Origin of the sequence: Arthrobacter sp. MYb23 (genome assembly GCF_002979775.1) — a bacterium.
In the GTDB taxonomy this organism is placed as follows: Bacteria; Actinomycetota; Actinomycetes; order Actinomycetales; family Micrococcaceae; genus Arthrobacter.
This window is the reverse complement of record NZ_PCPR01000019.1, coordinates 1-57671: the sequence shown is the minus strand read 5'-3', so window position 1 is coordinate 57671 and position 57671 is coordinate 1. Positions and strand designations below refer to the sequence as shown.

The window sequence follows — 57671 nt, the reverse complement described above, 5'->3', positions numbered from 1 at the left end:
GGCAGCATCTCGTCCGACGGAATAATCGGGTTGTCGTAGTCCGGGTTGCCTTGGGCGTCCAACGGATACCAGACGGGAATGGGCACACCGAAGAAGCGCTGGCGGGATACGAGCCAGTCACCGTTCAGGCCTGCGATCCAGTTCTCGTAGCGGGAACGCATGAACGCCGGGTGGAAGGTGATTTCCTGGCCCCGGCCGATGAGGCGTTCGCGGCGTTCCTCGTCGCGGCCACCGTTGCGGATGTACCACTGACGGGACGTGACAACCTCAAGGGGCTTGTCGCCCTTCTCGAAGAAGTTCACCGGGTGGGTGATCTTCTTTGGTTCGCCGTCCAGAAGGTCGGCTGCTTTGAGAAGTTCAACCACGGCTTCCTTGGCGGAGAAGGCAGTCTTGCCGGCGATCGCGGCGTAGGCTTCCTTGCCGGCCTCGGTAGTGATCCACTCGGGGGCGTCGGCAATGATGCGGCCGTCGCGGCCCATGATGGCGCGGGTAGGCAGCTGGAGTTCGCGCCACCAGGTGACGTCGGTCAGGTCGCCGAACGTACAGACCATGGCGATGCCCGAGCCCTTGTCCGCCTTGGCGAGCGGGTGGGCCTTGACCTCGAGCTCGACGTCGAACAGCGGGGACGTGACGGTCTTGCCGAACAGCGGCTGGTACCGCTCGTCGTCGGGGTTTGCCACCAAAGCCGCGCACGCCGCGAGAAGTTCCGGCCTCGTGGTTTCGATGAAGATCTTTTCGCCGTCTTCGGTGAAGAACGGGTAGCGGTAGTAAGCGCCTGCAACTTCGCGGTCCTCAAGCTCGGCCTGTGCCACCGCGGTGCGGAACGTCACATCCCACAGTGTGGGGGCCTCGGCCATGTAGGCGTCACCGGCGGACAGGTTGGCAAGGAAGGCACGCTGGGATACGGCGCGGGAGGTGTCGTCAATGGTGCGGTATGTCAGATCCCAGTCGACCGACAGGCCGAGGGTCTGGAAGAGGTTCTCGAAGACTTTCTCGTCCTCAACGGCGAGTTCCTCGCACAGTTCGATGAAGTTCTGGCGCGATACGACGTCGAAGTCGCGCTGGTTCTTGGCCGGCTGTGCCGGGGGTGTGTAGTCAGCCTTGTACGGGATGGCGGGATCGCAACGGACGCCATAGTAGTTCTGGACGCGGCGCTCGGTGGGCAAGCCGTTGTCGTCCCAACCCATGGGGTAGAAGACGTTCTTGCCGGTCATGCGCATGTAGCGGGCCTGGACGTCAGTCTGGGTGAAGGAGAACATGTGGCCCACGTGGAGCGAGCCGGATGCCGTGGGCGGGGGAGTGTCGATCGAGTAGACCTGCTCCCGTGTGGTGTCCGGGTTGAACTTGTAGGTTCCTTCTTCCAGCCAGCGCTGCGTCAAGGCAGCCTCGAGGCCTTCAAGGGCCGGCTTGTCGGGAACGTTGATGGGGGCGGTGGCGGGCGTGTCTGTACCCTGCGTTGATTCAGCCATGGACCAATTGTTTCATGGCCTGGCGTTACAGCCCGCCGCAGCAGAACCCCGCACGGCCGATAGTGTGGTGCCATGACTTTGGCAGCACACACTACACCTGCAGTACAGAACAAGACGGCCGTTGTAACCGGGGCCAGCACCGGAATCGGCGAGGCTACCGTCAAGGCTTTGGTCTCCACCGGATGGAAAGTCTTCGCCGTAGCGCGCAGGGCTGACAGGCTGGGGGCCCTGGGCGCCGAAACCGGCGCAGTGCCGTTCCCCGCAGACATCACCAACGACGACGACGTAGCGGCCTTGCTCGCGGCCGTCACCAAAGCCGGAGGTGCTGACACCCTCATCAACATCGCCGGTGGTGCCCGCGGTGCGGACACCATCGCAAACGCGGACACGGAAGACTGGGACTGGATGTACCAGGTGAACGTCCTGGGCACCATGAAGATCACCCGTGCCTTCCTGCCCATGCTCCGGGAGAATGGCGAAGGAACTGTCCTGAACCTGACTTCGACGGCCGGACTGTCTGCCTACGAGGGAGGCGCTGGCTACAACGCAGCAAAGTTTGCCCAGCACGCCATGACCAATGCCCTGCGCCTGGAAGAGGTGGGCAACAACGTCCGGGTCATCGAAGTGGCTCCGGGCCTGGTTTATACAGAGGAATTCGCCCTGAACCGCTTGGGCGACAAAGATGCAGCCGCCAAAGTCTATGCAGGTGTTGAGAAGCCCCTGACCGCCGGGGATGTGGCAGACGTGGTCAAGTACGCCGTGTCACTGCCGCACCACGTGAACCTCGACCAGATTGTGGTCCGCCCAGTGGCGCAGGCTGCCAATCACAAGCTGGTCCGCAAAGAAGGCTAAAGCCGTTGCCCCGCCGCTAAAGCCGTTGCCCCGCCGCTAAACCGTTGCCGGCCAGCCACGGTTTAGCGGCTTGCCGACGCGTTATCCGGCGGGAACGACTTATCCGGCGGAAATGACCAGCCGGGCCATGATGGCCGCATGATCGCTGCCGGGAATCTGATGGACCGAGTAGTCGCTGCTGCTGATCCGGGGAGACGTCACCATGTGATCGATGACGATCCCGGGCAGCGGCGGACCCTCCATCGGCCACGTGGGGGAGAACCGCCCGCCGGAGGCCGTCCCCACATCCACCAGCTTCCTGCCGTCTTGACCTGCCAGGGCAGTATCCAGCAACGCCCTGAATTCGGAGTGATCGTACGTGGCGTTGTAGTCACCCATCAGCAACTGACTTCCTGGGCGGGATGCCTGGCGGGCCACTTTGTCCAAGTCGCTGCGCCACTGACCGATCCGCTCATCAACGGGCGGAAGGGCGTGGACATTGGTGAGGTTCAAGGTGGCCGTTGTACCAGCCCCCGCATCCGTGATGAGTACCCGCGTGACGTCCATGCGGAAAGGGGTGTCAGGCAGAAGTCCCACGGCCTCCAGCGGGAACACCGAATACACGGCCCCACCAGACGCGTCGTCACTGGGTTCACTGAGCCGGTTCGGCAACAGTTGATCCAAGCCCTCGGACTGCAGGCGGTCCTCAAGTCCCTGTGTATGTTCCTGAAGAGCCAGCAGTTGAATGCCGTTCTCACGGACAAGCCGCACGATGCTGGCGGCGTCCGCTTCCCCGTATTCAGAGTTCAGGCTCATCACTTCCACGGGGACGGATGCAGTCCCTGCAGGAAGGTCTTGCTCCTTTCCGGCGTCCAGCGGAAACAGCCAGAACAGCTGGACTGCCAGCAGGGCCGCCGTCGTGATGACCACCCAGAGGCGGCGTCCTGCCAAGGCCAGGATCACGGCGACGAGAGCGGGCACCACCATCCAAGGTGTGAAGGACAGCAGTTGCACCACGATGAGGGGCCATTCCACAGGGATTGCCCGGAACATTGATACCCCCGCCACCGGCAGCACCATCAGCAGAGCCAGCACGGACCATGCCACGGAAGGCCGGCGTCGAGCCGGTCTGGTTGCTGGAAGGGCGGGGGATGGGTGCGTCATGGCTTCGAGTCTATTCACCGCCATGGCTGCTGGGCTCCCACCAGGGGATGAACGTCCGGGTAGAGCAGGCGTCCCACTGCCGCTAGACTTGAAGGACCAGCTTTGACCCGGCCATCACCGGTGAGCTTCCGGAAGAACGGCACCAACCATCAGCAAGGTGGCAGGTGCCCAGTAGAACCGGACGGGTAAGCCCGTCACAGCAGTAACGAGAGGCCGGGATCCCGTATTCCGGTAAGTGAGGTGGTACCGCGGTACCTGCGCAGCCGACAGGCAGCACAGAAGCCGTCCTCGCATCCTGACAGTCAACCAGCTATCACAGGATATGAGATGACCCACTACCCCAAGGCCTCAGCGTCTTCGTCCGGCACGCACGGCGTGTCCGCTTCCGTGAAGTTCCCGGAAATCGAAGAGCGCATCCTCAAATACTGGGATGAAGACGGCACCTTCCAAGCCAGCATCGACCAACGCGATGCGGGCACGGACGGCAGCAACGAGTTCGTCTTCTACGATGGCCCTCCCTTCGCCAACGGCCTCCCGCACTACGGCCACCTGCTGACCGGCTACGCCAAGGACCTGGTAGGCCGCTACCAGACCCAGCGCGGCAAGCGAGTGGAGCGCCGCTTCGGCTGGGACACGCACGGACTGCCGGCAGAGCTCGAAGCCATGAAGCAGCTGGGCATGACGGACAAGACGCAGATCGAAGCCATGGGCATCGATAAGTTCAATGACGCCTGCCGTGCCTCCGTCATGAAGTACGCCAACGAGTGGAAGGCCTACGTCACCCGCCAGGCCCGCTGGGTTGACTTCGAGAACGACTACAAGACCCTCAACGTCGAGTACATGGAGTCCGTACTCTGGGCCTTCAAGCAACTTCACGAGAAGGGCCTCACCTACAACGGCTACCGTGTCCTTCCGTACTGCTGGAAGGACGAGACGCCGCTGTCCAACCACGAACTCCGCATGGACGACGACGTCTACAAGAACCGCCAGGACCAGACCGTCACGGTCACGTTCCCCATCAAGGCCGGAGACACCGCACTCTCCACGTCGCTGGAAGGCGTGCAGGCGCTCGCCTGGACCACCACGCCCTGGACGCTACCCACCAACCTGGCGCTCGCCGTCGGGCCTGACATCTCCTATGCCGTCCTGCCCGCAGGACCCAACGGCGTGAAGGCGGCATCCGCTGAGGCTCCGGTGACGGGCAGCTTCATGCTGGCCGCTGACCTGCTGGGGTCCTATGCCAAGGACCTGGGGTACGACGACGCCGCTGCCGCTACTGCCGCTGTTGTGTCCACTCACACGGGTGCCGAGCTGGCGGGCTTGGAGTACGAACCGCTGTGGAATGACTTTGCCGATGCCGAGAAGTACGGCACGGAAAACGCCTGGCGATTCCTGGTGGCCGATTACGTCACCACCACTGACGGCACCGGCATCGTTCACCAGGCTCCGGCCTACGGTGAGGATGACCAGAAGGTCTGTGAAGACGCCGGCATCCCCGTGGTCCTCTCCGTGGATGAGGGCGCCAAGTTCCTGCCCCTGTTTGCAAACGGTGAACTGGCATCCATCGTGGGCCTGCAGGTCTTCGACGCCAACAAGCCCATCACCCAGGTGCTCCGCGCCGATGGCCGCTTGGTCCGCCAGGCCAGCTACGAGCACAGCTACCCGCACTGCTGGCGCTGCCGGAACCCTCTGATCTACCGCGCGGTATCGTCCTGGTACGTGGAGGTCACCAAGTTCAAGGACCGCATGTCCGAGCTGAACCAGGAGATCAACTGGATCCCTGGCAACGTCAAGGACGGCCAGTTCGGCAAGTGGCTGGACAACGCCCGCGACTGGTCTATCAGCCGTAACCGCTACTGGGGTTCGCCCATCCCGGTGTGGCAGTCTGACGATCCCGAGTACCCTCGCACGGACGTCTATGGTTCCTTGGCCGAGATGGAGTCCGACTTCGGCCGCCTGCCCGTCAACAATGAAGGACAGGTGGACCTGCACCGCCCGTTCATCGACGAGCTGACGCGGCCCAACCCGGACGACCCCACGGGGAAATCCACCATGCGCCGCGTGGAGGACGTGCTGGACGTGTGGTTCGACTCCGGATCCATGCCTTACGGCCAGGTCCACTACCCATTCCAGAACCAGGACTGGTTCGACACCCACAACCCCGCGGACTTCATCGTGGAGTACATCGGCCAGACCCGTGGCTGGTTCTACATGCTCCACATCCTGTCCACCGCACTGTTCGACCGGCCGGCGTTCCGCAATGTCATCAGCCACGGCATCGTGCTGGGCTCCGATGGACAGAAGATGTCCAAGAGCCTGCGCAACTACCCGGACGTGTCCGAGGTCCTGGACCGCGACGGTTCCGATGCCATGCGCTGGTTCCTCATGTCCAGCCCCATCCTGCGCGGTGGCAACCTGGTGGTCACCGAACAGGGCATCCGCGACGGCGTTCGTCAGGTCATCCTGCCGCTGTGGAACGTGTACAGCTTCTTCACTTTGTACACGAACGCTGCCAACGGTGGCTCCGGCTACGAGGCCAAGCTGCGCTATGACGGTTACGCCGACACGCTGGATCAGTACCTCCTGGCCAATACCGGGGACCTGGTCCGCAACGTCACTACCAGCCTGGACACGTACGACATCTCCGGTGCCTGCGATGAACTGCGCAGCTACTTGGACATGCTCACCAACTGGTACGTCCGCCGCAGCCGACAGCGCTTCTTCGACGAGAATGTTGACGCCTTCGACGCCCTTTACACGGCTCTTGAGACGGTGTGCCGTGTCTCTGCTTCCTTGCTCCCGCTGGTGTCAGAAGAGATCTGGCGCGGTCTGACGGGTGGCCGTTCGGTGCACTTGGCGGACTGGCCGGACGCTTCGCTGTTCCCCTCCAACCCTGAACTGGTTGAGGCGATGGACCGGGTCCAGCAGATCTGTTCAACCGGTTCCAGCTTGCGCAAGGCAGCGAACCTGCGTGTTCGCCTGCCGTTGCAGGAACTGACCGTGGTGGCACCCGGTGCAGATGTGCTGGAAGGCTTTGCCGCCGTCGTCGCTGATGAGCTGAACCTGCGTTCGGTCCGTTTGCTCGACGCCGCTACTGCTTCGCCGGAGGAGTTCGGCATCGAGCAGAAGCTCGTGGTGAATGCCCGTGCCGCTGGCCCGCGCCTGGGCAAGAACGTTCAGCAAGCCATCAAGGGCTCAAAGTCCGGTGACTGGTCCGTCAGCGATGCCGGCGTCGTGGTGGCCGGTGGCCTGGAACTGGAGCCCCAGGAATACACGCTGGAGACGGTGGTGGCAGAAGCTGCCGACGGCGGTGCTGCCGCCAAGAAGGCAGTTGCCGTGCTTCCCGGCGGAGGCTTTGTGGTCCTCAACACCGAGGTCACTCCGGAACTGGCTGCAGAAGGCTTGGCCCGTGATATGGTGCGCGCCATCCAGCAAGCACGCAAGGACGCCGGCCTGAACGTCAGCGACCGCATCCGTACCTCGGTGGAGGCCGCACAGGACGTCGTCGACGCCTTGGAAGCCAACGCTGAGCTCGTCAAGACCGAAACGCTGACGTTGGAACTTGAGGTCACAGTGGCTGACGTCGACGAACCGAAGGTCACCGTCACGAAGGCAGGAGCCTGAATCATGGCTGACGAATTCTCTGTGGAAAGTGTCTACGCGGAACTCCTGGGGCGTGCTCCGGAGAACAAGATGGAACCGCGCCTTGCTCCGTTGTTCCGTGCCATGGATGTACTGGGGGAGCCCAATAAGGCTTATCCGATCATCCACATCACGGGTACCAACGGAAAGACGTCCACTGCCCGCATGATCGAGGCCGGGCTGCGCGCCCACGGGCTCAGCACCGGCCGGTACACCAGCCCGCACCTGTCCAAGGTCACCGAGCGCATCAGCATTGACGGCGAGCCGGTTCCCGACGCGACGTTCGTACGTATTTGGGACGAGATCCGCCCCTACCTGGAAATCGTGGATAGTGAGCTGGTTGCCGAAGACCAACCGCGCCTGACCTACTTTGAATGCCTGACCATCCTGGGCTTCGCGGTGTTCGCGGACCAGCCCGTTGATGTTGCAGTCATGGAAGTTGGCTTGGGCGGCATTACCGATGCCACGAATGTCGGCGACGGCCAAGTCTCTGTCATCACGCCGATTTCGCTGGACCACACGGATCTTCTGGGAGACACCACCGAGGACATCGCCCATGAGAAGGCCGGCATCATCAAGCCGGGCGGCTTCCTGGTGAGCGCTGCCCAGCCGGTGGACGCAGCGCAGGTCCTGTTGGAGAAGGCCCGCGAAGTGGACGTGCCGTTCCGTTTCGAGGGAGTTGAATTCGGCGTGGAGTCCCGCAGTGTTGCCGTTGGTGGTCAGGTCCTGACCATCCAGGGGCTCGCCGGACGCTACGAAGACCTGCTGCTGCCACTGCATGGTGCCCACCAAGCTGAAAACGCAGCTGTCGCCGTCGCGGCCCTGGAAGCATTCTTCGGCGGGGGAGAGAAGGAACTCGACGCTGAGGTGCTGAAGGAAGCCTTCGGCACCGTGACCTCGCCCGGCCGGCTGGAAGTTGTGCGCACCGCACCCACCGTGGTGGTGGATGCTGCCCACAATCCTGACGGGATCCGCGTCTCGGCGGAAGCGATCCAGGAGGCTTTCAGCTTCAGCAAACTCGTGGTGGTGGTCGGTGTCCTGCGCGAGAAAGATGCCGAGGAAATCCTGAAGACACTCAAGGAGTCGCTGGGCGGCCTCGCCGGGGAATTCTGCTTCACTCAATCCAACTCGGCGCGGGCAGTTCCCGCAGCGGAACTGGCTGAACTCGCCGTCGACCTCGGCTTTGGCGAGGACAACGTCCACATCGCGGAGAAGCTTGATGACGCCCTTGAATGGGCCGTGGAGCGCGCGGAATCCAACGACGACCTCGCAGGAGGCGTCCTGGTGACCGGCTCCATCACGGTGGTGGCCGAGGCCCGTATCCTGCTCGGAAAGGCGAGTGCCTAGTATGGCGAAAATGACCAAGGCGCAGCGCGAATGGCGGCCCGGCATGCCCAAGAAGCGCCGGTCCACGAAGGTGATGTTCGCATCCACCGTGCTTTTGCTCGAAGCGTTCGTCGCCTTCTTCGGCACGCTGGCCGTCTTCGGCTTGAGGCGCGGGGAAGTTGATCCCGGCATCATCCTGGGGGTCGGTATCGCGCTGACGGTGGTACTGGTTCTGGTCTGTGCCGTGCTGTCCAAGCCGTGGGGCATCGCCCTTGGCTGGGGGCTGCAACTGGTGCTGATCCTGACGGGCTTCGCCGAGCCCACCATGTTCATCGTCGGGATTCTGTTTGCCATTTGCTGGTGGTACGGGATCAGGGCGGGCATGAGGATTGACCGCGAGGTGGCACAGCGGGACCGCGAGCAGGCTGAATGGAACGCGGCCCACGCTGACGAAGCTGGCACTCAAAACCCGTAAACTGGCTGGGAAAACCACCGAACGTAAGTCACTGAACACATCACATTGGAGCATCTGTGAGCATTGAACGGACCCTTGTCCTGGTCAAGCCTGACGGCGTCGCCCGCAACCTGGGCGGAACCATCCTCGCCCGGATCGAAGCCAAGGGCTACACCCTGGCGGAGCTGAAGAAGGTCAACGCGACCCGCGAACTGCTGGAGCAGCACTACGAGGAACACGTGGGCAAGCCGTTCTACGAGCCGTTGGTGGAGTTTATGCTCAGCGGACCGGTCATTGCTGCGGTCTTCGAAGGCCACCGCGTGATCGAAGGCTTCCGCTCGCTGGCCGGAACCACGGATCCCACGACGGCGGCTCCGGGCACCATCCGCGGCGACTTCGGCCGCGACTGGGGTTTGGCAGTTCAGCAGAACCTTGTTCACGGCTCTGACTCGGTTGACTCCGCGGAACGTGAAATCAAGATCTGGTTCGAGGGCTAAACAGCCCCATCGAGATGACAGTTAAGGCCAATGTTCACCACGAACATTGGCCTTAACTGTTATCTAATGAGCCGTGGTTTTACGCTGACGACGCTACGAACAGGTGGATGAAGGAGAAGAAGATCGTGGCGATCACGGCTACATACAGCAGGGCGACGATGATCCAGCCATACCCGGACAACACCTTGACCACTGCGGGTGGCGCCTTGATGACCCCGGTGGTGACGTTGCGGATAGTCACCCAGACGAACAGCGGGATCATGGCGGCCCACACCACCATGCAGAATGGGCACAGCACGTGAATGACGTAAAGGGCCTGCGACCAAAGCCACACTACAAAGGCAAAGCCAAGGGTTACGCCGGCTTGGAGACCCAGCCAGTAACCCCGTGAATACTTCGCCCCCGCCAGGATGCCCATGGCCGTAGTGATGATCACAGCGAAGGCAACGATGCCAATGAACATGTTGGGGAACCCGAATACCGAGCTTTGCGGCGTCTGCATCACGGCACCGCAGGAGACAAAGGGATTCACATCGCACACGGTCACATGGTTGGGGTCCTTGAGGACCTCAAGTTTTTCCAGTACCAGGGCGCCGGACGCCAACCAGCCGATGACTCCGGTGATCAGCAGCAGTATGGCGAAAGGCTTGTCACGGACCGTCGCGGGGAGGGAATCCTGATGGACGGACAAGTCCTCCACCTGGCGTGTGGCTTGATTGGCCAGGTTTTCCCTGGCGGTGCTTGGCATCGCGGATGTGATCCTTTTCGACGAATATCCCGGCAAGCCGGGAAGGGCTCTTGGGAGGATTCTAACTCCGAAGACTGGGCGTCGGCCCCAGCTTGAGGGCGGAGCTCCGCGACACAGCGGCCTTCGCCGGGAATGTGCGGGGGTGTGAGAGAATGAACATGGCCGGAAGTCGATCCACATTCGACATCCGGTCCGGTGACTTTGTTCCCAAGACCGCCAGTATGAGCTGGGCATGCCCGGATCGTGTGATCCTCGGTAGGCCCGCCATGTCAATGGACGGCACCTGGTTGTGGCAGCAGAACAACGGGTTTCAGAATAAAGCCATCGGCCTTCCAGGGCTGCCGCACCCCAATGCTGGTGCGAACCGGAAGGAATACTGCCGACTTCTGTCAACGCCTGCGGGTTTTGACAATATTTGCTCCACTGGGCGCCGGATGTGGCGGTGTCGCTGGGGCAGGAGTGTTGCCACATATGGATAATGACCAGGTTGTAGCCGTTAATGACGAGGCAGCTCCCGCGGAAACTGCGGAAGCGCCCAAGAAAGCCACCAGGACCCGACGCAAGGCTGCGCCCAAGGTAGTTGCTGACGTTGAGGCACCAGCTGCCGAGGCGTCCACCCCGGATGTCGCCGCCGAGGCCACCAAGGCGCCGGTGCGCCGCACCCGCTCCCGCAAGAAGGCAGAACCTGCAGAGCCTTTGCCCGGTTTGGGTGAGGAAGCCGCCGCGGAAACCAAGCCCGAATCAGCTGCTGAGCCTGCCCCCGAAAAGCCGGTCCGACGTCGGCGTACTGCCAAGCCGAAAGCTGAAGCTGTAGAGGCACCCGCTGCCGCCGCAGTAATTGAGGAAGCCACGACGCCGGAAAAGGCCGCCCAGCCGGAGGCCCCTGCCGCTGAGGTAGCTGCCGAAGAGCCTGCGTCCGAGGCACCCGCGTCCGAAGAGGCACATGCCGAAGACGCAGCCCCGGCAGCATCCACCTCCCTGTTCATGGAACCTGTGTCCATCACCTCCATGATCTTCCAGGCCCCGGACCTCACCACCGTTCCCCGCGTTGCCACGGTGGAAGAGAAGGCCGAAGAGCCCGAAGAAGAAGCCGAAGCCGCTGCTGAGGGCGAGCTCGAAGACGCCAGCAGCCGTCGTCGCCGCAGGAGCCGCGGCCGCCGCGGTCGCCGCGGAACCGAACGCGATGAGAATGAGACAGAAGACGGCACCGAGTCGGAGGACGAGGAAGCGCCGGCAGCTGAGGCTCTTGAAGAAGGAGTGACGTCGCGTCGTCGCCGTCGCCGTCGTCGTGGAGATCAGGATCTTGAACTGACCGGAGGCTCGGATGACGATCCGCCCAACACGGTCACCCGCGTCCGCGCACCCCGGCCTATCACCGAGGCAGCTCCGTCCAACCGCGTGACGGCAGTCAAGGGCTCCACCAGGTTGGAGGCCAAGAAGCAGCGGCGCCGCGAGTCCCGGGAAACCGGACGACGCCGCCAGGTCATTACCGAGGCCGAGTTCCTTGCCCGCCGCGAGTCGGTGGACCGCCAAATGATCGTCCGCCAGCGCGACGACAGAATCCAGATCGGTGTCTTGGAAGACGGCGTGCTCGCTGAGCACTTCGTGTCCAAGACCCAGCAGGACTCCCTGATCGGCAACGTGTACCTGGGCAAAGTCCAGAACGTGCTGCCTTCCATGGAAGCTGCTTTCGTGGACATCGGACGCGGCCGCAACGCCGTCCTGTATGCCGGTGAAGTCAACTGGGATGCGGTCAACCTTGAAGGCCAGCCGCGCCGGATCGAGAACGCCCTGAAGTCCGGAGACTCCGTCCTGGTTCAGGTCACCAAAGACCCCGTGGGTCACAAGGGTGCCCGCCTCACCAGCCAAATCTCCCTGCCGGGCCGCTACTTGGTCTATGTTCCCGGTGGTTCCATGACCGGAATCTCCCGCAAGCTGCCCGACGTCGAACGCAACCGCCTCAAGCGGATCCTGAAGGACCGCTTGCCGGAAAACGCCGGTGTCATTGTCCGCACAGCCGCTGAGGGTGCGTCCGAGGAAGAACTGACGCACGACATCAACCGTCTGCGCGCACAATGGGAAGGCATCGAAGGGCAGGCCTCGTCCACCAAGGTCCTGGCTCCTGAACTCCTGTACGGAGAGCCCGATCTCACCATCAAGGTGGTTCGCGATGTCTTCAACGAGGACTTCTCCAAGCTGATCGTCTCCGGTGACGACGCCTGGGACACCATCGAGGCCTACGTGACCTACGTGGCCCCTGATCTGGTGGGACGCCTCGAAAAGTGGACCAAGGACCAGGACATCTTTGCTGCGTGGCGCATCGACGAGCAAATCCACAAGGCCTTGGAGCGAAAGGTCTTCCTGCCGTCCGGTGGTTCGTTGGTCATCGACCGCACCGAGGCCATGACCGTGGTGGACGTCAACACCGGCAAGTTCACCGGCAGTGGTGGAAACCTTGAGGAAACGGTCACCAAGAACAACCTCGAAGCGGCCGAAGAAGTGGTTCGCCAGCTTCGCCTGCGCGACATCGGCGGCATCATCGTCATCGACTTCATCGACATGGTCCTGGAATCCAACCGTGACCTCGTCCTGCGACGCATGGTTGAGTGCCTTGGCCGCGACCGCACCAAGCACCAGGTGGCCGAAGTGACGTCCCTGGGCTTGGTCCAGATGACACGCAAGCGCATGGGCACGGGACTTCTTGAGGTCTTCGGCGAGCAGTGCGAGCACTGTGCTGGCCGAGGCGTCGTCACGCACGACGAACCCGTTGAGCACCGCCGCGCCAATGTGGTAGCTGCTGAACATCACCGTCCGCACACGGAGGTACAGCAGCCCGCTGCGCGGACCGAGCGCAAGCGCCGCCGCGGAAAGGGTGGGGGACAGGCCATTGCCGAGACCCCCGAGCAGGTTCATACGACCCCCTCGGCCCCGGTTGCCCCCGCTGCCCCGGCTGAACCTCAGGACCCTGCCAGGCAAGCCAAGGCCGAGGCCACCAGGGCTGCCCTGGCGACCATCGCAGCTGCAGCACACGCTGCACACCTGCACGACGACGAAGTTCACCGCGCGGAAGAGCAGGCACGGGCTGCCGGGCAGCACGAGACAGCCAGCGCGGTATCCGGAACCGCAGTCACCGGCGAAGCAGCAGCGACTGCCCATGATGCGGCTGTCCAAGAGGCAAGGTCCACTCCGGTCCTGCGTTTCGGCGGGGAAGAAGTCGCTTTGCCGTTCGTGGAGCACCACGAGGAACCGCAGGCGGCTAAGCCGGCCATGAGTCTTGATCTCCTGGCAGAAGCGTTCTCCCACCTTGGCGCTGCTCCGGCACCTGAGGAAGAAGCCGTATCGGCTGTTGTGCCTAAGACTGCCGGTACTCAGGAAGGTACCGGCGCCCAGCAAGCTGCGGGATCTTCGCAGGCCAGCGCCCCAGCACGGGCTGCAGAGGAAGATCCCGAAGCCGCTTCGGCTCCGCGGGGTCGTCGAGGCCGTCGGAACCGGAGTGCCAGCAGGGCCCAGGGTGCGGCCAATGAAACCAGCGTGGAGCACCATGAAGTAGCGGCGTCGGCCACCCGAGGCTCGGCCCATGAGGCCAAGGCGCCCGTTGAGCCGGCAAAGCCAGTAAAGAAGGCAGCGGCGGACGAGCCCATCATTCTTGGCGTCGGAGTCCCGGCGTCGGAGCTCTAATAAAGGACAAGCCGCTCTAATCACAGCCAACAGCGGTTGAGAGGGCCCTGTACCAACTGCCTTTGGCGGTTGGTACAGGGCCCTTTTTGTGTCGTACGGGGCCCTTTGTATTTCCTTCAAATCACAGCTGGGGCGCGTCCAGAGTCATATCCGGGCTCCGGGGTGGTCCGGTTCCCACGCTCCTTGCTTCCCGGCTAGGCTTGGGGACTGACACGGGGTGCCGGGCGTTGGGCCAGGCTGAGATCCAGACCCGTTGAACCTGTCCGGTTAGCACCGGCGAAGGGATGTCCTCTTGACTGCATCAACATACTCAGCTGTGTACCCGTTGGACGCGTCCGCCGATCAGACGTCAGCACGGTCAATCCCACGTGTTCTGAGTATCGCCGGCTCGGATCCCTCAGGCGGTGCCGGAATTCAGGCGGACCTCAAGAGCATTGCAGCGCTGGGCGGGTACGGCATGGCTGCCATTACGGCTCTCACCGCTCAGAACACTGTGGGAGTCAGTGCCGTCCATGTCCCTCCCGCGCACTTCCTGCGTCAGCAACTGGAGGCTATCAGCGGTGACATCACCATTGATGCCGTCAAGATCGGAATGCTCGGCGATGCTGCGGTCATTGACCAGGTGCGGGCCTGGCTCGAACAGGTGCGCCCCGCCGTCGTGGTCCTTGACCCGGTGATGGTGGCCACCAGCGGTGACCGCCTGCTGCGGGAGTCCGCAGAGATGGCCCTGCGTTCCTTGCTGCCGCTGGCCGATCTCCTTACCCCCAACATTCCGGAGCTCGCCATGTTGCTGGGCGAGCCGGAGGCCGCAGACTGGGCTTCGGCGCTGGAACAAGGCAAGCGGCTCGCTGCGGAGTACGGAAACACGGTGCTGGTCAAAGGCGGCCATTTGCCGGGCTCGGAGTGCCCTGATGCCTTGGTGAACACCACCGGGCTGCTCTCGCGCGACGTGGTTGAGGTGGCAGGTCCCCGCGTGGCGACGATCAACAGCCACGGAACCGGTTGCTCTTTATCGTCCGCGTTGGCCACCGTCCAAGCCCGCACGGGTAACTGGGAAGCTTCACTGCGGGAGGTAAAACCTTGGCTGCTGGGGGCGTTGACAACCTCAGAAGACCTTCAGGTTGGGCAGGGCAACGGGCCGGTGAATCACTTCCACAGCCTGCAGCGGGCATCAGCGCCGGGCGCCTTTGCAGCGACGATGTGGAAGGCGGCCGTTCCGGAACTCGAATCCATCTACGGGCTTCCGTTTATTGAACAACTCCAATCCGGCGCACTTCCCGAACGTGATTTCAATTACTACCTCGCCCAGGATGCGATCTACCTTAACGGCTACTCCAGGGTCCTGGCGCGTGCGGGCGCCCTTGCCCCCACGGAAGAAGAACAGCTGTTCTGGGCCAAGGCATCACAGCAGTGCCTGGAGGTTGAATCGGAGTTGCACAGGAACTGGCTCAGCACCCGCGAGGCGCCCACGGGAACCGGGCCGGTCACCAAGTCCTACGTGGACCATTTGCTGGCAACGTCTGCTTCCGGCAGTTACGCCGTGGTCCTTGCGGCGATCCTGCCTTGTTACTGGTTGTACGCGGAGGTGGGTCAGCAGCTCCATGCTGCCTACCTGGATGCCGGCGCCCCCGCAGATCATTCATATGCGGACTGGCTGAAGACCTACGCCGACGAGGACTTCGCAGCGGCAACGCGGAAAGCGATCAATCTCACTGATGCTGCGGCCCTCGCGGCTTCTGGTGCGGAGAGGGGCGCCATGCTGGAGGCCTTCACCCAGTCGTGCCGCTACGAGACCGCGTTCTTTGATGCGCCCAGGCTGTTTGCCTGAGCCGTCCCAAGGCCCCGCTTCAGCAGGTTTCCCAAGGCTTATGCAGGCCAATTGCAGGGACACGTCCGCGCGTCGCTGGCAGAATCGCGTTAATCTCGCATAAACCCTGTAGGCTGTATGGGCACGGTGCCGGGAGAGTCCGTTACAAATGGTGACGCAAGTCACGAGGTAGCCTCCGGACCCGGCCTCATTTGCAGCTGAAGGTCAAACTAGCGTAATCTTGATCTTCGGTGCTTACGCCAACACTTGGGTTATGCCCCTTGGAATTGTTCATGGGATGACTCGCGGACTTCGATCAGAAGTCCACGGCGTTGAGGCACAGCGCGAACCAGGCCCGATTCCGGTTCAAGGTTCCGCACGCAAATTTTGTAATAAACGTCGAGAGAAGTGAGTACCCAAGTGGTGTACGCGATTGTCCGCGCAGGCGGCCGCCAAGAAAAAGTTTCCGTTGGAGACTACGTAACGCTGAACCGCGTCCCCGGTGGAGCCGGTAGCACGCTTGAGCTGCCCGCATTGCTCCTGGTTGATGGCGAGAAGGTCACCTCCGCAGCAGCGGAACTGGCCAACGTCAAGGTCACGGCTGAGATCCTCGAGGACCTCCGTGGTCCGAAGATCGTCATCCAGAAGTTCAAGAACAAGACCGGCTACCGGAAGCGTCAGGGTCACCGTCAGGAACTGACCAAGATCAAGATCACCAGCATCGCGTAACTTTCGTTACCCGCTGTTCAGGTTTTTCAGTTTCCCCAGAAATTTAGAGGCAGGCATTTCACATGGCACACAAAAAAGGCGCGAGTTCCACTCGCAACGGTCGTGACTCCAACGCTCAGTACCTGGGCGTCAAGCGTTTCGGTGGTCAGGTAGTTTCCGCTGGCGAGATCATCGTTCGCCAGCGTGGAACCCACTTCCACCCGGGTGCAGGCGTCGGTCGCGGTGGCGACGACACCCTGTTCGCACTGCAGGCCGGTTCGGTTGAGTTTGGTACTCGCCGCGGCCGTCGCGTAGTGAACATTGTTGCTGCTGCAGCTGCAGAGTAACAACAAGTTCTGAACCGGTGGAGCGGGCCAAACGGCCCGCTCCACCGTTCTTTTAACCGCATTACAATCGACTAGGGCGCTTTAGCGCACTGGTTTTTGCAACAGCTGGCAACAGCAACAAACGCTGTAAGACAGCAACTGAGGAGATCCACGTGGCGAGCTTTGTAGACCGGGTAGTCCTGCACGTATCCGGCGGAACCGGCGGCCACGGCTGTGTCTCTGTCAAGCGGGAAAAGTTCAAGCCGCTCGGTGGCCCTGACGGTGGCAACGGTGGCAATGGCGGCGACGTCATTCTCCGGGTGTCTGCCCAGACCACAACTTTGCTCGATTACCACCACGCCCCCCACCGCCACGCCACCAACGGCGGCCCCGGCATGGGTGACTGGCGTGGCGGCAAAAACGGTGAAACCCTGATTCTTCCTGTGCCCGACGGCACGGTGGTCAAGACCAAGGACGGCGAAGTCCTGGCTGACCTCGTTGGCGAGGGCACTGAGTACATTGCAGCCGCCGGAGGCCAGGGCGGCCTGGGCAACGCGTCGCTGTCATCGCAAAAGCGCCGGGCCCCGGGATTTGCGCTGCTGGGCATCGAAGGTGAATCCAGTGACGTCGTCCTGGAACTGAAGTCCATCGCAGATATCGCCCTGGTTGGCTTCCCCTCCGCCGGTAAGTCGAGCCTGATTGCAGCCATGTCTGCTGCCCGGCCCAAGATTGCCGACTACCCCTTCACTACTCTCGTTCCCAACCTTGGCGTGGTGCAGGCAGGCGAGGTCCGCTTCACTATTGCTGATGTTCCCGGCCTGATTGAAGGTGCCAGCGAGGGTAAGGGCCTGGGCCATAACTTCCTGCGCCACGTGGAGCGGTGTGCCGCACTGGTGCACGTCCTCGATTGCGGAACCCTTGAATCAGACCGCGATCCTCTCTCCGACCTCGCCATCATTGAGGCCGAACTTGAGAAGTACGCGGTGGACATGAGCTACGCCGGCGTTGACGGTGAAGTGGTGCCCCTTAACGAGCGTCCCAAGCTGGTGGTTCTCAACAAGGTGGATCTTCCCGACGGCAAGGACATGGCCGAGTTTGTCCGCCCGGACCTCGAAGCCCGCGGTTACCGTGTTTTCGAAGTATCGGCAACAAGCCACGAAGGTTTGCGCCAGCTCGGCTTCGCCATGGCCGAAATCGTCAAGGCAGCACGTGATGCCGTTCAGACAGCCCCGCCCAAGGTGGCTCCTCCTGTTCTGCGTCCGCGCGCTGTCAACGAGTCCGGCTTCAAGATCCGCCGCGAGGAGAAGAACCTCGAGCCGCTGTTCCGCGTCTTGGGCGAGAAGCCCGTGCGCTGGGTCAAGCAGACCGACTTCACCAACGAGGAAGCCATTGGCTACCTTGCCGACCGTCTTGCAAAGCTTGGCGTTGAAACTGAGCTCTTCAAGGTTGGTGCCAAGCCCGGCGACACCGTGGTCATTGGTGAAGACGACGGCGTGGTGTTCGATTGGGAGCCCACCATGATGGCCGGCGCCGAACTCCTTGCAACGCCCCGCGGTACCGACATCCGCGTTGCGGATATCGGCGACCGTCCCACGCGTTCACAGAAGCGCGATGAGCAGATCGAACGCCGTGACGCCAAAGCTGCTGCTAGGGCCGAGCTTGAGGCTGAGCGCAAGGCAGGTATTTGGACTGAGTCTGTCAGTGGCCGCCGTGCCCAGGCAGTGAAGGAAAGCCACCTGGATTCCGGTGATGACGACTAGGACCGTCGACGCTCCGGACACAGCTGACGGCCTGGAACGCCAGGCCCTTGCCACCGCCAAGCGGATTGTTGTCAAAGTGGGGTCATCCTCGCTGACCAGCATCAAGGGAGGCATCTCCGAAAAGTCCCTCACCGGGCTGGTCAATGCCCTCGCCGAAAAGCGCAACGCAGGTACTGAGATCATCCTGGTTTCCTCAGGTGCCATCGCCGCGGGTCTTGCGCCCCTGGGCCTGGCCAAACGGCCCAAGGACCTCGCCACGCAGCAGGCTGCTGCGAGTGTTGGGCAAGGGCTCCTGATGGCACGGTACACGCAGGCCTTCAATGCTCACGGTGTAACAGTGAGCCAGGTTCTGTTGACGGCCGATGACCTCATGCGCCGAACGCAACACACGAATGCCTTCCGGGCATTGGACAGGTTGTTGAACCTCGGCGTGGTGCCGGTAGTCAATGAGAACGACACCGTGGCCACGCATGAAATCCGCTTCGGAGACAACGATCGTCTGGCAGCCTTGGTGGCGCACTTGGTTCGCGCTGATGCGCTGGTGCTCCTTTCCGACGTCGACGCCCTGTACGACGGACCTCCCGCCCAGGGCGCCCAACGGATTCCGCTGGTCCGTGGTCCGCAGGACCTCGAGGACGTGACCATTGGCAAGGCGGGTAAGGCCGGCGTAGGAACCGGCGGCATGATGACCAAAGTGGAAGCAGCCTCCATTGCTGCCGGTTCGGGCATCCATGCGCTTGTCACGTCCACGGCCAATGCTGCATCGGCCCTGGCGGGAGAGGACGTGGGAACCTGGTTCGCCGTGAACGGCAACCGCAAGCCCGTCCGCCTCCTGTGGCTGGCGCACCTGGCCACGGTTCACGGACGGTTGATGCTCGACGACGGCGCGGTGAAAGCCGTGCGCGACAGGCACAGATCGCTTCTTCCTGCAGGCATAACAGAGATCAGTGGTGACTTTGAAGCCGGGGATCCCGTGGAGATGATTGCCCACGACGGGACGGTGCTGGCACGCGGCCTGGTGAACTACTCTTCGGAAGAACTCCCGCGCATGTTGGGACGTACAACCCAGGAACTCGGCCAGGCCATGGGCCGTGGCTATGACCGCGAAGTTGTTCATGTTGACGATCTGGTGCTCCTGAGGGCGTCACGCTCATCTAAACTTGGAGCATGACTGAAGCTCTGACCCCTGACGCCCCTGTGATCTCCGACGTTTCCGGTACTCCCGGCCAGACGCCGGAGAACCCTGCGGCAGGTGGCGTGCCGTTGTCACCAGAAGATGTCCAAGCTGCCGTCCACGCCATCGCCGACCGCTCCCGTAAGGCCGCCCGACGCATGGGACAGGCCAACCGTGCATGGAAGGATCGTGCGCTGCGTGCCATCGGAACTGCCTTGGTGGAGAACCGGAAGCATGTGCTGGACGCCAACTCCAAAGACGTGGCCCTGGGCCGCGCCAACGGAACGTCAGCGGCACTTCTGGACCGTTTGACCTTGACCCCTGCCCGCATTGACGGCTTGGTGGCTGCCCTGGAAAACCTGGCCGGACTGCCCGATCCCGTGGGCAATGTGGTCCGGGGCCAGACACTTCCCAACGGACTGCGTTTGCGCCAGGTGAACGTCCCCATGGGTGTTGTAGCCGCCATTTATGAGGCCCGCCCTAACGTCACGGTGGATATTGCCGGCTTGGCACTGAAGAGCGGAAATGCAGTAATCCTTCGTGGAGGTTCCGCCGCGGCCAACACCAACGAGGCACTGGTCCGGATCCTTCGCGAAGCCTTGGATTCTGTGGGCCTGCCCGCCGACGCGGTGCAGACAGTGGACCAGTACGGCCGCGAAGGGGCCAATGTGCTGATGCGCGCCCGTGGTCGGGTGGACGTCCTCATTCCCCGTGGCGGGCGTGATCTCATCCAGACTGTGGTCACCAACTCGGCCGTTCCCGTCATTGAAACCGGCGAAGGCAACGTCCATATCTTCATCGACGAGTCAGCGAACGAAGAAATGGCTGTGGAGATTCTCCTCAATGCAAAGACGCAGCGTCCCAGCGTCTGCAATACCGTGGAAACCCTGCTGGTGCATTCCGGCTCCACGGTGCTGCCTGCCGTTGCCAAAGCACTGCGTTCCGCCGGTGTCACACTTCACGTGGATGAGAGGATCGCCGCTTCCTTGGGCAGGGACATTGAGACCGTTCCCGCCGACGATGACGACTGGGCCACCGAATACATGGACCTCGATCTCGCCGTTGCCATGGTGGACAGCCTGGACGAGGCAGTCAACCACATCCGCACCTGGACCACCGGCCACACGGAAGCAATCCTCACGAACAACCTGGCCAACGCCGAGAAGTTCATAGCGGACATAGATTCAGCGGCTGTGATCGTCAATGCCTCCACCCGGTTCACTGATGGCGGTGAGCTTGGGCTCGGAGCCGAAGTGGGCATTTCCACCCAAAAACTGCACGCCAGGGGTCCCATGGGCCTCACGGAGTTGACCACCACCAAGTGGATCGTCCAGGGTGAGGGCCAGATCCGCGCCTAGCAACGCGGTAACATAGAACAGAAGTCCGGAACGGTGGGGAGTCCCGCCGTCGAAAATCCTTTGAGAACCAACTAGGGGAGAAGATGCTGTTTCAGCAGATCGCCACGTCCATTGCCGCCCAAACTGAAGGCGGCCACGAGGAACTCGCTCCGCTGTGGGCCGAGCCGTGGGTCTTTGGCGTCGTGATGTTCGCCCTGATGCTGGTTCTCTTGTTCGTTACCCTTTCCTACACCAACTTGGGCAACCGCCACGAGGCTGTGGAAGAGCACGCCGATCCGCACCGCCAGCACCCGAACAAGCACACCCACGGCCAAGGCCACTAACATTATCGCCGCAACACCGCGCGGGGAGGCGGGGCGCAGGCTCCGGCTGGGCGTGATGGGTGGAACGTTTGATCCCATCCATCACGGCCACCTTGTTGCTGCCAGTGAAGTGGCAGCAAAGTTCGGCCTGGATGAAGTGGTCTTCGTTCCCACGGGCCAGCCATGGCAGAAGTCACACAAGCTTGTCAGCAGGCCTGAGCACCGCTACCTGATGACGGTCATCGCCACAGCGTCGAACCCCAGGTTCACAGTAAGCCGGGTGGATGTTGATCGTCCGGGGCCGACCTTTACCATTGACACCCTTCGCGATCTCCGTGCCGAGCGTCCCGACGCCGACCTTTTCTTCATCACGGGCGCAGATGCTTTGGCTCAGATCCTTTCGTGGAAAGACGTTGACGAGTTGTGGTCATTGGCCCACTTCGTCGGCGTCACCCGTCCCGGGCATGAATTGCACGACATGGGCCGGGATGACGTCAGCCTGTTGGAAGTTCCGGCCATGGCGATCTCCTCCACGGATTGCAGGACCCGCGTGGGCGCTGGAAATCCCGTCTGGTACCTGGTACCAGACGGAGTGGTGCAGTACATCGCGAAGTATGGACTGTACGCGGCGCCCGAGAATGCAGCGGATCTGACACCCGCACTGTCCGGATCAGACGACCAAGCACGTACTGAATGAGTTTTGAATGAGCAGCCAGGACCAGCGACCCATCCGCAGCAGGCGTGAGCTTCGGCGTGCCCGGGAAGAGCACCCCGAGGCACAGCCCTTGGACACCCCCGCGGCTGCGGAAGCAGAGAACCTTCCTCACAGCGAGCGTCCCAACGGCCGCAATCGCCGTGCCGCCGATGTTCCCGTGGACGCCGTGGGACCGGCAGCTCAGGAACGGTCCTCCCAAATCCGCGCCCGCGATCGTGCAGCTCTGCGCACCATCAAGGAACTGGCCGACAAAGAGGAGCAGCTCTCCGGCGGGGGACCCCCCACGCGTCGCCAGTTGCGGCTCCAGCAACTTCAGGCCGAAGTCGCTACCTCCATGAACCCCATTGTTCCCGGGCCCGTGGCTACAGGTCCCGCGCCCAGCTCTGCCGAGGACGCGCCTGCAAAGGACACGTCTGCAAAGGACACGGCTCTGTCGGAGGCAGCCAAAAAGTCTTCAAAGCCTGAGGCAGCCAACAAGCCGTCCGCTGAGAAGTCTGCCGGTGCTCCTTTTCCCGCCACGGATCGCGCTGGCAGCAGCATTGCCCCAGCGGAGTCCGAGATGTCTGTGGAGCAGGCTCTTGCAGTTCGGCAATTGATCGCCGCCCAGGTGGAAAATCAGACGGCCAAGCTGGAACATATAGCCGAGCAGGATCCCTTGGCTGTGGATCCTGAAGTTCTGGCTCAGCAGATTGCCCTTGCGGAACGTGCGGCAGTCCTTAACAAACGTGCTGCTGCCAAACAGAAGCTTGCTGAGAAGACCCAGGCAGATTCTGGAAAGAGCTCATCGGATTCCGGTAAGAACGCTCCGGCTTCGGGAGGGAACGGCAAGTCGCCGGCGGCAGATGCCGGTCCGTCCACCGCTAACAACCTCGCGATGGTGACTCCGTTGGAGTTCGTCAAGATGCCGGGGATTGAACGTCCCGTCATGAAGCGCCCCAGCACGACGTTTGTCCCGCTGGTTACGTCAGCCGGGCCTGAAGTTGGTGCGGGGCAAGCTCAGGCGAAAAAGTCGGGCCCACGAGGCAGGGCGGGCGTTCTTGCCCGTGCAGAAGCGGTAGCGAAGTCTGCCCGGAAACGTCCTGAGCCTGCGGCGGAGGCGTCCGGAGAAGCGCAGCGCCCACCGGTTTCCGCCAGCGCAGCGTATGGCCTTGACCCTTTGGACGCCAACACTGCGGGCCTGGCCCGCGCGCAACGTAACAGGTTGCTGCAGTTCGGCGTCCTGGCGTTGGGCATCGTGGCCCTCGTCGTCGGCATCATGATGATCACCAGCGGCTAATTCCGCTGAACACTAAATATCGCTGTACAAATGGCTTACGCCAAACACAGGCCACTGGCCACAACAAGGAGTACCCCGTGTCTGCACATGAACAATCCATTACCCTCGCCCGTCACGCCGCGCGTGCTGCGGCAGAGAAGCTTGCCGAGGACATTGTCGCCTTGGACGTCAGCGAGCGTTTGGCGCTCACTGACGTCTTCCTGATTGCATCGGCTCCCACCGAACGTCAGGTCAACGCCATTGTTGACGGTATTGAGGAAGAACTGATGAAGCAGGACCTTCGTCCTGTGCGCCGCGAGGGCCGCTCGGAAGGCCGCTGGGTCCTCTTGGACTACGCGGACATCGTGATCCATGTCCAGCACTCGGAGGATCGCGTGTTCTACGCCCTGGAGCGGCTCTGGAAGGATTGCCCTGTGGTGGACCTCGAACTGGGCGATGACGCTTCTGCCAAGGCTGTTTCCGTGGAGGATTCAGAGCACTAGGAACAGCATCCAGCAGAAGTATGTCCGATTTGGAATTTTCGGAAATGCTGTTCTAAGATATTTGAGTTGCTTCGGCGCGGGTAGCCGAAAAGCTGAACGCGAAGCAGCAAGAATATGGGGCTGTGGCGCAGCTGGTAGCGCACCTGCATGGCATGCAGGGGGTCAGGGGTTCGAGTCCCCTCAGCTCCACCAACGAGGTCCTGTCTTCTTCATGAATCCCATGGAGAGGGCAGGGCCTTTTTCATGCCGGAGTGTCTCTCCGCGGGACTCTGGCTAGCTGCTCGTCGTGGGGCGCAACGCAGGCAGCATGAAGTCCCACATCTGTTCGATCCTTAGCAGGACGTCTTCACGTGATGTAAGGACCTCGGAAACCATCTGAACTCCGGTGAAGGCCGCAACCAGGTATCTCGCGAAAGCTGCGGCGTCCAGGTCGGCACGGACGAAGCCGTCCGTGGCTGCCTGCCGCAGCAGTTGCTCTGCTGTATTGATCCAGTCCTGGTAGGGGCCTGAGACGTCGGCGTCGAAGGCGGAGGCTTCAAAAGTGAGCCGTATGCCTCCCTGGACCACGGGTTCGTCCAGGAGCTGTTGGCCGAACATCCTGCAAAGTCCTATGAGCCTGTCCAGGGCGGGTGCGTCTGAAGCTACTATGGCAGACCCCGCTGCCAGGACGATTGCGTGCTGCTCCTCGATCACTGCTAACGCCAGCTCCCGCTTTGAGGTGAAGTGGAAGTAGAGCGCACCCTTCGTCACCCCTGCACGCTTGGTGATGTCGGTCAGGCTGGCATTCCCGTAGCCGATCTCGGCGAATACCCGGGCAGCTCCTTCGATGACGGAAAGCCGGGTGTCTTTCGCACGTTGTTGCATCGGGAGTGGGTGGCCTCTCAGGTGGGTCAGGAGACGGAGGGTGGGGCCGCCCGTCGAGACTCCACAACGCTATCATCGGTGGCCGTGGAGGGTGCAGTGTGTTAAACCGACTGAACGGTTTGGTTTTAATTCAAAGAGATTCTAGACTTCAGGGGGAGTCGCGGCGCATCAGTGGCGACCCCGGCGCAGCTGGTTTGGGGGGAGGTGCGGTGGAGGAATCCGTCGCACCTCGGCCGCGTCTGTCGCCAGCAGGGCAGCCGGGCGGGGTGACGCAGCTCATGTTCCGACGATTTCGCTTCTCACATGATTGTGGTTAGTATTGACGAGTTGCTTCGACGGGAAGAGAAATCAAACCCGCGTGCAGGCAATGGTTTTCCAGTAACATCCGGGGCTGTGGCGCAGCTGGTAGCGCACCTGCATGGCATGCAGGGGGTCAGGGGTTCGAGTCCCCTCAGCTCCACCATGATGCTCTTACTCGGACCCTCGACAAGAGCAATGAGATTATCGGACAGTATGTCCTGGAAGAGCCCGCCGGCTTCGGCGGGCTCTTTCGTTTGCCCCGTACTGACTGGGATGGTGGCGCGCTAACTGCGTCGTGCCTCGTGGACAAGCGCTCGGCTGTCTGGGCCGTAGACGATTTCGAATGGTGCCTTGTAGGTCGCATCAATCTGCCGGCTGCCGTCGTTGTCGGTTGTGACGAGGAGTTTTTCGAAGAGGAGCTGGTTGAACATGCGTCGGATATGTTCGGGGGCTTGACGGTAAGTGGTGCCTGCGTGCTGGGCAATGTCGAGCGCGATTGTAATGAGCTCGTCGGCCTCGGTAAGGTCGGCATTGATGGTGTTGAGACTGCGGGTCGTGGCGGTGCGAAGTTGCTTCAGCCCGTGCCGGAGGACTGTTTCGAGCTCACGGCGGGAGTCGGGTGCGAGACTGATGCGGTCGTAGAGATCCTGAATGAGGTTTTCGGCTTGCTCGATCTGGATGGAGCGATTCCGCATCATCCCACCCGAGGACGGCCACGAGCCAGAACGGATGATTCTTGGCAGCCGGGCGCTGCATCAACGGGCGCTACTTTTCACCACCCGCGTCGGATTTATCGGCGAGCTCCCCGCCAGTATCTGGAAGTTCGAGGGAGCAAGCCCCTTCGCCCGGCTACACGCCGCCAACGAGTGCAGTCGCGTCCAGCTCAATTCCCGCGGCACCGCGACCCTCACCCTACGCCACGTTCACGGCGGACTCTGGGGTGGCGAGGTTTTCTCGAAAACCGTCGAACATGAGATAATCACTGATAGATCGCAGCGCCCGGTTGACGCGACACATGCTCCCGGCTGCATCCATGTTCCTACTCATGCCGCGCGTGGCAACCGACTGATGTCTGTGCCTGCCGCTAGGTTGAGATTATCCCGCACCCAAAAACTAAAGACGCGCCTCGGCGCAGGAGACGAACCACATGGCACCGACCACCAAAGAAGGACAGCGCGCCGAACTGCACAAAACGATCTGGCGCATCGCGAACGACCTTCGCGGATCCGTTGACGGCTGGGACTTTAAGTCCTACGTGCTTGGCATGCTGTTTTACCGGTTCATCTCCGAAAACCTCACCGCCTACATCAATAAGAGCGAACACGAAGCAGGCGAGAAAAACTTCGACTACGCCCGGCTCGGGGACTCCCAGGCAGAGTTCGGACGCAAGGAAACCGTGGAGGAAAAGGGTTTCTACATCCTGCCATCCGAGCTGTTTCAGAACGTCCGCACGCAGGCAGCCAACGACGCGAACCTCAACGAAACCCTCGCCCGGGTGTTTAAGAACATTGAAGGCTCCGCGATTGGCACCGATGCCGAGGATGATCTCAAGGGTCTGTTTGATGATCTTGATGTAAACAGCTCGAAGCTTGGAGGTACGGTAGCTAAGCGCAACGAGAAGCTTGTGAAGCTGCTCGACGCGATCGGTGACCTGCCGCTGGGAAACTTCGAGGATAATTCGATCGACCTGTTCGGTGATGCTTACGAGTACCTCATGCAGATGTATGCCTCAAGTGCCGGTAAGTCCGGTGGTGAGTATTACACGCCGCAGGAGGTCTCCGAGCTTCTCGCTCGCATCACCGTGGTTGGCAAGACTCAGGTGAACAAGGTCTACGACCCGGCGGTCGGCTCTGGTTCGTTGCTGCTGAAGTTCGAGAAGGTACTCGGCAAAGGTGGCGTGCGTCAGGGCTACTTTGGCCAGGAGATCAACCTGACCACGTACAACCTCGCTCGCATCAACATGTTCCTGCACGACGTGAACTACGAAAAGTTCAACCTAGCCCACGGCGACACCCTCACCGATCCCGCCCACTGGGACGACGAACCGTTCGAAGCGATCGTCTCTAACCCGCCCTACTCGATCAAGTGGGACGGTGACGCGAACCCACTGCTGATCAACGATCCACGATTCGCTCCAGCCGGTGTGCTCGCACCGAAATCGAAGGCCGACCTTGCCTTCACAATGCACATCCTGAGCTGGCTCGCCGTCAATGGCACGGCGGCGATCGTCGAGTTCCCTGGCGTGCTCTACAGAGGTGGCGCGGAACGCAAGATCCGGCAGTACCTCATCGACAACAACTTCGTTGATGCCGTGATCCAGCTCCCACCGGACCTGTTCTTCGGCACCACGATTGCGACCTGCATCATCGTGCTCAAGATGTCGAAAACCGACAACTCCGTGCTCTTTATTGACGCATCTGCCGAGTTCACACGTGTTGGCAACAAAAACAAGCTCACCGACACCCACCGACAGCACGTCCTCGACACCTTCATTACCCGAGAGAGCGTTGATCACGTCGCGACGCTTGTGTCGAACGAACGCATCGCGGCCAATGACTACAACATCGCCGTGTCCTCCTACGTCGAGCAAGAAGACACCCGCGAGGTCGTCGACATCACGGTACTCAACGCTGAGATCGCGCACATCGTCGCCCGCCAGCAGGAACTCCGAACCTCCATCGACGAGATCGTTGCTGACCTGGAGGGTACGAGGTGAGCAGCATTGACGATCTGATCGCAGAGCTTGCGCCGGAGGGTGTGGAGTCAAAAACACTGGGCGAAGTGCTGCGTATCAAGAATGGCAAGGACCATAAGTCGCTTGGGGACGGTGATATCCCTGTCTATGGAAGTGGCGGGATCATGCGCTACGTCGACGCTGCTGCAGCCGAAGGGCCGTCCGTGCTCATTCCCCGTAAGGGCTCTCTTGGCAACATATTCTATGTCGAGGGGCCGTTCTGGGTGGTTGATACGATTTTCCGAACCGAGATCGATACCTCTCAAATTGAGCCGAAGTTTGTGTACCACCAGTTGCTCACGATGAAGCTCGGTGAGATGAACCAGGCGGGTGGGGTCCCGAGCCAAACGCAGACCGTCCTGAATTCATTGCGAATCCCCGTGCCGCCTCTAGAGGTGCAGCGAGAGATCGTGCGAGTGTTGGATCAGTTCACTCAGCTGGAAGCGGAGCTGGAAGCGGAGCTGGAAGCCCGACGACGCCAGTACGAGCACTACCGAACAGAGTTGCTCGCTGACGCAGCAGCGCTTGGTCGGCTAGTTGAGCTAGGTGAGCTTGGTCGAATCGTAACCGGGCGAACACCCAAGTCCTCCGACTCTTCCGCGTGGGGGGACCACCTTGATTTCGTTACTCCGTCCGACATCAAGAACGGGATGAAACGGATTCATAGCCCTGCACGTCAACTTTCGATTTCGGGTGCAGAAGCACTTTCGAAAGCTATCGTTCCTGAAGGTTCATTGCTGGTTACCTGTATCGGTGCCGATATGGGCAAGACAGTTCTTAACGCAAATGCGTGTGCAACAAACCAGCAGATTAACTCTCTTACTCCCAACTCCGGAATCGCTACAGATTTCGTGTTCCACGTTCTCACCTCAATGCGTGACGAGATTCGTGCGCAGGGAGAGCGGGCTGGTGGAACAATGCCCATCATCAACAAGAGCGACTTCTCAAAGATCCGAATTGCACTTCCGCCACTTGAAGAGCAGCAGCGGGTTGCCAGAATCCTTGATCAATTTGATGCGCTCGTCAATGATCTCAGTGTTGGTCTCCCTGCTGAGCTTACCGCGCGTCGTAAGCAGTACGAGTACTACCGCGACAAGCTGCTGAGCTTCAGGGAGGCCGATTAGATGACGAGCCACCATGAAACAATGGCGAGCTTGGCGGACGAGGTGTTACAGAGCCTTGCCGATTCGCGTAGCGCCCTCATTTATGCCCCGAACACAATCGGTAAGACTCGGCTGGCTCAGCACCTTAAGGAGCGTGATCCGGAGGGCGTAGTCCTCTATAACTCCTTTGTTGAGGACGTATTCACCTGGGATAACCAGCGAGTCGTGCTCAAGATGAATCTGGAGTCAGAGCTACTGGAAACTATCGTGACGCAAGGTCTTGACAGTGCGATCATCGATAGTTTCCAAGCCTTCACGAGCGGCAGAATTGAACCAAGGCTTGACTTCGAGAGCGGCGAGATTAGCTTTGGCATACACAAGGGTGATGACAGTTCGACCGACGGTATCAAGATATCGAGAGCCGAGGAGAGTATATTTGTTTGGAGTGTCTATTATTCTGTTTTGAGCGAAGCAATTGAGACGCTTTGTGATAGCCCTGATCTGCGTTCAACATCTGACTATGACCAGCTAACGCTTGCGGTCATAGACGACCCGGTGTCATCCATGGACGATGTGCGCATCGTGTCAGTGGCGCTCGCTTTGGCGGAGCTTATAAAGCGAGCATCGGAACTGCGCCTGAGATTCGTCATCGCAACCCACCACGCCCTCTTCTTCAACGTTCTGTTCAACTCGCTACGTCGAAAAAAGAACCAAGCGTACGTTCTTAAGCATGAACTAGTTGCGGGATGGTCACTGAAGAAGCAATCGAATGACTCTCCTTTCAGTTACCACCTGGGGATCGTTGAAGATCTTCAATCGGCAATCTCTGCGAATGCGATTGAGCGAGGTCACTTCAATCAGTTCCGAGCTCTTCTCGAGAAAACGGCCAACTTCCTCGGGCACCCGGGAGGTTGGGGCGACCTGCTGACCGGACCTGATGCGGTCCTGTTGACGAAGGTCCTCAATCTGTATAGCCATGATCGTTTCTCAGATCTGGACAGTTCCGAGGTGGCCGAAGAATACAAAGACGCTCTAAAGAGTGAGTTTCAGGAGTTCCTAAAAGCGTTCAGGTGGGAGGCTGCGTCGTGAGCGACCTGACTCCGCGGACGTACGATCCGATCGCTGTCTCGTCTGAGAGCACGGTTGTTGCTGAGTACATCCCTGACGCGGCGGTCGCTGGCTCGTATCAGTCCGAGGCGGAACTTGAGCGTGAGTTGATCAGGCTGCTTGAGTCGCAAGCGTATGAGTACTTGCCCATCACGTCGGAGGCGCAGCTCGTTGCAAACCTCCGCACTCAGCTCGAAGCACTGAATGGAGTTATCTTCTCAGATGCGGAGTGGGGCCAGTTCTTCTCGGAGCGAATTGCTAGCGCGAACGATGGCATCGTGGAGAAGACGGTGCGGGTCCAGGAGGATCATGTTCAGCTGCTGAAGCGTGACGACGGTTCGATTAAGAACATCCTGCTGATCGACAAGCAGAACATTCACAACAATCGCTTGCAGGTGATCAACCAGTACGAGATTGGCCAGGGCGATGGCGGCTCTGCCCGATCGAATCGCTACGACGTGACGGTGCTGGTCAACGGGTTGCCGATGGTGCACGTTGAGCTGAAGCGCCGTGGCGTTGATATTCGTGAGGCGTTCAACCAGATCGACCGGTATCAGCGGGACAGTTTCTGGGCGGGGTCTGGACTGTTCGAGTACGTGCAGCTGTTCGTGATCTCGAATGGCACGTTGACGAAGTACTACTCGAACACCGCTCGTCGCCAGCACCTCAGCGAGGCCGCTGGGTCGAAGCGGGTGCGGAAGACGTCGAACAGTTTCGAGTTCACGTCGTGGTGGGCGGATGCGCAGAACAAGCCGATTCAGGATCTGCCAGCGTTTGCGAAGACGTTCTTCGCGAAGCATGCGTTGTTGAACATCCTGACGAAGTACTGCGTGCTCACGGCCGACCGGTTGCTGTTGGTGATGCGGCCCTACCAGATCGTGGCTACCGAGCGGATACTGCAGCGGGTCAACATATCGACAAACTACAAGCAGCTCGGCACGGTGGCTGCGGGTGGGTATGTGTGGCACACGACCGGGTCGGGCAAGACACTGACCTCGTTCAAGGCAGCGCAGCTCGCGTCGAAGCTTCCGAGCGTAGACAAGGTGCTGTTTGTTGTAGACCGCAAGGATCTCGACTACCAGACGATGCGTGAGTACGACCGGTTCGAGAAAGGTGCGGCGAACTCCAACACTTCGACGGCCGTGCTGAAGAAGCAGCTCGAGAATCCGGGTGCGCGGATTATCATCACGACGATCCAGAAGCTATCGACGTTCATCGGGGCGAACAAGGGTCACCCGATCTACGACGGGCACGTCGTGATCATCTTCGATGAGTGCCACCGTTCGCAGTTCGGTGACATGCACACGGCGATCACGAAGGCGTTCAAGCGGTACAACCTATTCGGGTTCACCGGCACCCCGATTTTCTCCGCTAACTCCGGCAGTGGCGGGAACCCGCAGCTGAAGACCACGGAGCAGGCGTTCGGGGAGAAGCTGCACACGTACACGATCGTGGATGCGATCACCGACAAGAACGTGCTCCCCTTCCGGATCGACTACGTCAACACGGTCAAGGTCGGCACCGTCATCGACAAGCAGGTCTCTGCGATCGATACCGAGAAGGCGCTGCTTGCCACGGAACGAATCAGCCAGATTGTTTCGTACACGCTGGAGCATTTTGATCAGAAGACGAAACGCTCGTCGATGTTTGAGCACTCCGTCGTCACGAACGTGGCCGAGTCCACACGCACACGGCGGCAGGCGGAGGCCGTACGAGAGCGGAAGCGGGTGCGTGGTTTCAACGCGATCTTCGCGACCGCCTCGATCGATGCCGCTCGCCGCTACTACAACCACTTCCAGATGCAGCAAGAACAGCTGCCACCGGATCGCCGGTTGAAGATCGGCCTCATCTATTCCTATGGCGCGAACTACGCCACCGATGACGGCATCCTTGATGACGAGGCATTCGACACCGACGCTCTGTCGACCGACGCCCGGAGCTTCCTTGAGGACGCTATCCAGGACTACAACGACATCTTCGGCACCAGCTACGACACGAGCGCCGACCGGTTCCAGAACTACTACAAAGACCTCTCGCAGCGGTTGAAGAACCGGGATCTCGATCTGGTCATCGTCGTGAACATGTTCCTCACCGGCTTCGATGCCACGACTCTCAATACGCTGTTCGTCGACAAGAACCTGCGTGCCCACGGGCTGATTCAGGCGTACTCGCGCACGAACCGCATCCTGAACTCGGTGAAGACGTACGGCAACATCGTCAGCTTCCGCGACCTTGAAGGGCAGACCAACGATGCCATCGCACTGTTCGGGAACAAGGATGCGCGCGGTGTCGTGCTCCTGAAGCCCTACGCCGAGTACTACAACGACTACGCGGAGAAGACCGCGGAGCTTTTGAGTGCTTTCCCGCTCGGCAAACCGATCGTCGGGGAATCAGCACAGAAGCAGTTCATTCAACTGTTCGGCGCGATCCTGCGCCTGCAAAATATCCTCACCTCCTTTGACGACTTCGTCGGCAACGAGATCCTCACGGAGCGACAGAGCCAGGACTACCGCAGCGTCTATCTCGACTTGTATGCGGAGTTCCGCAAAGACAAGGATGCAGATAAGGAGCGGATCAACGAGGACATCGTCTTCGAGATCGAGCTGATCAAGCAGGTCGAGATCAACGTCGACTACATCCTCATGCTCGTCCAGAAGTACCGCGACGAACGAGGAGACGGCGACGACAAAGAGATCCGCGCTGAGATCTCCCGCGCGATCGACGCCAGCCCGACACTGCGAAACAAGAAGGACCTCGTCGAAGACTTCGTCGACTCCCTCTCTGCCGATGGTGAGATCGATCAGGAATGGCGCGCGTTCATCACCGCCAAGCGCGAGGCTGAACTCGAGACGATCATCGCCGACGAGAACCTCCGACCCGACGAGACACACGCCTTCGTCGAGACCGCGTTCCGCGACGGCCAGATCCGCACCAGCGGCACCGCGATCACCAAGGTGCTGCCACCCGTCTCACGCTTCTCCGCCGACGGCGGCCACGGCGAGAAGAAGCAACGCGTGATCCAGAAACTCGGAGCGTTCTTTGAGCGGTTCTTCGGGCTGAGTTCTAGAGGTGACGAGTAGCCATGAGCCGAATGCGAATGCGGCTGAGGGTTGCGGTGCAGGTCTTGTGGCTTATCGTGCTCGTTCTGGTCAATGCCCTGCCCCGATCGCTGACCTGGGACTTCTGGACCGTCCTCACCGCCGTTGGCGCCGTGCGCACTGGGCGAGCACGGTGCTGGCGTTCATGGCGAACTGCTCACCGATCCTTGCTAGCGACGGCCCAGATTCATAGAGGCGAACCATCTCGTCGATCTGTTCAGCGGTCGGCGAAGTGCGTCGGAGGGCGACGCCTTGCCGCTTCAGGGCACCGCTAATCGTCACGCGATGACAGCCGTACTCGGCGGCGAGCTCGTAGACCGTCTTCCCTGCTTCATAAGCTGTCGCTCTGGCCGACTTTCTCGGCCGATAGTCGTGGCTGCATCTTGCGCGTGCTGCCTTGGATCGCCTGCGGCCGAGACTGCGAGCGATCTGTCGAAAGGTGCCGGTGGGCCGTACGCAGTTCGTTTGCATGCCAGGAGAACAGTCCCACTTCGGTTGAAAGACCCCGCTCATTGAGCGGGGTCTTTTTCATGTCGTTCTTGAGCAACCGGGACTATTCGCTGGGGCGGGCGAAGTCAGCTCCGCTGACAAACTCGACGCCTTGGAACGGTTGGTCACCCACCACGTGGGCGTTGTGCCCCGGCGGAATGCTGTAGGAATCACCGGCTGAAATGTTGATCTTGCCGCCGTCGTTGGTTTCCACTTCCAAATTGCCGGAAACGCAGAATCCGACGTGGCTCAACTCACAGGAGTCGGTTCCAACTACAGGTTTGATGCAGTCGGCCCAAGTCCAGCCTGGTGCAAAGGTCATTCGGCCGATTGTGTATTCCCCCACGGTGACGAGGTCCAGCACCGTCTTATCGGGGCGCCTCGTTTCGTCGGGAGAGTTGTGGGACTTTACTTCCAGGTTCGTGACAACATTGACACTCATGGCTTCTCACAGGGGGATGGGAGCCCAAAAACAGGTGGATCCCGGTGCCTGGCTCCAAGGGCCGCCGTGACCTATGCCTGCCGCCGTCGGAGTCCGAGGGCATGGCGGGTGTTTGCGTCGTGCAAGCACTAGGTTCCTCCCAAGGCAGCCTAAAGTCGAGACAATTAAGCATGAAAGCGAGAACCGCACCGTGACGGCAATGGATGTTGAAGCGCTCTTGAAGGGGTTGAGCAGGCTTCCTGACGTCGAGGCGGACAATCTGCAGGCCTTTGATGCCACAGACAGTCTTCTGCTGGAGGCGGCTGTAGATCTGCTGGGCCCTGATTCCAAGGTGGTTGTCCTTGGAGACCGCTACGGCGCCCTGACCTTGGGCGCTTTGGTTGGGCTCGGCGTCGGGCATGTACGCGTGAATCAGGACCTTTTCACTGGAAGGCTTGCGCTGAAACGCAATGCCGCAGCAGCCGGTGTGGAGGGTCGCTTCACTGAGCACGAACTGGACCGGGAGTTGCTGCACGACGCCGGCGTGGTGCTTTTGCAGTTGCCTAAGTCGCTGGCTGAGTTGGAGGAAATCGCCGACGCCGTTGCCAGATTTGCCGCCCCGCATGCAGTCCTGCTCGCCGGAGGTCGCGTCAAGCACATGTCCCTTGGCATGAACGCGGTCCTGGAACGGTACTTCTCATCCGTCCAACCGCAACTTGCCCGCCGTAAATCCCGGATCCTGGTGGCACGGGATCCCAAAACAACCCTGGGTGAACGCCCCTTTCCGGTGGTGGAGGCCCTGCCTGAACTGGGGATTACCGTGTGTGCGCATGGTGCTGCTTTTTCCGGCGCCCGCCTGGATATTGGTACGCGGTATTTGCTGACGTTCATGGACCGTATGCCTTCCGCCCGGCAGGCTGTGGACCTGGGGTGCGGTACCGGCATTCTCGCCACCATGTATGCGCTTCGCCACCCGGATGCCCGCGTGCTCGCCACCGACCAGTCGGCGGCGGCAGTTGCTTCTGCCAAGGCCACGGCAGCTGCAAACGGTCTGGGGGAGCGGCTGGCAGTGGTCCACGATGACGCAATGTCCACCCTTGAATCCGGCAGTGTCGACCTCATCCTTCTGAACCCGCCGTTCCACCTGGGCGCCAGTGTTCACACCGGCGCTGCGCTGAAGATGTTTCAGGCTGCCGCCCGGGTTCTGGCCCCCGGTGGAGAGCTGTGGACTGTCTACAACAGCCACTTGCAGTACCGGGCCGCCCTTGAACGGCACATCGGGCCGACGGTGGAGGAAGGCCGCAATCCAAAATTCACGGTAACCCGCAGCCGAAAGTCCTAAGCCGCGCCACTGAGCCTGGAATTCATGGATTCAGCGGCATCGTTACCAACCCCTGATGCCGGTGTCAGCGTGTGCTCATACCCGTAACGGCGGCGGTATCGTACGATTCAGACAACGACCAACTTCGACGAAGTTCATCCCAATGACGAGGGGCATCAGTGACTGAGATCCGGCAGCCGACACCGAGGCGCGGAACCAACCTTCCCCGCATGGGGGACTTCAATTTGACCGTCATTCTGGAGGCGATCCGCCGCTCATCTGGTGGACTCAGCCGCGTTGAGTTGGCTCAGATCGTGGGACTTTCCCCGCAGACGATTTCAAATATTTCCAGGCGTCTCCTGGACCAGGCGTTGATCGTGGAGGCCGGCAAGGAAGGTTCAGGGCCGGGCAAGCCCAGGACTATCCTGCGGCTGAACCCGGCAGGCATGTACGCTGTGGGCGTTCACCTGGACCCGGCTGTCATCACCTTTGTAGTTCTGGACTTGCTGGGTGACGTCGTGAAGCATTCCCGGATGGCCACCCCCGGCGGCGACCCGGCCGACGTGATCACCAGCATCGCTGAACAGATCAATGTCCTCATCGAGGAATCCGGCATCGATGCCTCCAAGATCGCTGGACTGGGCGTCGCGGTCCCCGGCCCGATCGACCTCGACGAAGGTTCTGTGGTGGAGCCGCCACTCCTGACGCGCTGGAACCGTGTGCGCATCAGGGAGGCCCTGGCCGAGGCCACAGGTATGGAAACGTTGGTGGACAAGGATGTGACGAGTGCCGCTGTTGCGGAAACATGGGCTGGCGGCGCCAGTGGTGCCGGCAGCTTCGTGTTCATGTACATGGGAACCGGCATTGGTTGCGGCATTGTCCTCAACGACGAAGTAGTGCGCGGCACTTCGGGCAACGCCGGCGAAATCGGCCACATCGTGGTGGACCCTGGCGGTCCGCAGTGTGATTGTGGATTGCGTGGCTGCGTGAAGTCTTCCTGCATTCCGCAGGTGCTGGTGGCGGAGGCCGAAGCCGCTGGGGTGCTCGACGGTCACCGGTCAGGGGCGGACGGCCCCGAAGTCCAGGAGCGCTATGCCCAGTTGTGTGATGCAGCAGATGCTGGTGACGTCAGGGCCATTGCAATCCTGGACAAGTCCGCAACCTTGGTGGCGCGTGCTGTTTCCATAGTGACCAACACCTTGGACGTGGAGCGCGTCGTCTTCGGGGGTCCGTTCTGGGGGCGCATGTCACCGTACTTCATGGAACGCGTTCCTCAATTGCTGGACAAAAACAACGCAGCCCGCATGATCCACGATCTCGAAGTTGTGGGTTCCGGTGTAGGTGAAGACGTTGGAGCCATTGGTGCCGCCTGCTTGGTTTTGGAGCACATGCTGGCACCCAGGGCGCAAAGGCTCCTGCTGGAAGGGTAGTTCCAAGCAGGACAACTGAATATCCACAAGGCTCGGCCACGTCGCAGGCGTGTCGCGGTGAAGCATGGGGGCTGAAGCCACGTTCGACTGAATGGAGCAACATGCGCCGCCCAGTGATTAAAGTGCCAGTGATTAAAACGCCAGTGATGCAAATGCCGCTGAAGTATGCGCCGGTAAAGTTTGCTGTCACTCTCGTGTCCGTCGCTGCCGTCCTTGCGGCAGCGACGTCCTGTTCGCCTACGCCTGAGGCTGCGGAGAGCAAGAGCCTGAAGATCGTTTATCAGAAGACCGATTCGTTCACGGCTTTGGATGCGGTCATGCAGGACGCCAAAAAAGAGTTCGAGGCGTCCAATACCGGCGTGACAGTGGACCTCCAACCCATCCAGGCCAACGACGACGACTACGGGACCAAACTGGCTCTGGCTCAGCGGTCAGGTGACACGGCACCGGACGTCTTCTATGAGGACACCTTCAAGGTTCGTTCCGACGTCGACGCCGGTTACCTCCTCAAATTGGACGGTTACCTGGAGAAGTGGGATGACTGGGCGGCGTTCAGCGAAGCGGCCAAGGAGGCCGGCCGCGCGGACGACGGCGGTATTTACGCAGTTCCGCTGGGCACCGATACCCGGGCCATTTGGTACAACAAGACTGTCCTGCAGAAAGCTGGGATTCAGGTACCGTGGCAGCCGAAATCCTGGGATGAGATCCTGACGGCTGCCCGCGCCATGAAGGCCGCGAGTCCTGACGTCATCCCCTTCAACATGTATGCAGGCAAGGGGACCGGCGAGGGTACTGTCATGCAGGGCTTTTATGAGTTGCTTTACGGCACTGACAGCAGCTTGTATGACGTGGACGCAAAGAAGTGGGTGGTGGGTTCCCAGGGTTTCACCGACTCTTTGACGTTTCTGAAAACCCTCTATGACGAGAAGCTCGCCGTGAGTCCTGCCGAAGCCCTGGACGCCAACGTCTGGAAAAAGGTTTTTGGCGAGTGGTTCCCGCAAGGCAAACTTGGGGCAACCGTGGAGGGTTCCTATACGCCGTCGTTCTGGCAGAAAGGCGGCGCTTACGAGTGGGCCGGCTATGAGCAGGACATGGGCGTTGCGATGTTCCCCACGCAGAAGGGACAGGATCCCGGCGGCGTGAGCATGTCCGGCGGCTGGACACTGGCTGTGGGGGCAAAGAGCAGGAACCCTGAGCTGGCCTTCAGCTTCCTCACCACGGCACTGAACAAAAAGAATGCGCTTGCCTACGACATCAACAATTCCCAGATCGCCGTGCGGACGGATGTGGCCTCCGAGCCTGAGTACTTGGCGGCCAACCCGTTCGTGAAGGACGTTTCAGACTTGGTGAAGGTGACGCATTACCGGCCCGCGACCGCCGACTACCCCAGGATTTCCACGGCTGTCCAGGTAGCCACTGAGTCCGTCATCACCGGCAAGCAGAGTCCTGAGGACGCAGCGGCTGAATACGATGCCACCGTCCGCAAGCTGGTAGGTGAGGACAAGGTCCTGGAGAAATGAGAATTCGCCGCTTCCTGCGGCTGCTCCCGGTAGTTCCGTCCGTTCTTCTGCTCCTGGTGTTCCTGATGGCTCCTGTGGCGTGGTCCTTTTACGCGTCGTTCACGGACGCTGCGTTGTCGGGGAAAGCGGCGAGGGATCCTCAGTGGGTGGGTGCGGACAATTATGTCCGGATGTTCAGCGACGATTCCTTCCCTTTGGCCGCGTGGCTCACGGTGGTGTTCGTCGCTGCGTCCGCCGTGTTGGGCCAGAATGTGTTGGGCTTGCTCATTGCCCTGCTGATGACGCGTTCGCGCCGGGCGGTGGCATCGTGGGTAGGGACCGCGGTGGTGGCGGCCTGGGTGCTGCCGGAGATTGTGGCGGCATTTGCCGCCTACGCCTACTTCAACCGGGATGGGACGCTCAACCAAGTACTGGGTGCCTTTGGTAGCGCGGGGCCGGATTGGTTGTACTCGTTTCCTTTGGTGGCAATCGTCCTGGCGAACACGTGGCGCGGAACTGCCTTCTCTATGTTGGTCTACCGGGCGGCGTTGGCTGATGTTCCCCGGGATGTCACAGAGGCGGCACTCATGGATGGAGCGCGCGGCTGGCAACGGCTCGCCTTTATCACGCTGCCGCTGATCCGGAGCAGCATAGCCACCAACCTGATGTTGATCACGCTTCAGACGTTGGCGGTGTTCACCCTGATCTGGGTGATGACCGCAGGCGGTCCCGCTAACGCCAGCACCACGTTGCCCGTGTTGGCTTACCAGGAGGCCTTCAAGTTTGGAGACATCGGCTACGGCACCGCTGTGGCCTCAGTACTGATTCTTCTGGGAATGGTGTTCGGTGCTGTGTACGTGCGGCTATTGCGGGAGCAAAAGTCATGATCGGCAGTGGACTGCGAGCGCGGTTCAGGACTGAAAGCTCGACGACGGGTGGCAGCTCCAGGTCGACGGCGAGGCTGGGTGCGGACATCGCCCTTGCGGTGATCGGGGTGTGCTTTGTTGCGCCCCTGCTGTGGTTGCTGTTGGCCTCTGTTGATCCCCAAGCCGGTTACCAGACCAAGGTTCCGGCGGCGCCGTCCACTGAGAATTTCCGTGCTGTGATGACTCCTGAGCTGTTGTTTCAGCCCTTGGCCAACAGTTTCCTGTTGTCGGCGGGCACTGCTGTGGTCAATGTCCTTGCTGCGGTGCTCGCCGCGTACCCGTTGTCCAGGTATCAGTCGCGGTTCAACAAGCCCTTCATGTACACGGTCCTTTTTGGGACGTCGTTGCCGGTGACTGCCATCATGGTGCCTGTCTACGGCTTGTTTGTTCAGCTGCAGTTTCTGGATTCCATGGCGGCGACGATTTTCTTCATGGCCACCACTACTTTGCCCATGGCGATTTGGATGACCAAGAACTTCATGGATTCGGTCCCGCTGGAGTTGGAGGAAGCGGCATGGGTGGACGGGGCCTCGACGTTGGCGACGCTCCGGAGCATCGTCTTACCCCTGATGCGGCAGGGGCTGGGAGTGGTGTTCATCTTCGTTTTCATCCAGGCATGGGGGAACTTCTTCGTCCCTTTCATCCTGTTGCTGTCCACCGGAAAGCAACCAGCCGCCGTGTCCATCTTCAGCTTCTTCGGTCAGCACGGGGCGATTGCGTACGGCCAGCTGGCCGCGTTCTCCATCCTGTATTCCGTCCCCGTCTTGGTGCTTTACGCGCTGGTATCGCGTGGCATGGGAAATTCATTCGCCCTCTCCGGTGCCATGAAGGGCTAGCTGATCGTCAGTCGATGTCCTCGATGATCTCGCCGTAGGGTACGGTCTCGTCCAGGTGGGCCTGGTGTCCGGTAGGGCCCCTGTTGAAGGTGATGCGTACGCCGTGCCGTTGGTCTGCTGCAGACTGGAGCAGGACCGGCCGTACGGCGTCGATGACGTGCTGGTCCTGGGAGGCGAGGTACTTCTGATAGGCGGCTGGTAGCTGATGCATGGCAAAAGGATAGACCTCTGAAGTCCACATGGGGAGGGGTACCCATTGCGGTGCCGCACCAAGGAAGGCTTGGATAGAGTGGCCGTTTCACATCAATGCCAGCGAGGGGACCACGAGTGCAACAGATCACAGCCATGGCGGGAATCGATGCACCGGACATGGCCCGTGCCCAGCAACTCGTCGGCAGCATCGTCCGCAGCTTCGAAAACAAAGTGGTGGGTCAGGCCAGGCTGCGTGAGACGTTGGTCATCGGTCTGCTGACCGGCGGGCATGTCCTGCTGGAAAGTGTTCCCGGCCTGGCCAAGACCACAGCGGCCCAAGCGATCGCGGAGTCGGTGAGTGCAGAGTTCCGCCGGATACAGTGCACGCCGGACCTGTTGCCCAGCGACATCGCCGGCACACAGATTTTTGACGCCGCCAAGGGGACGTTCGTCACGCAGCTGGGACCGGTTCACGCCAACATTGTGCTGTTGGATGAGATCAACCGATCCAGTGCCAAGACACAGAGTGCCATGCTCGAAGCGATGCAGGAGCGGCAGACCTCCATAGGTGGCGAGTCCTATCCTTTGCCGCAGCCCTTCCTGGTGCTTGCGACGCAAAACCCCATCGAGCAGGAAGGGACGTACCGTCTTCCCGAAGCCCAGATGGACCGGTTCATGCTTAAGGACGTCCTGGACTATCCGAGCCCTGCGGAGGAAGCGGAAGTTATCCGGCGCATTGACGCCGGCGTGTTCAGTGCAGAGCAGAAGCCTCCGGCCGCGGCGTCCCTTGACGCCGTGGTCCAAGTCCAGGAACTGGTGCGGCGGGTCTATATTGATCCGGCAATCGTTCGGTACATCGTGGGGCTCGCCTACGTGACCCGCAACGCTTCACAGTATTTGGAGCCCCGGCTGGCAAACGTTGTGGAATTCGGGGCCAGCCCGCGGGCCAGCATAGCCTTCAGCCAGGCGGCCCGCGCCATGGCTCTGCTCAAGGGACGTGACCACGTCATTCCTGAGGACGTCAAGAACCTTGCACATCGGATCCTGCGTCACCGGATCATTCTCGGCTTCGATGCCGTAGTTGAGGAAATTTCCGTGGAGACCGTGATCGATGCCGTGTTGGCATCCGTGCAGACGCCGTAGCGGGGCCGGCGCGTGCCCAGCCTCCTTAGACGCGTTAAGTCGAAGATGTTCATCTTCGCCCACCGCAGGACACTGACCCTTCTTGACGGCGAGTATGGTTCGGTATTCAAGGGCCGCAGTCTGGACTTCGACGAACTCCGGGCATACGTCCCTGGCGACGAAGTCCGTGATATCGATTGGAAAGCCACTGCACGGCACGGATCGCCCCTGATTAAGCGTTATGTGGCGGTTCGCCGACACACAGTCCTCCTCCTCATGGACACCGGCAGGAACATGGCCGCACAAGCATTGTCCGGGGAACCCAAGAAAGACATCGCCGTCCATGCGGCCGGGGTGCTGGGTTACCTGGCTTCCCGCCACGGCGACGATGTGGGTCTCCTGCACGGGAATGCCACGGCGTCCAAGTACCTCCCGCCCCGCAGTGGTGAAGAGCATCTGGAACGGCTGCTCCGCGAAGTGGATGCGAGCGCTTCTTTGGATGGTCCAGCCAGTGGGATCGCCGAACAACTGGATTACGTGTTGCGGTACCTGAAGGGGCGTTTGCTCATCGTCGCCGTAGCGGATGAATTCCTGCCGGACGCTCATACACAGAGCCTCTTGCGGAGGCTGCGCGGCCGGCACGAGGTGCTGTGGCTGACCGTCCGGGACGCCGAACTCGCTGCCGTGGCAGGGAACCGGATGCAGCAAAGCACTGATGTGGGCACCGGGCAAGGAATTCCCGCGCCCTTGACCGTGGACGCCAAGGTACGTGCCGCCTACGCAGCGGCAACGCTGGAGCGCGAAAAGCGGCGACGGGACGTGTTCCACGGTCTCGGAATTGCCGAGGAACAAACCACCGGCAGCGAAGACGTCCTGACGTCAGTCTTCGCTCTCTTGGAAAAGCACCGCTCCCGGGCCTTCTCTTCCAGAACCTCTCCCCAGGGCGGCAACCGTGCAGGATGAAACGGGCTTCTATTCGCCCCTGCAGTATCAACCGCAATGGTTATGGCTCGGAGTCTTGCTCGTGCTCCTCATAGGTTCCTGGTACGCCTGGATTCTCCTGTCGACCCGCAAGAGGGCGCCCATCAACCAGACGTCCCCGGCGCGGCACGTCACCGCGGGTCCCCATCTGGAGACGCTTCGAGTAAATTGCCTGAGGGCAATCGATGCCACAGCGGAGGACGCCGACGCCGGACGTCTTCCCGAGCGCGACGCCCACCAAAAACTCAGTTTCCTCGTGCGGGAGTTCGCCGGAGCGGCCACTGGCCTGCCCTTGACCTCCATGACCCTCGAGGACCTCCACCGTCACGACCTCAAAGAACTCGCGGCAGGAATAGCCGGCATCTACCCCAACGAATTCGCACCCCAACCGGTACATTCCGTCAGGCAATCCGCAGACGCCGCACGTCAGATGGTGCTCGCATGGAACTGACCTACTGGTGGATCCTTCCCCTGGCCGCAGCAGCGGTGACCATCACCGCCTGGCTGCACCGCCGTCGTCGTCCCCCCAAGAGCCGACCCATTGCCCACGGTGAGCGGCTCACCGACCTCCCCGAATACCAACACGCCCTACGCCGGCACCGTGCACGCTTGGCGCTCGCCGTAGTCTTGGGCGCCGTGTTCCTCGCCGCCACCGCCACCGCAGCCGCAAGACCCATCCACCGCTCAACGGAGCAACCGGAAATCAGGAACAGGGACATCGTGCTTTGCCTGGACGTGTCCGGGTCCATGACCAGCACAGATGCCGCCATCGCAGCAGTATTCGAAGACCTGGCCAAGGAATTCGACGGCGAGAGAATCGGCATGGTCATCTTCGACAGCAGCAGCGTCCAACTCTTCCCGCTCACAGACGACTACCAGTTCGCCGCCGAACAACTCACTCTGGCCAAGGAGGCCTTGGACAGCGGCACGGGGTCCTTCTTTGACGGCACGTGGAACGGGGAAGGGTCCTCGCTCATAGGCGACGGGCTGGCCAGCTGCGTACAGAGCTTCCCCGGCACCGACGCAGGGGAGCGCTCGCGATCCGTCGTCCTGGCCACGGACAACTTCCTTTCCGGGGAACCGATCTTCACCCTGGAAGAAGCCTCGGCCCTGGCCGCCGAGAAGAAGGTGAAAGTGCACGCGCTCAACCCCGGCGATATGGACTACGGCGGTCAACCCGACCAGCCCGGTGCTCAGCTGGAGGCAGCAGCCCAACGAACCGGCGGCACGTACTTCACTTTGGATAGCCCGGACGCCGTTCAAGGCATCGTCCAAAAAGTGCAGGAAACCGAAGCCACAAATTACCTCGCAGCGCCCCGGGTAGTGCTCGACGACGCCCCAGCCTGGCCACTGGGAATTGCCTTGCTCTCCGGTACGGGGATGCTGCTGCTCGGATGGCGGTTGGAACCATGACCTTCGCCCCCCTTATCCCGTGGCCCCTCTTGGCTCTCGCCTGCGTGGCCTTGCTGGGCTTCACTGCCTGGACCCTGGTGCGTCGCAGGCGAAGCCAGCCGCAACGAACCCGGAAACCCGCAGCCCTGCGCAGTGCCGCCGTCCTCCTCCTGCTCCTTGCAGCCTTACGTCCCGGTTGGGCAGGGGGCGAAGCCCAAACCGGCACCGCAGACTTGGACGTGTTCTTCGTAGTAGACACCAGCACCAGCATGGCCGCAGAAGACTACAAAGGAACCAGCACCCGGCTTTCAGGAGTCCAACAAGACGTCATGGCCATCGCCAAGGAACTCGCCGGAGCCAAGTTTTCGCTCATCAACTTCGACAACAAAGCCACCGTACGATTGCCCCTCACCCAGGACGCAACTGCCCTGCAAACTGCAATGGCCACCATGCAACCCCAAAACAGCAGGTACGCCAAGGGAAGCAGCGTGACCGGCGCAGCTCAGCTCCTGAAAGAAAGGCTCGAGACAGCCAGCCAGCAACACCCAGGACGCCCCGCGCTGGTCTTTTACGCCGGCGACGGTGAGAACACCAGCGCAGAAGCGCCATCGCCCATGGACGCGGGCAACGTGGCCGGGGGAGCGGTGCTCGGGTACGGAACCGGGCAGGGCGGCCGGATGAAGGAAACCTCCAACGCCGACGCCGGATATGTGAGGGACAAAACCTCCGACACCCCGCAGGACGCCGTCTCACGAATCGACGAAGGCCAGTTACGCGCCATCGCAGATCAACTTCACGTCCCCTACTCCCATAGAACGGGCGCCGAGCCAACCTCGGACATGTTGAGCCAAGCCCGCCCCGGAGCCATCACTGAAGTGACCCACAACGGCCCGGGCCGCCTGGAACTCTACTGGCTGCTCGCCATGGCCGCTTTCCTCCTCGCGATCCACGAACCCCTGAGGCACTTCACCGCCTTCCGAACGCTTCGGCCTGCTATGCGGAAGGAGCCCACCCCATGAACCGGAACAACGCGCGACGGCGGCGACGCCGGCTGGCACTCTGGTCAGCACCACCTGCGCTGCTGGCGCTCGCAGTTGCCGCAAAGCTCCTGAGCGTTGGCGTGCTGGGCGCCTCCGCCGGGCAGTCCTTCGACGCAGGAGAGCAGGAGGGAGTGGCCACTGCGGCGTCGTGGTTGCAGGTGGCGAACATCCTGGAGCCGCACAAGGGTCTCTTCGTCTCCGGGGATGCCCATGTCCTGGCGGGCGACTTTGCCGCTGCGCGGAAGGACTTTGAGTCGGCCTTGGAGATGGGTGCCGGCGTTGACGAGTGCAGGGTGCGCGTCAATCTTGTGTTGAGCATCGAGAAGCTGGGGGATGCGGCCGGGGATCCGGACGCAGCGGCCCTCCTGTTCACTGAAGCCAAGGCCACCGTAGAAAGTGCGCCGCCGCAATGCCATGCGGCGGGTCCTGCAAATTCAGCAGGAGAGGGTGAGAGCCTGGATGCCGCCCAGGAGCGCCTTAAAGGCAAGCTTTCCGCTGGTGAGTCGCCTGGCAAGGATCCCTCCACGTCCGGGCAGGCCACGCAGCCACCCCCGAACCAAGAGCAACTTCAGCAGCTTGAAGAGAGCGGGCGGCAGGCGCAGCTTGAGCGTTCTGAGGGGCAGGAACGGGGAGAGTACCTGCGGGGCCCGGATAAAGACCCGGGGGTCAACCGTCCATGGTGAGTCGTTTAGTGAAGCTGCTACGACTCCCACAGAATCTCGTCGTCCACCACGCCGTCCTCGTCAGCTGCAGCCACCAGCAGCTCGTCGGTGAAGTGTGAGCCGAGGGTGAAGTCCAGGACGAAGTACCGTTCCGGCTGGCCGGGGTAGATGGCCACGTGGCCGAGTTTGAGGGCCTTCAGGAAAACGTCGTTGGTGAGCTGGCCTTTGTCGCTGACACCGAAGACGGATTCGAGCTGCTCTTCCTTGAGCTGCGAGCTGTGGAAGTGCAGGAACTGTTGAGGGTTGGTGCCGTCCTGGTCCAGTTCGTCGGCGATCATTTCCCTGACCTGGTCCACGAGCTCGGGGAGGAAGCGCAACCTGTAGTCCACCTTGCGCATGGCCGCCTCATCGAAGTGGTCGTGCGCGGTGACGTTGAGGTCCAGCTCAAGCTGGTTGCCGCCAAGTTCGTGTCTCGCGACGAAGCAATGTTCACGCCCGTGGTTGAGCTCGATCTCCCCAAAATGTTTGCTCGCTACCTTGCCCATGTGATCAATCTAACCCCATCAACCGGCGGGTTCCAGCACTTCGCACCAATTCACCTCTGGGGATGGCGGCCCTTGACAGGAGCGGATTTCAGGGGGTGAAGGCCGCTCTTTCCCGACGTCTCCTTGAGGGTGTCTGCAAGCAGCTGTGTGAACAACTGCACTTGGGCTGTCCGCTTTTCGTTGATCAACAGGGCGAACACGTTCCGCGCCAGCCGGATGTCCGGAACGTCAAGGACCACGACGCCGGGTGGCCGGTTCCGCAGGGCCAGTTCCGGTACCAGAGAGGCCCCGAGCCCGGCGGCGGTCATCTCCAGGCTCGCATGGAAGTCGTCGCTGTAAGCCACCACGCGGGGGTGGAGGTTGCAGCTGGCGAAGAGGCGTTCTATCACCAAGGCATCGCTGGTGCCGGGGTGGTGAATGATCCACGGCATATCGGAGAGATGCGCGGCCTCGATCTCGGCGTCTTCCCGGATTTTCCATGAGGCAGGCAGCACCACCCTGAAGTCGTCGTCGCCAATCCACTGGCGCTCCAGCGAATGCGGCCACGCCAAGCCCGACTGACCCACCTGATAGACCAGTGCCACATCCAGTTCGCCGCCGCTGCGAAGGCCCTGAATGGTTTGGGCGGGTTCGGCTACGGACACTTTCAGCTCGATGCCCAGGCCATTCCATCGTTCATTCCGGATGATGTCCGGCAGGACGTAGGTGGCCAGGCTGGGGAAAATACCCAGCCTCAGTTCCTGGGCGGGGGAGTCGTTGGTCCTCGAGGCGGCTGCCATGAGGGCCTCGACGTCGGTCAGTACCTTGGACGCGTGCCGGGTCATGGTCACCGCGGCCTCCGTTGGCACAACACTGCGGGCCGACCGCTGGAAGAGCTCGACGCCGGTATCGCGTTCCAGCGCGGCCATCTGTTGGGAGACTGCCGAAGCTGTGTAGCCGAGTTGGGCGGCAGCGGCTGCGAAGGAACCCAGCCGCGTGACCTCCATCAAGGTGCGGAGATGGAGAAGGTTGACCATCAGGCGATTTTAGCTGTTCGCCACGCCACATTTTCAAAGTGTCACGACACGCCGTATCCCGGCGACACGCTGAAGATTAAATGTGGCTAAGTAGTCCACAGGGTGTGGATGACATCTCTCAATTTGGCGGAATCACGGACATTTTGAAGGCCCTTGCCTGTGGACGAGCAGTGGATTGAATGACATACTTGTAATACATCATCTTGGGGTTCCAGTTCGGCGCTTGCACTACATGTAGTATCGATTTACGGATTGAGCGGGAAACCAGCACAAGACAAAATCAGAGCGTGTTGGCTGTCACGGCAGCCCGCGGGCCGGTATCGGATTCAGTAATTAGTTCCGGTTGAGCCCGCCAGATACGAAGAGAATCAGACTTCAACTTAGGGGACAGGGATCATGACCGTAACGGTTTACACGAAGCCGGCCTGTGTTCAGTGCAACGCAACTTACCGGGCACTCGACAAGAAGGGCATTGCCTACCAGAGTGTCGACATCTCCCAGGATGCCGAGGCCCTCGAGCGCCTCAAGGCACTGGGTTACATGCAGGCTCCCGTCGTCGTGACCGAGCAGGACCACTGGTCTGGATTCCGCCCGGACAAGATCGAGGAACTGGCCCAGGCCGTTTCCTCCGTGGCCTAAGTTTCATTCAAACTTCGCCACCACAGCACTCTAAGAATTCCTATGTAGTAGAGGTGACTCCCATGGCACCGCTGGCAGCGGCACCCGTACGCGATGCTGCGGAAGCTGTGACCACGAGGAGTCACCTCATCTACTTTTCCTCGACCTCCGAGAACACCAAACGATTCGTCAGGAAACTGGGTACGGATGCAGCACGCATCCCGCTTTATGCCCAGGATGCCCCGCTTCGAGCCCTGGAACCCTACGTCCTTGTACTGCCCACTTACGGCGGAACAAACGGCGAAGGTTCCGTGCCGAAGCAGGTCATCAGATTCCTCAACGATCCAAGGAACAGGGAACTGATCCGCGGTGTTATTGGAGCAGGGAACACCAATTTCGCGGACAACTACTGCGCTGCAGGGGACATCATCTCCGTCAAGTGCAACGTGCCGCATCTTTACAAATTTGAACTCATGGGGACGCCGGAAGACGTTCAGCGGGTCAACGAAGGGCTGGAAAAGTTTTGGACACAACTGTCGCAGAAACAGAAGTAACCGGGGGCGCTGTGGACACGGTCAAGAAGCCGCTGCCTGAGGCTTTCAAGGGCTTGGGTTATCACGAGCTCAACGCCATGCTGAACCTGTATGGCCCCAACGGCGAGATCCAGTTCGAAGCTGACCGTGAAGCTGCGCACCAGTACTTCCTGCAGCACGTGAACAACAACACGGTGTTCTTCCACGACCTGGAAGAGAAGCTCGATTACCTGGTGAAGAACCAGTACTACGAGCGCGAAACCCTCGACCAGTACACGATGAACTTCATCCGCGACCTCTTCAACCGTGCGTACAAGAAGAAGTTCCGCTTTGAGACCTTCCTTGGCGCCTTCAAGTTCTACACGTCCTACACGCTGAAGACTTTTGACGGCAAACGTTTCCTGGAGCGCTACGAAGACCGCGTCTGCATGGTTGCACTGCACCTGGCACGCGGCGACGAAGACCTGGCGAACCGCCTCGTCGATGAAATCATCGACGGCCGCTTCCAGCCGGCTACCCCCACGTTCCTCAATGCCGGCAAGGCACAGCGTGGCGAGCTCGTCTCCTGCTTCCTGCTTCGCATCGAAGACAACATGGAGTCGATCGCCCGCGCCATCAACTCCGCGCTCCAGCTTTCCAAGCGTGGCGGCGGTGTAGCGCTTTCGCTCACCAACATCCGCGAGCACGGTGCACCGATCAAGCAGATCGAAAACCAGTCCTCCGGCGTCATCCCCGTGATGAAGCTCCTCGAAGACAGCTTCTCCTACGCCAACCAGCTCGGTGCCCGCCAGGGTGCAGGAGCGGTGTACCTGCACGCCCACCACCCGGACATCCACCGCTTCCTGGACACCAAGCGCGAGAACGCTGACGAGAAAATCCGCATCAAGACGCTCTCCTTGGGCGTTGTGGTTCCGGACATCACGTTCGAGCTCGCCAAGAAGAACGAGGACATGTACCTCTTCTCCCCGTACGACGTGGAGAAGGTCTACGGTGTTCCGTTCTCCGACATTTCGGTGACCGAGAAGTACTACGAGATGGTTGACGATTCGCGGATCAAGAAGACCAAGATCAGCGCCCGCGAGTTCTTCCAGACCCTCGCGGAGATCCAGTTCGAGTCCGGCTACCCGTACATCATGTTCGAGGACACCGTGAACCGGGCCAACCCGATTGACGGCAAGATCACCATGAGCAACCTGTGCTCGGAGATTCTGCAGGTTTCCTCGCCGTCCATCTACGCCGAGGACCTCAGCTACGAGACCGTGGGTAAGGACATTTCCTGCAACCTCGGTTCCATGAACATCGCCAAGACCATGGACTCGCCGGACTTTGGCCGCTCCATCGAGACGTCCATCCGCGCCCTGAGCGCTGTGTCCGACATGTCCTACATCAACTCGGTGCCGTCCATCGCACAGGGCAACGCCCAGAGCCACGCAATCGGCCTCGGACAGATGAACCTCCACGGCTACCTTGCCCGCGAGCACGTCCACTACGGTTCCGAAGAGGGCCTGGACTTCACCAACATCTACTTCTACACGGTGCTGTTCCACGCTCTGCGAGCTTCCAACCGCCTCGCCATCGAGACCGGCCAGACGTTCGGCGGCTTCGAGAAGTCCACCTACGCATCCGGTGAGTTCTTCGACAAGTACACCGAGCAGGAATGGGTTCCGGAAACGGACCGCGTCAGCGAACTCTTCGCCGGCCACCACATCCCCACCCAGGATGACTGGCGCGAGCTGAAGGCTTCGGTCATGGAGCACGGTATCTACAACCAGAACCTCCAGGCCGTTCCGCCTACCGGTTCCATCAGCTACATCAACAACTCCACGTCCTCCATCCACCCGGTGGCAGCCAAGATCGAAATCCGCAAGGAAGGCAAGATCGGCCGCGTTTACTACCCGGCTCCGTACCTGACCAACGACAACCTGGAGTATTACCAGGATGCCTACGAAATCGGCTACGAGAAGATCATCGACACCTACGCAGCTGCCACGCAGCACGTGGACCAGGGCCTGTCCCTGACGCTGTTCTTCAAGGACACCGCCACCACGCGCGATATCAACAAGGCGCAGATCTACGCATGGCGCAAGGGCATCAAGACCCTTTACTACATCCGTCTCCGCCAGATGGCCCTCGAAGGGACCGAAGTTGAGGGCTGTGTAAGCTGCGCGCTCTAATCAACTAAATCCGGTTGATTCCTTGCGGCGGGCTGCCGCGCTGAAAACTAAAGAGTACGACGGCGGGTCACCACCCGCCGTCGTAGGCTTACCTCAAGAACACCATCGCTTAAGGGGATGAAATGACCGAAAAGGTCAAGCTGCTGACACACGTCGAAGCCATCAACTGGAACAAGATCCAGGACGACAAAGACGTGGAAGTCTGGAACCGCCTCGTCAACAACTTCTGGCTCCCGGAGAAAGTGCCGCTGTCCAACGACGTCCAGTCGTGGCACACGCTGACGCCGGCTGAGCAGCAGCTCACCATGCGCGTTTTCACGGGCCTCACCCTGCTGGACACCATCCAGGGCACAGTAGGTGCTGTCTCGCTGATCCCGGATGCGATCACCCCGCACGAAGAAGCCGTGTACACCAACATTGCCTTCATGGAGTCGGTGCACGCCAAGTCCTACTCGTCCATCTTCTCCACCCTGTGCTCCACCAAGGAGATTGACGATGCCTTCCGTTGGTCCCTCGAGAACGAGAACCTGCAGAAGAAGGCGCAGATCGTCATGGATTACTACCAGGGCGACGATCCCCTGAAGCGCAAGGTTGCCTCCACCCTGCTGGAGAGCTTCTTGTTCTACTCGGGCTTCTACCTGCCCATGTACTGGTCCTCACGAGCGAAGCTCACGAACACGGCTGACCTCATCCGCCTCATCATCCGTGACGAGGCAGTGCACGGTTACTACATCGGCTACAAGTTCCAGAAGGGCTTGGAGAAGGTTTCCGAGGCCCGCAAGCAGGAAATCAAGGACTACACGTTTGAGCTGCTCTTCGAGCTGTACGAAAACGAAGTCCAGTACACGCACGACCTTTACGACGGAGTCGGCCTGGCCGAGGACGTCAAGAAGTTCCTGCACTACAACGCCAACAAGGCGCTCATGAACCTCGGCTACGAGGCCATGTTCCCGGCATCCGTCACCGACGTGAACCCGGCCATCCTGTCGGCCTTGTCCCCGAACGCCGACGAGAACCACGACTTCTTCTCCGGCTCGGGCTCCTCCTACGTGATTGGCAAGGCCGTCAACACCGAGGATGAGGACTGGGAGTTCTAAGTCTCTACCTCGTTGTCGGTTCTTTCAGGGCCCCTCCCGCTTCGGTGGGAGGGGCCCTGTTTTGTTTTAGCTTCTTGATCCGTTACCTATTAAGAGCTTCGTCACGTTCTCCTGAAATGAAGCACTTCCTGTATGACGACGGAATCAGACTCTGTGGCGTCGTCGATCACCATCAAACGCGAACACGTGAGCTATAAGCGTGACGGATCGTAAGGGCGTCATCATTCTGGATCAGCTAAGTCCCAAAGTCCTCGATCGCGTTTTGGAAGAGGCAGAGGCATACCGAGGCCGCCTACTCAAGAGGACATTGGCGCATCTGCTCGTCAGCATTGTGGTCGGGCTCTTTGTTTGGATAGCGTCACTGAACCTGGACCTGTCCGACACCCCGATCTTAAGGCGGATCCCTGGAGCTTCGGTGTTGTCGGGCTTCGGACTGCTGGCCACTCTAGTAGTGGCCGTCCAGATTCAGGCACGATCCTTGAAGATCACTGACAAAAGGAAACACCCTGGCCCGGTGGAATTCCTTGATATGGCGTGCCGGGTTATTTCCCTGGCAGCTACAGGCCTGATGATTTTGTCATTCGGGCAGTCTTTTGATTTCAGTTCATGGCCAAACCCTCCGCGTTTCGATGCTCTCCGCGGCCTCGGGTCGTTGGCACTCGGCGGGCTTCTTTCGCTGTTTGCCAGCGATGCTGCAGAGCATTCTCAGTTGGTTGACACCCAAGCAGATGCTTACCTAAGGAAACTTGTTCGCGAAAAGAAATCGGTACTCAAAGCCTTACCCCGGAGAAGGTTCGGCGCCCCCCGCCGACCCACTTGCCACATTGTCTTAATGTTTGCCATTTATCCGGTGTCCAGTGGCATTGTGGCAGCGTCGCTGGCGGGTGGGAAGGCGTTCATTCCAACTGTGCTCATCACTGCCGGCCTGGCATATCTAGCTGTCGACCGGCTAAGCAAAATCTGTGTCCTTTGGTATAACAAGCAGTGGTGGTCAGTGACGGGAAGTGTGGCCATGGGCGTACTCCTGTGGGTGATTTTTACGAGTCCGTTTGTGGTGGCTGCACTGGAAGTGGCCGCGGGAGGTCGCTGGGGTGTAAAGGCCGTTGACATCCTCGGTGGCTTGTTCCAATTTCTGGCTTTCTATATGGTGCTAACGGCTTTCCCCTTTTACGCTGGCGCATGGATGTGTTGTTCGTCTGGCCGAGGCCGGGGTCTGGTCCTTGAAGTCGCGGTGCGGAAAACTCTGAGACAACTTCTGGCGCTTAGAAGGCGAACTCCCCTTCATATGGGTGCTGCTTCAAGGGCGCGTCCGATTGGTGGACCCTTCATGAGGATCCTTTCGGGCATGAGGAGACGAGCGCCTATGGTCGCGCTGGCTGCAATCGGAGTTGTCTTCGTCTTAGGGGTGAGCTGGCTTGTAGTTTTTGGCCCCGGCGCCGTCTCGAAACTGTTTCCGGGGCAATGAGTGGCACTGTTCCCCCAGCGTCAGTCGAACTTGCATCATTCAGGAGCTATCAGCGGCCATAGGCTGATGCCCCGGCAGATGTGGGGCCTTTGATTGGTAGGTGTGCCCGGTGGGGGTGGTGACTTTCAGGGTGTCCACGTCGGCCTGTACTGCCCGAGTGTTCCAGCCGGGGTTTTCCTTGGTGTGGTTGCACGCCTCGCACAGCCCCGCCCCGTTGGCCAGGGTGGTCCTGCCTCCGGAATGCCATGGAAGCACATGGTCGATATGTCGGATGGGCGCATCACAATAAGGCGTCCGGCATGTATCGTCACGGGTCTCGATGAAGCGCCGCAGCCTTGCCGGAAAGAGCCGGGCCTTGGAATCACTGGTCAGAAGCTCGCCCGAGGACGGTGCTGTGTAAAGCCGGCGAAGCCAGACATCGAACTCTGTGTCCGGCGGCGGCTGTGCTGACTCCTCCGCACTGACAACAGTTCTTCCCCACTCTGCCGGGACAATTCCGTAACCCTTGAGCCGGGCCGGTTCGCTGTCGCCTTGGAAGAGAGTGCGTTCGGTCATGACGAGGTCCAGGTTGATCCCCGAAAACCCGCCCGGAGTCCCGGTGACGCGTTCAACCAGCGTGTCAGCCATGACCTGGCCGCGGGTCGGGACGACTCCGCCAGAGTCTGCACTGCCTATGGAGCGGGCCGAGTCAGCGGCCCGGGTCAACGCGGCATAAACAGCCACGCCCTGAGCCACCGGCAGCAGCGCGGTCAGGTACGTCATGGTGTCCGGCGCCGGCCGCAGGCTCACGGTCCGTTCCGCGGCAGCACGGCTGGCACGACCCGCCACCGAGCGCGGATCACGACGATACGCAGCAGCCTTCACCGCCGCAACAATCGCCCTATCGCCCTTCCCCTCAAAGGTCCCGGCATCCGGGGCGAGTTCCTCATCCACCGCAGCCCGATCCTCAGCACTCAAGCAAGCTGTCTCTCTCACGAGGAGAGTGGCCCGCCACTCATTGAGCTGCCCCGAGTTCAACGCAGCCAACGTGTGTGGCATCTCCGTAACAAGAGCTTTGGCAAACCCCAGCAAACGAGACCCACGGTTCGGGGACTCCCGCCTCGCCAACGCCACCTGAGCGCCCACCCCCTGGCCGCGCTCGGACGCAGGAACACCGGCCTCGGCCTGCTCAGCACGCTGGGCAAGATCAAAAGCCACAGCAACCCGCGCCTGCAAAGCCGTGATAGCGGACTTCATCTCCTCCAACACCCGCAACTGCTCGATCAAATCACCACTAACGGTGCCCGGCAGTGCAATTCCTCGGGAGATGGCAGGAAGATGCGCAGCGGACACCGCTGACTTCGCTTGCCTTTCCCGAATCTGCTTCATGTAATAACTCTGGCAGGGGGCACTGACATTATTAGAGACTTCACTCCCGGGGAGGTGCCGGCAGTTCTCGGACTGAACCATCCCGCCCTTGTCCGCGTCTTCACATCAAGGGAAGATCATCACATCGTCGGGAGGATCGCCATGGCGCAGCTTGAGAAGTTCGAAAAGTACTTGATCGAAGAGTTCTACGATGACTACCGATCGGGGGATATGACGCACAAGACATTCACCAGGCGGGTGGCATTCATCATGGGGAGCATGACCGCTGCTGCGGCGGCTATGACCTTGGTGGGCTGCACGCCGGAAGAGGTTCCCCGGACCACGGACCCGATGCCCACGCCCATGTCATCCGCGGCGTCATCTGGGAACGCCACAACTGCAGTTCCCAATGCGAAGAGCCCGTTGTCTGTTCCCGAGGGTGCTGCCGGACTGGCAACGACGACAGTGACCTTCGCCTCCGGTGGGACTGAGATCAGCGGCTATCTGGCAAGACCAGACGGCGGACAGAAAGGCCCGGGCGTTTTGATCTGCCACGAGAACAGAGGCCTCACCCCGCACATCCAGGACGTTGCCCGACGTTTCGCCAAGGAAGGCTACGCGGCGTTGGCACTGGACCTCCTCAGCAGGGAGGGTGGCACGGCGAACATGGACCCGGATGCCGTCCCGGGTGCACTCACACAGGCCGGCGCGCAACGGCATGTAGACGACTTCACAGCAGCTTTCGGGTACCTCAACGGCCAGGACTTCGTAGACGAGGGCCGCATCGCCATGGTGGGCTTCTGCTTCGGCGGTGGCATCACCTGGCATGCATCCACTGAAATCCCCGCCCTCAAAGCGACGTCGGCCTTCTACGGTCCCGCGCCGGATCTGGCGAAAGTCCCCACCATCAGGCCGGCTGTGTTCGGTGTCTATGCCGAGAACGACGCACGCATCACCGGCGCGATGCCCCAACTCCAGCAGGCCTTGGACGGGACAACGGTCAAACATGAGCTCAAGGTCTACCCGGGCGTTGACCACGCGTTCCATAACGACACCGGTGAACGCTACGTCGAGGCTCAGGCCACGGCAGCATGGAATGACACCTTGGCGTGGTTCAAGGACAACGTCTGACTTACCCTCGCAACCGCGCGGCTTCGGCTGCCAACTCCGCTTCCAAGGTCTCGATACTCGGCAGGCTCGCCACCAGCTCATCGGGCAAGGAATCCGCCAGGGAGGTTTTCCACTCTGCGATGCCCACGGGGGCATTGAATCCACGCAGGGCATATTCGGCCACCACGCTGTTCTTCTCTTTGCACAGCAGCAAACCGATGGTTGGCTTGTCCTCCGGATGCGCCATGAGGTCATCCACGGCCGCCATGTACATACCCAGCTGACCAAGGAATCCAGGTTCGAACTTCACGGCCTTGAGTTCGATCACCATGTAGCAGCGCAGTTTCAGGTGGTAGAACAGCAGGTCAGCGAAGAACTCGTCGCCGGCAATCTCCAACCGGACCTGCTCGCCAACGAAAGCGAAACCCTGACCCAGCTCCAGCAGGAACTTCTCCACATGTTTCACCAATTGCAGCTCCAGGTCCCGTTCGGTGTGGCGCTCAGACATGGCCAGGAAATCAAAGACGTAGGGATCTTTAGTGGCCTGCTGAGCCATGTCCGAATCGGCCGGCACCATGGTGGACTTGAAGTTGGTGATGGCCTGCCCTGACCGCTCGTGCAAACGCGTTGAGATTTGGTGTGTGAGCACGTTGCGTGACCATCCGTGCTGGGCAGCCGCCGCCGCATACCAAAGCCTCGTGGCGGCGTCGTCGAGCTTTTCCAAGAGTGCAATCTGGTGGTACCAGGGCAATGTTGCAAGCGGCGCTTGCAACATTGGAAAGTCCGGCCACGCCTGCGCAAAGCTCTTCATATACCGCAGGTTCCTGGGGGAGAAGCCCTTCGCTTCGGGGAAACGGGTCCGGATGTCGGCAGACAACCGTGTGACCACTTTGGCGCCCCAGCCTTGTTCGGATTCGCGCTCGGCGAGCTGCCGGCCGATGCTCCAGTACGAATTCAAGAGCTCGGCGTTGGCGGCTGCCTGTGCCCGTGTCCTGCCACCACGGATTTCCTGCGCAACAGTGTGGAGCAGGGCGGGATACCAGTCGGGCATGGATGAAGCAGCCGGGACCCCCGGAAACGAGGCTTCGGTCGCGAGCTCTTGGGACGGCATGTGTCTCCTGTCGGTTGCTGTTGGCAACACGCTATGGGGAGGCACTGACAAAATAGTGGGGTGAGTGATGCCGGTGAATTCGTGGACTACACGCTGCAGATGGAGTCCACGTGGGAGAGAGCTGAAGAGCTCAGTGAACGTCTGGGCGAAGCCTTGAAGGTGTATGGCGCGTCCGTCGGCGCCGTACGCGGAACAATAAGGGACGCGCTGAAGCGGTACAAGCACCTCAGCCATGACGACATCACCGCCCTGAGTTCTGAACTGTGGGAAGAACCGGTCTTCGAACGCCGCCTCGCCGCAGTGGTTCTGCTGCAGACCAAGGTAGGTCTGCTCATTAACACGGACCTGACCCGCATCGAGGGGTTCATCAGGAGCGCCGGCACAAGGGAACTGGTGGATCCACTGGCCACGGATGTAGTGAGGCCCCTGCTGGCCCGGCTTGACGGTTTGGCGAGGGAGAGGGCCGATCGAGTGTTGGACCGTTGGGCAACCGACCCGGACGCGGAATTGCGCCGCGCTGCCACCCTCGCCGTGGCACCATAACCCTTGATAAGCGCCAGCGGGGCGCCTAGCGTTTCCCTCAACACATGCCAGTGAAGTTGGAGGCGGGTTGTTTGATGAAATCGCTGTGGTTGGACCGCGAATCCCAGTTCACCTCTGATGCGGTTCCTGAAGAAAAGCACTTTGACACCATTGTGGTTGGAGCGGGCCTGACAGGGATGGTGACGGCGCTGCTGTTGTCGCGGTCCGGCCAACGTGTGGTGGTTTTCGAAGCCCGCACGTTAGGGGCTGTGAGCACCGGTAACACCACAGGCAAGCTCAGCCTCCTCCAGGGCGGTGTGCTCTCCGCGCTGCGCAGCCAGTACTCCTTGAAGGTGGTCAAGGCGTACGTTGAGGCGAACAAGAGCGGGCAAGCGTGGCTCACACAGTATCTGGAGCAGCAAGGCGTTCCGTTCCAGCGCAGGACCGCGGTCACCTTCGCAACCACCGACGACGGCGGGCAGCGGCTCCGCAAGGAAGCTGCGGTTTCGCGGGACGCCGGTCTTGACGTCCATTTCAGCCGTGACGCGGGGTTGCCGTTCCCTGTAGTGGAGGCTTTGGAATTGGAGGGCCAGGCTCAGATCCATCCGATGGAAGTGCTGGACACTCTCGCCGGGGACATCAGGGAGCACGGCGGGATGATTGTTGAGGGTGTTCAAGTGCAGAATGTGGGCTCGGAACACCCCATGGAAGTGTCCACGAGCAAAGGGGCTTTCGCTGCGGATACCGTGGTGCTGGCCACCGGATCACCTATTTTGGACCGCGGGTTGTACTTCACCAAGCTCGAACCGAACCGCTCTTATGCAGCAGCACTTCGCCCGCCAGCCGGTTCGGACATCCCGCCAAACATGTACCTCTCCATCGATTCCCCCACCCGCTCC

50 protein-coding genes, 2 tRNA genes and 1 riboswitch (1 of these 53 running past the window's edge) are annotated in these 57671 nt (G+C 60.9%); of the genes, 41 read left to right on the top strand and 11 right to left on the bottom strand.

Annotated features, from left to right (window positions below):
* Positions 1-1469 carry the 5' portion of a valine--tRNA ligase gene (valS, locus tag CQ020_RS17540; protein ID WP_105693017.1) on the bottom strand. 1153 nt of this gene lie to the left of the window's left edge, so only the first 1469 of its 2622 coding nucleotides appear in the window; its start codon is at positions 1467-1469; the stop codon falls past the left edge of the window.
* Positions 1470-1541: 72 nt separating this feature from the next.
* Here valS and CQ020_RS17535 point away from each other — a divergent pair, with 72 nt between their 5' ends.
* Positions 1542-2321: an SDR family oxidoreductase gene (locus tag CQ020_RS17535; protein WP_105693016.1), complete on the top strand. Its 780-nt coding sequence runs from the start codon at positions 1542-1544 to the stop codon at positions 2319-2321.
* Between the two features lie 99 nt (positions 2322-2420).
* Here the strand turns inward: CQ020_RS17535 and CQ020_RS17530 are convergent, their stop codons facing one another.
* Complete coding sequence (locus CQ020_RS17530; RefSeq protein ID WP_105693015.1) at positions 2421-3464, bottom strand: endonuclease/exonuclease/phosphatase family protein; 1044 nt, start codon at positions 3462-3464, stop codon at positions 2421-2423.
* 327 nt (positions 3465-3791) lie between these two features.
* On the opposite strand from CQ020_RS17530, the gene ileS reads away from it, so the two are divergent.
* The 4 genes from ileS to ndk are packed head-to-tail and all read left to right on the top strand — an operon-like array spanning position 3792 to position 9383.
* Positions 3792-7088: an isoleucine--tRNA ligase gene (gene ileS / locus CQ020_RS17525; RefSeq protein ID WP_105693014.1), complete on the top strand. Its 3297-nt coding sequence runs from the start codon at positions 3792-3794 to the stop codon at positions 7086-7088.
* 3 nt (positions 7089-7091) lie between these two features.
* On the top strand, positions 7092-8453 hold the full coding sequence (locus tag CQ020_RS17520; protein ID WP_024816910.1) for a folylpolyglutamate synthase/dihydrofolate synthase family protein: 1362 nt from the start codon (positions 7092-7094) through the stop codon (positions 8451-8453).
* 1 nt (position 8454) lies between these two features.
* Positions 8455-8907, top strand: coding sequence for a DUF4233 domain-containing protein (locus tag CQ020_RS17515; RefSeq protein ID WP_105693013.1), 453 nt, complete (start codon positions 8455-8457; stop codon positions 8905-8907).
* Positions 8908-8963: 56 nt separating this feature from the next.
* Positions 8964-9383 carry a nucleoside-diphosphate kinase gene (gene ndk / locus CQ020_RS17510; protein ID WP_062069281.1) on the top strand — a complete coding sequence of 140 codons (420 nt, stop codon included), beginning with the start codon at positions 8964-8966 and terminating at the stop codon, positions 9381-9383.
* A 79-nt stretch (positions 9384-9462) separates the two neighbouring features.
* Here ndk and CQ020_RS17505 read toward each other — a convergent pair whose 3' ends face one another.
* Entirely contained in the window at positions 9463-10131 is a 669-nt protein-coding gene (locus CQ020_RS17505) for a vitamin K epoxide reductase family protein (protein ID WP_105693012.1), read from the bottom strand.
* 471 nt (positions 10132-10602) lie between these two features.
* On the opposite strand from CQ020_RS17505, the gene CQ020_RS17500 reads away from it, so the two are divergent.
* The 12 genes from CQ020_RS17500 (at position 10603) to CQ020_RS17445 (ending at position 23909) form a co-directional block, all read left to right on the top strand.
* Positions 10603-13809, top strand: a complete 3207-nt coding sequence (locus CQ020_RS17500; RefSeq protein ID WP_181151932.1) for an Rne/Rng family ribonuclease — start codon at positions 10603-10605, stop codon at positions 13807-13809.
* Positions 13810-14012: 203 nt separating this feature from the next.
* A riboswitch (TPP riboswitch) is annotated at positions 14013-14111 on the top strand.
* Positions 14102-15637, top strand: coding sequence for a bifunctional hydroxymethylpyrimidine kinase/phosphomethylpyrimidine kinase (locus tag CQ020_RS17495; protein ID WP_105693061.1), 1536 nt, complete (start codon positions 14102-14104; stop codon positions 15635-15637). It overlaps the preceding riboswitch by 10 nt.
* Positions 15638-16036: 399 nt before the next feature.
* A complete protein-coding gene (gene rplU / locus CQ020_RS17490; protein WP_024816904.1) occupies positions 16037-16345 on the top strand; it encodes a 50S ribosomal protein L21 in 309 nt (102 codons plus the stop codon).
* Positions 16346-16407: 62 nt separating this feature from the next.
* Positions 16408-16671 carry a 50S ribosomal protein L27 gene (gene rpmA, locus CQ020_RS17485; protein WP_024816903.1) on the top strand — a complete coding sequence of 88 codons (264 nt, stop codon included), beginning with the start codon at positions 16408-16410 and terminating at the stop codon, positions 16669-16671.
* A gap of 152 nt (positions 16672-16823) precedes the next feature.
* Entirely contained in the window at positions 16824-18410 is a 1587-nt protein-coding gene (obgE, locus tag CQ020_RS17480) for a GTPase ObgE (RefSeq protein ID WP_105693010.1), read from the top strand.
* On the top strand, positions 18400-19581 hold the full coding sequence (gene proB, locus CQ020_RS17475; RefSeq protein WP_105693009.1) for a glutamate 5-kinase: 1182 nt from the start codon (positions 18400-18402) through the stop codon (positions 19579-19581). The genes obgE and proB overlap by 11 nt, the downstream gene beginning before the upstream one ends.
* Entirely contained in the window at positions 19578-20942 is a 1365-nt protein-coding gene (locus tag CQ020_RS17470; RefSeq protein WP_105693008.1) for a glutamate-5-semialdehyde dehydrogenase, read from the top strand. Before proB ends, CQ020_RS17470 begins: the two co-directional genes overlap by 4 nt.
* An 83-nt stretch (positions 20943-21025) precedes the next feature.
* Positions 21026-21265, top strand: a complete 240-nt coding sequence (locus CQ020_RS17465; protein ID WP_017200576.1) for a hypothetical protein — start codon at positions 21026-21028, stop codon at positions 21263-21265.
* Between the two features lie 4 nt (positions 21266-21269).
* On the top strand, positions 21270-21941 hold the full coding sequence (gene nadD, locus CQ020_RS17460) for a nicotinate-nucleotide adenylyltransferase (RefSeq protein ID WP_374955191.1): 672 nt from the start codon (positions 21270-21272) through the stop codon (positions 21939-21941).
* A gap of 7 nt (positions 21942-21948) precedes the next feature.
* Positions 21949-23235, top strand: a complete 1287-nt coding sequence (locus CQ020_RS17455; protein ID WP_105693006.1) for a hypothetical protein — start codon at positions 21949-21951, stop codon at positions 23233-23235.
* 77 nt (positions 23236-23312) lie between these two features.
* The gene (rsfS, locus tag CQ020_RS17450; RefSeq protein WP_024816897.1) at positions 23313-23717 is read left to right on the top strand and encodes a ribosome silencing factor; all 405 of its coding nucleotides are present in this window, start codon (positions 23313-23315) and stop codon (positions 23715-23717) included.
* Between the two features lie 116 nt (positions 23718-23833).
* Positions 23834-23909, top strand: a tRNA-Ala gene (locus CQ020_RS17445).
* A gap of 81 nt (positions 23910-23990) precedes the next feature.
* Here CQ020_RS17445 and CQ020_RS17440 read toward each other — a convergent pair.
* On the bottom strand, positions 23991-24581 hold the full coding sequence (locus CQ020_RS17440) for a ScbR family autoregulator-binding transcription factor (protein WP_105693005.1): 591 nt from the start codon (positions 24579-24581) through the stop codon (positions 23991-23993).
* A gap of 387 nt (positions 24582-24968) precedes the next feature.
* Between CQ020_RS17440 and CQ020_RS17435 the strand changes: the two genes are divergently transcribed.
* Positions 24969-25044, top strand: a tRNA-Ala gene (locus tag CQ020_RS17435).
* A 121-nt stretch (positions 25045-25165) separates the two neighbouring features.
* On the opposite strand, the gene CQ020_RS17430 is transcribed toward CQ020_RS17435, so the two are convergent.
* Positions 25166-25579 carry a hypothetical protein gene (locus tag CQ020_RS17430; protein WP_105693004.1) on the bottom strand — a complete coding sequence of 138 codons (414 nt, stop codon included), beginning with the start codon at positions 25577-25579 and terminating at the stop codon, positions 25166-25168.
* A gap of 449 nt (positions 25580-26028) precedes the next feature.
* On the opposite strand from CQ020_RS17430, the gene CQ020_RS17425 reads away from it, so the two are divergent.
* The 4 genes from CQ020_RS17425 to CQ020_RS17410 are packed head-to-tail and all read left to right on the top strand — an operon-like array spanning position 26029 to position 32905.
* The gene (locus tag CQ020_RS17425; protein WP_105693003.1) at positions 26029-27597 is read left to right on the top strand and encodes a type I restriction-modification system subunit M; all 1569 of its coding nucleotides are present in this window, start codon (positions 26029-26031) and stop codon (positions 27595-27597) included.
* Positions 27594-28739: a restriction endonuclease subunit S gene (locus CQ020_RS17420; RefSeq protein ID WP_105693002.1), complete on the top strand. Its 1146-nt coding sequence runs from the start codon at positions 27594-27596 to the stop codon at positions 28737-28739. The genes CQ020_RS17425 and CQ020_RS17420 overlap by 4 nt, the downstream gene beginning before the upstream one ends.
* Entirely contained in the window at positions 28740-29807 is a 1068-nt protein-coding gene (locus CQ020_RS17415) for an anticodon nuclease (protein ID WP_105714887.1), read from the top strand.
* On the top strand, positions 29804-32905 hold the full coding sequence (locus CQ020_RS17410; protein ID WP_105693000.1) for a type I restriction endonuclease subunit R: 3102 nt from the start codon (positions 29804-29806) through the stop codon (positions 32903-32905). The genes CQ020_RS17415 and CQ020_RS17410 overlap by 4 nt, the downstream gene beginning before the upstream one ends.
* Before the next feature lie 571 nt (positions 32906-33476).
* Here CQ020_RS17410 and CQ020_RS17400 read toward each other — a convergent pair.
* On the bottom strand, positions 33477-33854 hold the full coding sequence (locus tag CQ020_RS17400) for a cupin domain-containing protein (RefSeq protein ID WP_105692998.1): 378 nt from the start codon (positions 33852-33854) through the stop codon (positions 33477-33479).
* Between the two features lie 199 nt (positions 33855-34053).
* Between CQ020_RS17400 and CQ020_RS17395 the strand changes: the two genes are divergently transcribed.
* The 5 genes from CQ020_RS17395 to CQ020_RS17375 all read left to right on the top strand — a co-directional run bounded on the left by CQ020_RS17395 (position 34054) and on the right by CQ020_RS17375 (position 39845).
* The gene (locus CQ020_RS17395; RefSeq protein WP_258142035.1) at positions 34054-35175 is read left to right on the top strand and encodes a methyltransferase; all 1122 of its coding nucleotides are present in this window, start codon (positions 34054-34056) and stop codon (positions 35173-35175) included.
* A gap of 158 nt (positions 35176-35333) precedes the next feature.
* Positions 35334-36584 carry an ROK family protein gene (locus CQ020_RS17390; protein ID WP_105692996.1) on the top strand — a complete coding sequence of 417 codons (1251 nt, stop codon included), beginning with the start codon at positions 35334-35336 and terminating at the stop codon, positions 36582-36584.
* 152 nt (positions 36585-36736) lie between these two features.
* Positions 36737-38104 (top strand): extracellular solute-binding protein, encoded by a 1368-nt coding sequence (locus CQ020_RS17385; RefSeq protein ID WP_181151938.1) that lies wholly within the window; start codon positions 36737-36739, stop codon positions 38102-38104.
* Complete coding sequence (locus CQ020_RS17380) at positions 38101-38970, top strand: carbohydrate ABC transporter permease (RefSeq protein WP_105692995.1); 870 nt, start codon at positions 38101-38103, stop codon at positions 38968-38970. Before CQ020_RS17385 ends, CQ020_RS17380 begins: the two co-directional genes overlap by 4 nt.
* A complete protein-coding gene (locus tag CQ020_RS17375; RefSeq protein WP_105692994.1) occupies positions 38967-39845 on the top strand; it encodes a carbohydrate ABC transporter permease in 879 nt (292 codons plus the stop codon). The genes CQ020_RS17380 and CQ020_RS17375 overlap by 4 nt, the downstream gene beginning before the upstream one ends.
* Positions 39846-39852: 7 nt before the next feature.
* On the opposite strand, the gene CQ020_RS17370 is transcribed toward CQ020_RS17375, so the two are convergent.
* Positions 39853-40086: a hypothetical protein gene (locus CQ020_RS17370; RefSeq protein ID WP_105692993.1), complete on the bottom strand. Its 234-nt coding sequence runs from the start codon at positions 40084-40086 to the stop codon at positions 39853-39855.
* A gap of 86 nt (positions 40087-40172) precedes the next feature.
* Here CQ020_RS17370 and CQ020_RS17365 point away from each other — a divergent pair, with 86 nt between their 5' ends.
* Genes CQ020_RS17365 through CQ020_RS17340 form a run of 6 tightly spaced genes read left to right on the top strand, consistent with a single transcriptional unit; the run spans position 40173 to position 45255 of the window.
* Positions 40173-41180 (top strand): MoxR family ATPase, encoded by a 1008-nt coding sequence (locus CQ020_RS17365; protein WP_105692992.1) that lies wholly within the window; start codon positions 40173-40175, stop codon positions 41178-41180.
* A gap of 12 nt (positions 41181-41192) precedes the next feature.
* On the top strand, positions 41193-42122 hold the full coding sequence (locus CQ020_RS17360; protein WP_105692991.1) for a DUF58 domain-containing protein: 930 nt from the start codon (positions 41193-41195) through the stop codon (positions 42120-42122).
* Positions 42112-42591: a hypothetical protein gene (locus CQ020_RS17355; RefSeq protein WP_105692990.1), complete on the top strand. Its 480-nt coding sequence runs from the start codon at positions 42112-42114 to the stop codon at positions 42589-42591. The genes CQ020_RS17360 and CQ020_RS17355 overlap by 11 nt, the downstream gene beginning before the upstream one ends.
* Positions 42582-43553, top strand: a complete 972-nt coding sequence (locus CQ020_RS17350; RefSeq protein ID WP_105692989.1) for a VWA domain-containing protein — start codon at positions 42582-42584, stop codon at positions 43551-43553. The genes CQ020_RS17355 and CQ020_RS17350 overlap by 10 nt, the downstream gene beginning before the upstream one ends.
* Positions 43535-44551 (top strand): VWA domain-containing protein, encoded by a 1017-nt coding sequence (locus CQ020_RS17345; protein ID WP_105692988.1) that lies wholly within the window; start codon positions 43535-43537, stop codon positions 44549-44551. The genes CQ020_RS17350 and CQ020_RS17345 overlap by 19 nt, the downstream gene beginning before the upstream one ends.
* Positions 44548-45255, top strand: a complete 708-nt coding sequence (locus CQ020_RS17340; protein ID WP_105692987.1) for a hypothetical protein — start codon at positions 44548-44550, stop codon at positions 45253-45255. Before CQ020_RS17345 ends, CQ020_RS17340 begins: the two co-directional genes overlap by 4 nt.
* A 17-nt stretch (positions 45256-45272) precedes the next feature.
* On the opposite strand, the gene CQ020_RS17335 is transcribed toward CQ020_RS17340, so the two are convergent.
* Both CQ020_RS17335 and CQ020_RS17330 read right to left on the bottom strand, forming a co-directional pair.
* Positions 45273-45779 carry a DUF2004 domain-containing protein gene (locus tag CQ020_RS17335; RefSeq protein ID WP_024816882.1) on the bottom strand — a complete coding sequence of 169 codons (507 nt, stop codon included), beginning with the start codon at positions 45777-45779 and terminating at the stop codon, positions 45273-45275.
* A gap of 50 nt (positions 45780-45829) precedes the next feature.
* A complete protein-coding gene (locus CQ020_RS17330; RefSeq protein ID WP_105692986.1) occupies positions 45830-46795 on the bottom strand; it encodes a LysR family transcriptional regulator in 966 nt (321 codons plus the stop codon).
* 396 nt (positions 46796-47191) lie between these two features.
* Here CQ020_RS17330 and nrdH point away from each other — a divergent pair, with 396 nt between their 5' ends.
* The 5 genes from nrdH to CQ020_RS17305 all read left to right on the top strand — a co-directional run bounded on the left by nrdH (position 47192) and on the right by CQ020_RS17305 (position 52682).
* Positions 47192-47434: a glutaredoxin-like protein NrdH gene (nrdH, locus tag CQ020_RS17325; RefSeq protein WP_011775022.1), complete on the top strand. Its 243-nt coding sequence runs from the start codon at positions 47192-47194 to the stop codon at positions 47432-47434.
* A 62-nt stretch (positions 47435-47496) separates the two neighbouring features.
* Positions 47497-47967: a class Ib ribonucleoside-diphosphate reductase assembly flavoprotein NrdI gene (gene nrdI / locus CQ020_RS17320; protein ID WP_105692985.1), complete on the top strand. Its 471-nt coding sequence runs from the start codon at positions 47497-47499 to the stop codon at positions 47965-47967.
* Positions 47968-47978: 11 nt separating this feature from the next.
* Entirely contained in the window at positions 47979-50120 is a 2142-nt protein-coding gene (gene nrdE / locus CQ020_RS17315) for a class 1b ribonucleoside-diphosphate reductase subunit alpha (RefSeq protein WP_258142061.1), read from the top strand.
* Between the two features lie 122 nt (positions 50121-50242).
* The gene (gene nrdF / locus CQ020_RS17310; protein WP_062069351.1) at positions 50243-51217 is read left to right on the top strand and encodes a class 1b ribonucleoside-diphosphate reductase subunit beta; all 975 of its coding nucleotides are present in this window, start codon (positions 50243-50245) and stop codon (positions 51215-51217) included.
* Between the two features lie 199 nt (positions 51218-51416).
* Positions 51417-52682, top strand: a complete 1266-nt coding sequence (locus tag CQ020_RS17305; protein ID WP_105692984.1) for a hypothetical protein — start codon at positions 51417-51419, stop codon at positions 52680-52682.
* Between the two features lie 39 nt (positions 52683-52721).
* Here the strand turns inward: CQ020_RS17305 and CQ020_RS17300 are convergent, their stop codons facing one another.
* Positions 52722-54050, bottom strand: coding sequence for an HNH endonuclease signature motif containing protein (locus CQ020_RS17300; protein WP_105692983.1), 1329 nt, complete (start codon positions 54048-54050; stop codon positions 52722-52724).
* A gap of 141 nt (positions 54051-54191) precedes the next feature.
* On the opposite strand from CQ020_RS17300, the gene CQ020_RS17295 reads away from it, so the two are divergent.
* Positions 54192-55160, top strand: a complete 969-nt coding sequence (locus CQ020_RS17295; RefSeq protein WP_105692982.1) for a dienelactone hydrolase family protein — start codon at positions 54192-54194, stop codon at positions 55158-55160.
* A 1-nt stretch (position 55161) separates the two neighbouring features.
* Here CQ020_RS17295 and CQ020_RS17290 read toward each other — a convergent pair whose 3' ends face one another.
* Complete coding sequence (locus CQ020_RS17290; RefSeq protein WP_105692981.1) at positions 55162-56250, bottom strand: YhcG family protein; 1089 nt, start codon at positions 56248-56250, stop codon at positions 55162-55164.
* Between the two features lie 60 nt (positions 56251-56310).
* On the opposite strand from CQ020_RS17290, the gene CQ020_RS17285 reads away from it, so the two are divergent.
* Positions 56311-56793, top strand: a complete 483-nt coding sequence (locus CQ020_RS17285) for a DNA alkylation repair protein (RefSeq protein ID WP_105692980.1) — start codon at positions 56311-56313, stop codon at positions 56791-56793.
* Positions 56794-56867: 74 nt separating this feature from the next.
* The coding region (locus tag CQ020_RS17280) for an FAD-binding oxidoreductase (RefSeq protein WP_146117220.1) at positions 56868-57671 on the top strand (804 nt) is incomplete at its 3' end.

Coding starts and splice junctions, on each gene's coding strand:
- CQ020_RS17535 (WP_105693016.1), top strand. CDS start 1,542: ATGACTTTGGCAGCACACACTACACCTGCAGTACAGAACAAGACGGCC.
- CQ020_RS17530 (WP_105693015.1), bottom strand. CDS start 3,464: ATGACGCACCCATCCCCCGCCCTTCCAGCAACCAGACCGGCTCGACGC.
- ileS (WP_105693014.1), top strand. CDS start 3,792: ATGACCCACTACCCCAAGGCCTCAGCGTCTTCGTCCGGCACGCACGGC.
- CQ020_RS17520 (WP_024816910.1), top strand. CDS start 7,092: ATGGCTGACGAATTCTCTGTGGAAAGTGTCTACGCGGAACTCCTGGGG.
- CQ020_RS17515 (WP_105693013.1), top strand. CDS start 8,455: ATGGCGAAAATGACCAAGGCGCAGCGCGAATGGCGGCCCGGCATGCCC.
- CQ020_RS17505 (WP_105693012.1), bottom strand. CDS start 10,131: ATGCCAAGCACCGCCAGGGAAAACCTGGCCAATCAAGCCACACGCCAG.
- CQ020_RS17500 (WP_181151932.1), top strand. CDS start 10,603: ATGGATAATGACCAGGTTGTAGCCGTTAATGACGAGGCAGCTCCCGCG.
- rpmA (WP_024816903.1), top strand. CDS start 16,408: ATGGCACACAAAAAAGGCGCGAGTTCCACTCGCAACGGTCGTGACTCC.
- proB (WP_105693009.1), top strand. CDS start 18,400: ATGACGACTAGGACCGTCGACGCTCCGGACACAGCTGACGGCCTGGAA.
- CQ020_RS17470 (WP_105693008.1), top strand. CDS start 19,578: ATGACTGAAGCTCTGACCCCTGACGCCCCTGTGATCTCCGACGTTTCC.
- CQ020_RS17465 (WP_017200576.1), top strand. CDS start 21,026: ATGCTGTTTCAGCAGATCGCCACGTCCATTGCCGCCCAAACTGAAGGC.
- CQ020_RS17455 (WP_105693006.1), top strand. CDS start 21,949: ATGAGCAGCCAGGACCAGCGACCCATCCGCAGCAGGCGTGAGCTTCGG.
- CQ020_RS17440 (WP_105693005.1), bottom strand. CDS start 24,581: ATGCAACAACGTGCGAAAGACACCCGGCTTTCCGTCATCGAAGGAGCT.
- CQ020_RS17430 (WP_105693004.1), bottom strand. CDS start 25,579: ATGATGCGGAATCGCTCCATCCAGATCGAGCAAGCCGAAAACCTCATT.
- CQ020_RS17425 (WP_105693003.1), top strand. CDS start 26,029: ATGGCACCGACCACCAAAGAAGGACAGCGCGCCGAACTGCACAAAACG.
- CQ020_RS17415 (WP_105714887.1), top strand. CDS start 28,740: ATGACGAGCCACCATGAAACAATGGCGAGCTTGGCGGACGAGGTGTTA.
- CQ020_RS17400 (WP_105692998.1), bottom strand. CDS start 33,854: ATGAGTGTCAATGTTGTCACGAACCTGGAAGTAAAGTCCCACAACTCT.
- CQ020_RS17395 (WP_258142035.1), top strand. CDS start 34,054: ATGGATGTTGAAGCGCTCTTGAAGGGGTTGAGCAGGCTTCCTGACGTC.
- CQ020_RS17385 (WP_181151938.1), top strand. CDS start 36,737: ATGCCGCTGAAGTATGCGCCGGTAAAGTTTGCTGTCACTCTCGTGTCC.
- CQ020_RS17380 (WP_105692995.1), top strand. CDS start 38,101: ATGAGAATTCGCCGCTTCCTGCGGCTGCTCCCGGTAGTTCCGTCCGTT.
- CQ020_RS17375 (WP_105692994.1), top strand. CDS start 38,967: ATGATCGGCAGTGGACTGCGAGCGCGGTTCAGGACTGAAAGCTCGACG.
- CQ020_RS17370 (WP_105692993.1), bottom strand. CDS start 40,086: ATGTGGACTTCAGAGGTCTATCCTTTTGCCATGCATCAGCTACCAGCC.
- CQ020_RS17350 (WP_105692989.1), top strand. CDS start 42,582: ATGGAACTGACCTACTGGTGGATCCTTCCCCTGGCCGCAGCAGCGGTG.
- CQ020_RS17345 (WP_105692988.1), top strand. CDS start 43,535: ATGGCGGTTGGAACCATGACCTTCGCCCCCCTTATCCCGTGGCCCCTC.
- CQ020_RS17340 (WP_105692987.1), top strand. CDS start 44,548: ATGAACCGGAACAACGCGCGACGGCGGCGACGCCGGCTGGCACTCTGG.
- CQ020_RS17335 (WP_024816882.1), bottom strand. CDS start 45,779: ATGGGCAAGGTAGCGAGCAAACATTTTGGGGAGATCGAGCTCAACCAC.
- CQ020_RS17330 (WP_105692986.1), bottom strand. CDS start 46,795: ATGGTCAACCTTCTCCATCTCCGCACCTTGATGGAGGTCACGCGGCTG.
- nrdH (WP_011775022.1), top strand. CDS start 47,192: ATGACCGTAACGGTTTACACGAAGCCGGCCTGTGTTCAGTGCAACGCA.
- nrdI (WP_105692985.1), top strand. CDS start 47,497: ATGGCACCGCTGGCAGCGGCACCCGTACGCGATGCTGCGGAAGCTGTG.
- nrdF (WP_062069351.1), top strand. CDS start 50,243: ATGACCGAAAAGGTCAAGCTGCTGACACACGTCGAAGCCATCAACTGG.
- CQ020_RS17300 (WP_105692983.1), bottom strand. CDS start 54,050: ATGAAGCAGATTCGGGAAAGGCAAGCGAAGTCAGCGGTGTCCGCTGCG.
- CQ020_RS17295 (WP_105692982.1), top strand. CDS start 54,192: ATGGCGCAGCTTGAGAAGTTCGAAAAGTACTTGATCGAAGAGTTCTAC.
- CQ020_RS17290 (WP_105692981.1), bottom strand. CDS start 56,250: ATGCCGTCCCAAGAGCTCGCGACCGAAGCCTCGTTTCCGGGGGTCCCG.